The sequence below is a fragment of the Vibrio sp. S/42/10 genome, from assembly GCF_029890535.1.
GTDB lineage: Bacteria > Pseudomonadota > Gammaproteobacteria > Enterobacterales > Vibrionaceae > Vibrio > Vibrio cyclitrophicus.
Genome location: NZ_JAKMZC010000018.1, coordinates 1 through 57,671, shown reverse-complemented (window position 1 = coordinate 57,671; position 57,671 = coordinate 1). Strand labels below are relative to the sequence as shown.

Annotated in this window: 57 protein-coding genes and 1 pseudogene (1 of these 58 running past the window's edge); 34 read left to right on the top strand and 24 right to left on the bottom strand. The window is 42.8% G+C overall.

Going from position 1 to position 57,671, the window contains the following annotated elements:
- The 3 genes from L8S15_RS17885 to L8S15_RS17875 all read left to right on the top strand — a co-directional run.
- Positions 1-391, top strand: partial view of an N-acetyltransferase gene (locus L8S15_RS17885; RefSeq protein WP_010430294.1) — the 3' portion only. It extends 35 nt beyond the left edge of the window; only the last 391 of its 426 coding nucleotides appear in the window; its start codon lies off the left edge, out of view; the stop codon is at positions 389-391.
- 43 nt (positions 392-434) lie between these two features.
- Positions 435-866 (top strand): GNAT family N-acetyltransferase, encoded by a 432-nt coding sequence (locus tag L8S15_RS17880; RefSeq protein WP_010430290.1) that lies wholly within the window; start codon positions 435-437, stop codon positions 864-866.
- 281 nt (positions 867-1,147) lie between these two features.
- The gene (locus L8S15_RS17875; RefSeq protein WP_010430287.1) at positions 1,148-1,699 is read left to right on the top strand and encodes a hypothetical protein; all 552 of its coding nucleotides are present in this window, start codon (positions 1,148-1,150) and stop codon (positions 1,697-1,699) included.
- 80 nt (positions 1,700-1,779) lie between these two features.
- Here L8S15_RS17875 and L8S15_RS17870 read toward each other — a convergent pair whose 3' ends face one another.
- The 6 genes from L8S15_RS17870 to L8S15_RS17845 form a co-directional block, all read right to left on the bottom strand.
- Positions 1,780-2,724, bottom strand: a complete 945-nt coding sequence (locus L8S15_RS17870) for an ADP-ribosylglycohydrolase family protein (protein WP_280574497.1) — start codon at positions 2,722-2,724, stop codon at positions 1,780-1,782.
- A gap of 219 nt (positions 2,725-2,943) precedes the next feature.
- Complete coding sequence (locus tag L8S15_RS17865; protein WP_029189487.1) at positions 2,944-3,867, bottom strand: amino acid ABC transporter permease; 924 nt, start codon at positions 3,865-3,867, stop codon at positions 2,944-2,946.
- A gap of 177 nt (positions 3,868-4,044) precedes the next feature.
- A complete protein-coding gene (locus L8S15_RS17860) occupies positions 4,045-4,854 on the bottom strand; it encodes a transporter substrate-binding domain-containing protein (RefSeq protein ID WP_010430279.1) in 810 nt (269 codons plus the stop codon).
- A 12-nt stretch (positions 4,855-4,866) separates the two neighbouring features.
- Positions 4,867-5,664: an amino acid ABC transporter permease gene (locus L8S15_RS17855; protein WP_010430277.1), complete on the bottom strand. Its 798-nt coding sequence runs from the start codon at positions 5,662-5,664 to the stop codon at positions 4,867-4,869.
- A complete protein-coding gene (locus tag L8S15_RS17850; protein ID WP_016768142.1) occupies positions 5,664-6,410 on the bottom strand; it encodes an amino acid ABC transporter ATP-binding protein in 747 nt (248 codons plus the stop codon). Before L8S15_RS17850 ends, L8S15_RS17855 begins: the two co-directional genes overlap by 1 nt.
- Before the next feature lie 258 nt (positions 6,411-6,668).
- Positions 6,669-7,817, bottom strand: a complete 1,149-nt coding sequence (locus tag L8S15_RS17845) for an iron-containing alcohol dehydrogenase (RefSeq protein ID WP_010430270.1) — start codon at positions 7,815-7,817, stop codon at positions 6,669-6,671.
- 192 nt (positions 7,818-8,009) lie between these two features.
- On the opposite strand from L8S15_RS17845, the gene L8S15_RS17840 reads away from it, so the two are divergent.
- From L8S15_RS17840 to L8S15_RS17815, 6 genes are all read left to right on the top strand, one after another.
- The gene (locus L8S15_RS17840) at positions 8,010-8,894 is read left to right on the top strand and encodes an AraC family transcriptional regulator (RefSeq protein WP_010430267.1); all 885 of its coding nucleotides are present in this window, start codon (positions 8,010-8,012) and stop codon (positions 8,892-8,894) included.
- A gap of 581 nt (positions 8,895-9,475) precedes the next feature.
- Positions 9,476-10,723: a RidA family protein gene (locus L8S15_RS17835; protein WP_016785330.1), complete on the top strand. Its 1,248-nt coding sequence runs from the start codon at positions 9,476-9,478 to the stop codon at positions 10,721-10,723.
- Positions 10,724-10,954: 231 nt separating this feature from the next.
- The gene (locus tag L8S15_RS17830; protein WP_010430262.1) at positions 10,955-11,311 is read left to right on the top strand and encodes a hypothetical protein; all 357 of its coding nucleotides are present in this window, start codon (positions 10,955-10,957) and stop codon (positions 11,309-11,311) included.
- Positions 11,312-11,403: 92 nt separating this feature from the next.
- On the top strand, positions 11,404-11,553 hold the full coding sequence (locus L8S15_RS17825; protein WP_010430259.1) for a hypothetical protein: 150 nt from the start codon (positions 11,404-11,406) through the stop codon (positions 11,551-11,553).
- Positions 11,554-11,700: 147 nt separating this feature from the next.
- Positions 11,701-12,231, top strand: a complete 531-nt coding sequence (locus L8S15_RS17820) for a GNAT family N-acetyltransferase (RefSeq protein WP_016768139.1) — start codon at positions 11,701-11,703, stop codon at positions 12,229-12,231.
- Complete coding sequence (locus L8S15_RS17815; protein WP_010430255.1) at positions 12,224-12,472, top strand: hypothetical protein; 249 nt, start codon at positions 12,224-12,226, stop codon at positions 12,470-12,472. Before L8S15_RS17820 ends, L8S15_RS17815 begins: the two co-directional genes overlap by 8 nt.
- A 94-nt stretch (positions 12,473-12,566) precedes the next feature.
- On the opposite strand, the gene L8S15_RS17810 is transcribed toward L8S15_RS17815, so the two are convergent.
- Positions 12,567-13,013: a DUF417 family protein gene (locus L8S15_RS17810; protein WP_010430252.1), complete on the bottom strand. Its 447-nt coding sequence runs from the start codon at positions 13,011-13,013 to the stop codon at positions 12,567-12,569.
- Between the two features lie 135 nt (positions 13,014-13,148).
- On the opposite strand from L8S15_RS17810, the pseudogene L8S15_RS17805 reads away from it, so the two are divergent.
- Positions 13,149-13,355: pseudogene (locus tag L8S15_RS17805) on the top strand (Rid family hydrolase); the annotation flags it as partial.
- A gap of 110 nt (positions 13,356-13,465) precedes the next feature.
- Here L8S15_RS17805 and L8S15_RS17800 read toward each other — a convergent pair.
- Positions 13,466-15,052, bottom strand: a complete 1,587-nt coding sequence (locus L8S15_RS17800; protein ID WP_016785965.1) for a BCCT family transporter — start codon at positions 15,050-15,052, stop codon at positions 13,466-13,468.
- A 449-nt stretch (positions 15,053-15,501) separates the two neighbouring features.
- Between L8S15_RS17800 and L8S15_RS17795 the strand changes: the two genes are divergently transcribed.
- Complete coding sequence (locus L8S15_RS17795) at positions 15,502-18,669, top strand: glycosyl hydrolase family 18 protein (RefSeq protein WP_010430232.1); 3,168 nt, start codon at positions 15,502-15,504, stop codon at positions 18,667-18,669.
- 261 nt (positions 18,670-18,930) lie between these two features.
- The gene (locus L8S15_RS17790; RefSeq protein WP_010430229.1) at positions 18,931-20,394 is read left to right on the top strand and encodes a sensor domain-containing diguanylate cyclase; all 1,464 of its coding nucleotides are present in this window, start codon (positions 18,931-18,933) and stop codon (positions 20,392-20,394) included.
- Positions 20,395-20,506: 112 nt separating this feature from the next.
- On the opposite strand, the gene L8S15_RS17785 is transcribed toward L8S15_RS17790, so the two are convergent.
- Positions 20,507-20,761 (bottom strand): YgjV family protein, encoded by a 255-nt coding sequence (locus tag L8S15_RS17785; protein WP_010430226.1) that lies wholly within the window; start codon positions 20,759-20,761, stop codon positions 20,507-20,509.
- Positions 20,762-21,029: 268 nt separating this feature from the next.
- Between L8S15_RS17785 and L8S15_RS17780 the strand changes: the two genes are divergently transcribed.
- From L8S15_RS17780 to L8S15_RS17770, 3 genes are all read left to right on the top strand, one after another.
- Entirely contained in the window at positions 21,030-21,626 is a 597-nt protein-coding gene (locus tag L8S15_RS17780) for a DUF4136 domain-containing protein (protein WP_010430224.1), read from the top strand.
- A gap of 172 nt (positions 21,627-21,798) precedes the next feature.
- Entirely contained in the window at positions 21,799-22,983 is a 1,185-nt protein-coding gene (locus L8S15_RS17775) for a D-alanyl-D-alanine carboxypeptidase family protein (RefSeq protein ID WP_010430221.1), read from the top strand.
- Between the two features lie 174 nt (positions 22,984-23,157).
- On the top strand, positions 23,158-23,451 hold the full coding sequence (locus L8S15_RS17770; RefSeq protein ID WP_280574482.1) for a YkgJ family cysteine cluster protein: 294 nt from the start codon (positions 23,158-23,160) through the stop codon (positions 23,449-23,451).
- 151 nt (positions 23,452-23,602) lie between these two features.
- Here L8S15_RS17770 and L8S15_RS17765 read toward each other — a convergent pair whose 3' ends face one another.
- The 6 genes from L8S15_RS17765 to L8S15_RS17740 form a co-directional block, all read right to left on the bottom strand.
- Positions 23,603-25,279 (bottom strand): RluA family pseudouridine synthase, encoded by a 1,677-nt coding sequence (locus L8S15_RS17765; protein ID WP_010430211.1) that lies wholly within the window; start codon positions 25,277-25,279, stop codon positions 23,603-23,605.
- A 148-nt stretch (positions 25,280-25,427) separates the two neighbouring features.
- Positions 25,428-26,048, bottom strand: coding sequence for a glutathione S-transferase (locus L8S15_RS17760; protein ID WP_010430209.1), 621 nt, complete (start codon positions 26,046-26,048; stop codon positions 25,428-25,430).
- A 34-nt stretch (positions 26,049-26,082) separates the two neighbouring features.
- The gene (locus L8S15_RS17755; protein ID WP_010430208.1) at positions 26,083-27,114 is read right to left on the bottom strand and encodes an NADP-dependent oxidoreductase; all 1,032 of its coding nucleotides are present in this window, start codon (positions 27,112-27,114) and stop codon (positions 26,083-26,085) included.
- A 180-nt stretch (positions 27,115-27,294) separates the two neighbouring features.
- Entirely contained in the window at positions 27,295-27,885 is a 591-nt protein-coding gene (locus tag L8S15_RS17750; protein WP_010430206.1) for a TetR/AcrR family transcriptional regulator, read from the bottom strand.
- Positions 27,886-28,101: 216 nt separating this feature from the next.
- On the bottom strand, positions 28,102-28,575 hold the full coding sequence (locus tag L8S15_RS17745; protein WP_016768133.1) for an FKBP-type peptidyl-prolyl cis-trans isomerase: 474 nt from the start codon (positions 28,573-28,575) through the stop codon (positions 28,102-28,104).
- 76 nt (positions 28,576-28,651) lie between these two features.
- Entirely contained in the window at positions 28,652-29,278 is a 627-nt protein-coding gene (locus L8S15_RS17740; RefSeq protein WP_010430200.1) for a thioredoxin domain-containing protein, read from the bottom strand.
- A gap of 269 nt (positions 29,279-29,547) precedes the next feature.
- Here L8S15_RS17740 and L8S15_RS17735 point away from each other — a divergent pair, with 269 nt between their 5' ends.
- The gene (locus L8S15_RS17735; RefSeq protein WP_016768131.1) at positions 29,548-30,183 is read left to right on the top strand and encodes an OmpA family protein; all 636 of its coding nucleotides are present in this window, start codon (positions 29,548-29,550) and stop codon (positions 30,181-30,183) included.
- Between the two features lie 121 nt (positions 30,184-30,304).
- On the opposite strand, the gene L8S15_RS17730 is transcribed toward L8S15_RS17735, so the two are convergent.
- Positions 30,305-30,664 carry a glutaredoxin gene (locus L8S15_RS17730; RefSeq protein ID WP_010430193.1) on the bottom strand — a complete coding sequence of 120 codons (360 nt, stop codon included), beginning with the start codon at positions 30,662-30,664 and terminating at the stop codon, positions 30,305-30,307.
- Between the two features lie 89 nt (positions 30,665-30,753).
- Positions 30,754-32,346: a nitric oxide reductase transcriptional regulator NorR gene (gene norR, locus L8S15_RS17725; RefSeq protein ID WP_065101396.1), complete on the bottom strand. Its 1,593-nt coding sequence runs from the start codon at positions 32,344-32,346 to the stop codon at positions 30,754-30,756.
- Positions 32,347-32,715: 369 nt separating this feature from the next.
- On the opposite strand from norR, the gene hmpA reads away from it, so the two are divergent.
- The 7 genes from hmpA (at position 32,716) to L8S15_RS17690 (ending at position 39,979) form a co-directional block, all read left to right on the top strand.
- Positions 32,716-33,912: an NO-inducible flavohemoprotein gene (gene hmpA, locus L8S15_RS17720; protein WP_065101395.1), complete on the top strand. Its 1,197-nt coding sequence runs from the start codon at positions 32,716-32,718 to the stop codon at positions 33,910-33,912.
- Between the two features lie 424 nt (positions 33,913-34,336).
- Positions 34,337-35,350: a LacI family DNA-binding transcriptional regulator gene (locus tag L8S15_RS17715; protein WP_010430185.1), complete on the top strand. Its 1,014-nt coding sequence runs from the start codon at positions 34,337-34,339 to the stop codon at positions 35,348-35,350.
- A 23-nt stretch (positions 35,351-35,373) separates the two neighbouring features.
- A complete protein-coding gene (locus L8S15_RS17710) occupies positions 35,374-36,411 on the top strand; it encodes an ABC transporter substrate-binding protein (protein WP_280574467.1) in 1,038 nt (345 codons plus the stop codon).
- A 48-nt stretch (positions 36,412-36,459) separates the two neighbouring features.
- Complete coding sequence (locus L8S15_RS17705; RefSeq protein WP_280574520.1) at positions 36,460-37,272, top strand: ABC transporter permease; 813 nt, start codon at positions 36,460-36,462, stop codon at positions 37,270-37,272.
- A gap of 2 nt (positions 37,273-37,274) precedes the next feature.
- Positions 37,275-38,063: an ABC transporter permease subunit gene (locus L8S15_RS17700; protein ID WP_065101394.1), complete on the top strand. Its 789-nt coding sequence runs from the start codon at positions 37,275-37,277 to the stop codon at positions 38,061-38,063.
- Between the two features lie 13 nt (positions 38,064-38,076).
- The gene (locus tag L8S15_RS17695) at positions 38,077-39,159 is read left to right on the top strand and encodes an ABC transporter ATP-binding protein (RefSeq protein WP_102297422.1); all 1,083 of its coding nucleotides are present in this window, start codon (positions 38,077-38,079) and stop codon (positions 39,157-39,159) included.
- 4 nt (positions 39,160-39,163) lie between these two features.
- Entirely contained in the window at positions 39,164-39,979 is an 816-nt protein-coding gene (locus tag L8S15_RS17690) for a phosphodiesterase (RefSeq protein WP_016788604.1), read from the top strand.
- A 142-nt stretch (positions 39,980-40,121) separates the two neighbouring features.
- On the opposite strand, the gene L8S15_RS17685 is transcribed toward L8S15_RS17690, so the two are convergent.
- Positions 40,122-41,069, bottom strand: a complete 948-nt coding sequence (locus tag L8S15_RS17685; protein WP_010430163.1) for a TDT family transporter — start codon at positions 41,067-41,069, stop codon at positions 40,122-40,124.
- A 319-nt stretch (positions 41,070-41,388) separates the two neighbouring features.
- Entirely contained in the window at positions 41,389-42,795 is a 1,407-nt protein-coding gene (gene clcA, locus L8S15_RS17680) for a H(+)/Cl(-) exchange transporter ClcA (RefSeq protein ID WP_280574462.1), read from the bottom strand.
- A 551-nt stretch (positions 42,796-43,346) separates the two neighbouring features.
- Here clcA and L8S15_RS17675 point away from each other — a divergent pair.
- From L8S15_RS17675 to L8S15_RS17665, 3 genes are all read left to right on the top strand, one after another.
- Positions 43,347-44,330, top strand: coding sequence for a GTP-binding protein (locus L8S15_RS17675; protein ID WP_010430159.1), 984 nt, complete (start codon positions 43,347-43,349; stop codon positions 44,328-44,330).
- A 181-nt stretch (positions 44,331-44,511) separates the two neighbouring features.
- Entirely contained in the window at positions 44,512-45,798 is a 1,287-nt protein-coding gene (locus tag L8S15_RS17670) for a DEAD/DEAH box helicase (protein ID WP_010430156.1), read from the top strand.
- Between the two features lie 162 nt (positions 45,799-45,960).
- Positions 45,961-46,581 (top strand): LysE family translocator, encoded by a 621-nt coding sequence (locus L8S15_RS17665; RefSeq protein WP_010430153.1) that lies wholly within the window; start codon positions 45,961-45,963, stop codon positions 46,579-46,581.
- Between the two features lie 155 nt (positions 46,582-46,736).
- Here L8S15_RS17665 and L8S15_RS17660 read toward each other — a convergent pair whose 3' ends face one another.
- Entirely contained in the window at positions 46,737-48,773 is a 2,037-nt protein-coding gene (locus L8S15_RS17660; protein ID WP_010430150.1) for a PhoX family phosphatase, read from the bottom strand.
- A gap of 254 nt (positions 48,774-49,027) precedes the next feature.
- Between L8S15_RS17660 and L8S15_RS17655 the strand changes: the two genes are divergently transcribed.
- The 6 genes from L8S15_RS17655 (at position 49,028) to L8S15_RS17630 (ending at position 53,379) form a co-directional block, all read left to right on the top strand.
- Positions 49,028-49,369 carry a YggL family protein gene (locus L8S15_RS17655; RefSeq protein ID WP_004731398.1) on the top strand — a complete coding sequence of 114 codons (342 nt, stop codon included), beginning with the start codon at positions 49,028-49,030 and terminating at the stop codon, positions 49,367-49,369.
- A gap of 252 nt (positions 49,370-49,621) precedes the next feature.
- On the top strand, positions 49,622-49,762 hold the full coding sequence (locus tag L8S15_RS17650) for a hypothetical protein (protein ID WP_016768121.1): 141 nt from the start codon (positions 49,622-49,624) through the stop codon (positions 49,760-49,762).
- Positions 49,755-50,438: a spondin domain-containing protein gene (locus L8S15_RS17645; RefSeq protein ID WP_010430143.1), complete on the top strand. Its 684-nt coding sequence runs from the start codon at positions 49,755-49,757 to the stop codon at positions 50,436-50,438. The genes L8S15_RS17650 and L8S15_RS17645 overlap by 8 nt, the downstream gene beginning before the upstream one ends.
- 9 nt (positions 50,439-50,447) lie before the next feature.
- Positions 50,448-51,128, top strand: a complete 681-nt coding sequence (locus L8S15_RS17640) for a spondin domain-containing protein (RefSeq protein ID WP_280574454.1) — start codon at positions 50,448-50,450, stop codon at positions 51,126-51,128.
- Positions 51,129-51,209: 81 nt separating this feature from the next.
- The gene (locus L8S15_RS17635; RefSeq protein WP_010430139.1) at positions 51,210-51,941 is read left to right on the top strand and encodes a response regulator transcription factor; all 732 of its coding nucleotides are present in this window, start codon (positions 51,210-51,212) and stop codon (positions 51,939-51,941) included.
- Positions 51,942-52,005: 64 nt separating this feature from the next.
- A complete protein-coding gene (locus L8S15_RS17630; RefSeq protein WP_010430137.1) occupies positions 52,006-53,379 on the top strand; it encodes a HAMP domain-containing sensor histidine kinase in 1,374 nt (457 codons plus the stop codon).
- A gap of 33 nt (positions 53,380-53,412) precedes the next feature.
- On the opposite strand, the gene L8S15_RS17625 is transcribed toward L8S15_RS17630, so the two are convergent.
- The gene (locus L8S15_RS17625) at positions 53,413-53,868 is read right to left on the bottom strand and encodes a hypothetical protein (RefSeq protein ID WP_010430132.1); all 456 of its coding nucleotides are present in this window, start codon (positions 53,866-53,868) and stop codon (positions 53,413-53,415) included.
- Positions 53,869-54,026: 158 nt separating this feature from the next.
- On the bottom strand, positions 54,027-54,956 hold the full coding sequence (locus tag L8S15_RS17620) for a DMT family transporter (RefSeq protein ID WP_016790307.1): 930 nt from the start codon (positions 54,954-54,956) through the stop codon (positions 54,027-54,029).
- Between the two features lie 149 nt (positions 54,957-55,105).
- On the opposite strand from L8S15_RS17620, the gene L8S15_RS17615 reads away from it, so the two are divergent.
- Positions 55,106-55,564: an Lrp/AsnC family transcriptional regulator gene (locus L8S15_RS17615; protein WP_010430125.1), complete on the top strand. Its 459-nt coding sequence runs from the start codon at positions 55,106-55,108 to the stop codon at positions 55,562-55,564.
- 170 nt (positions 55,565-55,734) lie between these two features.
- Here the strand turns inward: L8S15_RS17615 and L8S15_RS17610 are convergent, their stop codons facing one another.
- Both L8S15_RS17610 and L8S15_RS17605 read right to left on the bottom strand, forming a co-directional pair.
- Positions 55,735-55,977 (bottom strand): hypothetical protein, encoded by a 243-nt coding sequence (locus L8S15_RS17610; RefSeq protein ID WP_010430121.1) that lies wholly within the window; start codon positions 55,975-55,977, stop codon positions 55,735-55,737.
- 251 nt (positions 55,978-56,228) lie between these two features.
- A complete protein-coding gene (locus tag L8S15_RS17605) occupies positions 56,229-56,777 on the bottom strand; it encodes a hypothetical protein (RefSeq protein ID WP_016788601.1) in 549 nt (182 codons plus the stop codon).
- 119 nt (positions 56,778-56,896) lie between these two features.
- On the opposite strand from L8S15_RS17605, the gene L8S15_RS17600 reads away from it, so the two are divergent.
- Positions 56,897-57,577 (top strand): SH3 domain-containing protein, encoded by a 681-nt coding sequence (locus tag L8S15_RS17600; protein WP_010430114.1) that lies wholly within the window; start codon positions 56,897-56,899, stop codon positions 57,575-57,577.
- The last annotated feature ends 94 nt before the right edge of the window (positions 57,578-57,671 follow it).

Genomic DNA, 57,671 nt, shown 5'->3' with positions numbered 1-57,671 from the left:
CGTTTTAAATCTTTGGTTAACCGCCTCGATAAAAGCCCATGACTTTGTGACTCCTGAGTTTTGGGAGTCGCAAGTGGCTAATATGCGCGACCTATATATTCCTGCATCACAGAGCTATGTGTATCAAGTCAATGGTCAGGTTCGCGGCTTCTATTCACTTTACGAAGGGATACTAGCGGCGATCTTTGTCCGCCCTGAGCATCAAGGGAGTGGCATCGGGAAACAGCTCATGCAACATGCCAAGCTTGAATGTCCGAACTTGTTATTGAATGTGTACAAAGAGAATCAAGCGACCATTGAGTTCTACCTTTCTCAAGGTTTTAAGATCGTAAGTGAACAAGCCGATGAGCACACAGGGCATCAAGAGTACACCATGTATTGTAGGGCTTAGTCAGACGATTAGTTGGCGGGAATAGGATTTATATGGAGATATTTTGAAGTATTCGATAAGACCCGCTCAGTCATCAGATTATGAATTTCTGTTCGATCTAAAAAAAGCCGCGGAGTTTGAGCCAATCAAGGCTGTATTTGGTTGGGATGAGCAAGTTCAACGAGATATACACGCCGAAGAGTGGGCTGAAGAACGGCCCGAGATCATTGAACATCAAGGCAAAGCGATTGGCAGTGTGTTACTTCAAGACAAAGACGATCACTTCTATTTTTGCCGATTCTTTTTGTTACCTGAGTATCATGGAAAGGGCATTGGTAGCCAAGTTTTAACGGATTGCTTAGCTCAAGCAGCCAAACTCAATAAGCCTGTGGCGTTGTGTTATTTACAAGGTAATCGAGTTGGGGAGTTGTACTTGAGGTTTGGCTTTGAAATCACCTCGCAAAACGACCAGTTTGTCTATATGTGGCGTAAATAGATATTCTTTAAACGGATAACATTTAAACGACTGGCATAAAAATGCATTCATAGACATGGGAGGTGTATCTACAAACGCCTCTTAGTTAACAATGAACAACTTGAAGAGATCTTCCTTGAAAGTGACTCTATTGGATAAATCAAAGTGGAGATTTTTTATGTTAGTTATTGATAAATAAAACAATGTTAACAATATCACTCTTTTATAAATTTGTGGTTGGAGTCTTTGTTTTTAATGATAGTGTCTGCGCATGATTTCATTGATAATAATAAAGGCTTTATATGAAACGTTTTTTAATTGCTGCATTGGCTATCGGGATTACAGGTTGTAAAACACTTCCAAATACAGCTACAGATACATTGTCAGAACCACAGGGAAATGGTGCACTCGCTATTGCAACGATTATCTCTAAGCACGACTCGACATACCCATGTGAAACCTTCGTATTTGATTTAAAAGAAAAAATTGATGGGAACTTGGTTGGTTCTGAACCACAAACCCTACGTATGTTTGTATATGAAGACGCTAAATACGCACTGTTTGATGGTATCAAACCGGGAAATTACATCTTAACGCAGTTCCGATGCAATATGCGTCGTGGCCTTGCTGTCAATGGTGGTAAATCATTTCTTAGCGTTGACTTAGGTATTGAGCATACCATTAAGGAGAACGCTGTAACGGTCTCTCCACTGTTTGTTTATGCGACTCAACAGAAAGACCGTTTTTTCAATGTGCAAGTTGACTTGTGGGAACAGAAAGATGTTGAACCTTTTCAGGAATTGTTGACGAACGAAGTGAGCAATAAATGGGAAGTCAGTGATTTTGAAGGCTAGCTGACTGGATGATTCGTTGATTAGATGACTATGGCACCTTTACGTTATTGCCATAGTCATTGATTCTTGAACGAAAAATGTTATTCAATCGGCAGAGACAATACACCGCCATTAAGGTTTACCTTACTAAGCCACTCAGTTGGAATCGCGCCATCTTCTTCGTAGAAACACGCCGCTAATACCGCGCCAATCACAATTGCACGCCCGCAACTGTCACCGCCACATAAGATGTTGTCGCGAATGCCTTGTTTATAATTCTGAGCACCCGCAATGATGCGAATCAGCAGTGGGAACGCGGCACTCAGTTCACAATGCAGTCCAAACTTCTTCGCGGCATCTGTTATTGAAAGCTCAGGTTCAGCCAGTGCTTCATCGATTTGATCGTGTATAAACTTGCTGCAGGTTTGTCTTACCATTTCTACCGATTGTAGTGGTGAATTACCTTGTATCGCAGCTTGAATCAGTAGTGTGATGGCTTGTGCCCACTCTACCGCTTTATCGTTACTGTTGGTGACTCGCACTGCGCTATCGACCATCGCTGGTAAAGTGTGAGAAGTGTAAGTACACGCCACCAAAGGAATTAGCTTTGAAACAGCAGGTAGCTGGGTGTCATCTGCGCCACAAGCAGTGATTGGGGCATCAGCTAGCTCTAATTGATGTATGTTCAGCAAGCTCATACGAGTGGCTTTATCAATGTAGCCTTGCCAGCTGCCACCAAAATCAAACCAGAAGCGGAAGTGTTTAATGTAACTCGCTTCATTGTACTGTTGATTGTCGACTAGGCTGTCGACCATCGCCAATAACTGAGCACCGTATTGCGATTGATCGCCTGCGGTTTTTCCTTGGTGCGCGAAATATCCTTTGTCTTGATAATCGAACTGGTTTGGCGAACGAAATTCTGGCTCAAAGCCAGCTACCTGTAAGATCCTCTCTTGGTCATACAGCCAATGCAGCCCCATTGAAGCAGCGTCTCCAACCAATGCGCCCACAACGGCGCAAAAAGCTCTTTGTTTATGATTGTCCATGCTGAGTGAAGTCCTTGAGAAGAATCAATGAAATTGGGTACTGAAAGTATAGTGTTTAAATGAGGGGTTTGCTGTGTTTCGATAGATAGTTTTTAGCGAATTAATCCTGATTGGTCAATGAGTTAAACCAATCAGGTTAAGTTGATGAATATTATCAATTAGGTGTTGATGTTGGCCATCGATCTGACGCTCGAATTCACGCGAAAATAAACATTAATTTTAACGGTTAAGGTAAACACTCGAACGTTGTTCGATGACTTTGAAAATACGTGAAAGGGTGAAACATAGTGCGAAGTAAACCGCGCCTACAATCAGCCAGATCTCGAAGATCAAACCGGAAGAGTTCGCCATTTCGGTGCCAACAAACGTCATCTCTTGAATAGAAATCAGTGACACAATTGAGGTGTCTTTCACTAGCGAAATTGCCTGACCTGCCAAAGGTGGCGTAATCGCCGTTAATACCTGAGGGCCAACTACAAATCGATATTTAGAGAATGCCGACAACCCGAGTGAATCAGCCGCTTCCCATTGCCCTTTAGGAATGCTTTCTAAACCAGCTCGAATCACTTCAGCGATATAAGCTGAAGAGAGCAGGCCAATACAGATAACACCAGAGGCTAAGTTTTCCCAAAGGTTTGCGGGCCCAAATAGGAAATCTTGAACAGCGTTAATTTCTCCATTGTGTTCACGTAAAATGCTTTCTAAACCAAGTAGAGGGATCAGCTGGTTAGAGACAAAGAAGTAAAAGATAAACACAAATACCAATGGCGGAATATTTCGAACCAATTGAATGAAAATCAACGCAGGTGTTTTGAAGAAAGCGATCTTAGAGTGTCTTGCTACCCCTAACAGGGTACCGAAAGAGAGCGCTAACACCATGCTCCACAAGCTCAAACGCAATGTTGCGACCAAGCCTTGGAAGAAGTAAGGAATACTGCCTTGAGAAGGTGGAATAAAAATTAATGTGAACGCGTCTTCCCATCGCCACTGATAGTTGATACCGACAGAAGAACGATAATAAAGCCAACCTGCGAACGCACAAATGATGGCAAACAACACTCCATCTAATAGATTGAGGCGTTGATACCTAGGCTTCGTGTGAAGGTTGGGCTTGGGCGTTGATAATGCGCTAGTACTACTCACGTCATTCCTGTTTAAACATTAATTATTATTGGGTTGTTGCTTGGATCTAAAACGAATCAAATAAAGCTACTTAAAAAGGCTACTTAAGTTTTCGATGAGAAGGCAGTGCAAACAGCGCACTGCCTTTATTTAGATTCGACAGATTAGCTCATATTAAAAACTGAGCTCAGTTTCAGATTACTGACCTTGAGCAATCTGATCTTGCCAATCTAGAGTAGAGAACCAGTACTCGTAACGGTCTTTCAACCAACCGTCTTCAGTACGTGCTTTGATCCACGCGTTGAAGAACTCAGTTTTGTCTGTTTCACCTAGGCGCACAGCAAATGCTTCATTACCTTTTGATAGGCGTTCTTCAAATGGGATGAATAGAGTGTCTGCGTTTTTGATTGTTTCGTGCTCAGGTTTCGGGCTAGATGCGATAACCGCGTGTGCATTGCCGTTTAGCACTTCTTGGAACGCTTGAGCATCGTCATCGAACTGAAGTACTTTCGCTTTCGGGAAAGTTTCACGAGCCACTTGAACCGTGAATGCGCCGCGACGTGCTGCAATTTTCACACGACGAGAATCGAAATCAGAGATCTGTGTAAAGCCTTCAGCTAGTTCCTTGTTTGCTGCTAATTGAACACCTGAATGAGAGTAAGGTTCAGTAAACAGCACACTCTTAGAGCGTGCTTCAGTGATCGATAAACCACCGATGATCACGTCAAACTTGTTCGACAGTAGAGAAGGAATAATCCCATCCCACGCCGTCGGTACGAACTCAACTTTCCAGCCTGAATCTTCAGCGAGGCGTTTTGCCACATCGATTTCAAAGCCAACAAGGTCGCCCTGTTTGTTACGCATTGCCCAAGGTACAAAAGTCGACATACCAACACGTAGAGAGCCACGTTCGTTGATTTTATCTAGGTTTGGCGTTTCAGAAGCAAGTGCAGGCAAACTTACGGCAAGCGCAAGTAGAGCTGTAATTGCGGTTTTAAATAGCTTCATGCTGATAAATCCTTATTGTGTTCGCCAGTTAGCTCCGAGCTTATGCTCAAGCCAAGCTGCAACGGCAGAAAGTGAAAGTGTAAGAGCAAGATAGATGATCGCCACAGAGAACCAAATCTCAAATGGCATCGCGGTTTCAGAAACGATGTTTCTGGCTTCGGTTGTTAGGTCGAAAATTGCCATGACACTCACAATCGAAGAATTTTTAATAAGAGATATGACTTCATTTGTCAAAGGTGGCAAGGTGCGTTGAATTACCTGAGGAAGAATCACATCCCAATAAGTATAGGTCTTTGATAAGCCCAAAGATTGAGCGGCTTCAAATTGTCCTTTTGCAATACCGTTCAGACCAGCCCTAAATATCTCAGCGGTATATGCACCTTGGAAAAGTGCTAAGGCTAAAACGGCTGTGCTAAAACGATCCAGCCCTAATACGGGGCCAAACACAAAATAGAGCAAATAAATTTGTACCAATAGTGGGGTATTGCGAATCAACTCGACATAACTGGTGGCTAAAGTGCGTCCAACTACGGAATTTGAATTTCGTAGCAAAGCTGTAGTTAAACCAATAACTAGCGTAGCGACCAAAGAAATCAAAGAGATATTGATGGTAACGAGTAGCCCCTCCATCAATTCTGCAGGCCACCATTCGCCGTCTTCATAAAAGGCAATGTAGTCGGGCACGCGTTCCCACTGCCAGCTGTATCCCATGGCTTGTGCGCCAGAATCGAGGATCCAGATAACAGCTGCCGCGAGTACAACAATTTGTACTAACGCAGATAGGGCAGGCTTCACTATTTTAAGCAGCATCAGTAAGTCAGAATCTGATTTAGGAACGCTTGAGTACGCTCGTGTTGAGGATTCTCGAACAGGCATTGTGGTGTATTGGATTCCACGATTTGTCCTTCATCCATAAATATGACACGGTCGGCAACACGCTTTGCAAAGCCCATTTCATGTGTCACACACACCATGGTAATCCCTTCACTGGCAAGCTCAACCATCACATCAAGCACTTCATTGATCATTTCCGGATCAAGCGCAGATGTTGGTTCATCAAACAATAGAAGTTCAGGCTTCATACAAAGAGAGCGAGCAATCGCAACACGTTGTTGTTGGCCACCAGAAAGCTGAGCTGGGTACTTATTCGCTTGCTCTGCAATGTGTACACATTCGAGATAATGCATCGCCGTTTTCTCTGCCGCTTCTTTGCTTTTCTTGAGCGTACGAATCGGAGACAGAGTCAGGTTTTCAAGCACAGTAAGATGGGGGAATAAATGGAAGTGCTGAAACACCATTCCAACCTGGCCAGGAGTGTTGAACTTACACGGGAGCGCTTGTTCTAGCACGGAAAGCTCGCCACTCTCGAAGGGTTCTAGCTGATTGATACAGCGGATCAAGGTTGATTTACCCGAACCAGACGGTCCGCAAATCACCACTATTTCTCCCTGTTCAATCTTTAAATCGATATCCTTTAGGGCATGAAAACCACCATACCACTTGTTAAGTGACTTAAACTTAACCATTTCCTTGAGATTGTTCAAATCGTTGTTCATACCTAGTAAAGAGACAGGTTTACCTTAACAATATAGAAATGTGATTGCACATAAAATTAAGAGCTTATGAGAATTTAATAACATCATGTAGGGCAAACAAAAAAACAGCGCCCAAATTGAGCACTGTTTTTTGATGTACGAGATAATAAAGAAATTAGTTCAGTGTGACGGCATAAATCATGTTTTGTGATTTATCACACTGACCGCATCAGCTTTGATTTATCGTTTACCCTATCTTTCTTATAGTTTTAGCAATTCTTATTGAATTGCAGACTCTAAGATTTCACGTGTTTTTGCTGGCGTGATCGCTTTGTTCTCGCCCAGCTCTAGGTAACCGTGAGATTCAAGTTGAGCGACAACTTTATCGACTGCTGCTGTTTTATTTGTTTCATAGCCATCGAACTGAGTTGGTACATCTAGGCTGTGGTAGAACGCTTCGATTGCATCGATAGTGCGTTCTGCTAGATCAGCTCCTGCTTCTAGGCCAAATACGTTACGACCCATTTGCTCTAGCTTGCCGCGCTTCGCTTCGATTTGGTTGCGAAGTAATGAAGGTTGAACGATCGCAAGAGAGCGAGCGTGGTCGACGTGCCATAGTGCTGTGAACTCATGACCAATCATGTGCGTTGCCCAATCTTGAGGAACACCTGTACCAATTAAGCCATTGAGCGCTTGGTTTGCTGTCCACATTAGGTTTGCACGCCATGCGTCGTTGTCACGCTCGTCATATTGCTTGCCAAGCACAAGTAGGTTTTTCAGCAGTGTTTCTGCGTAACCATCTTGAACCATCGCGTTTGTTGGCATTGTGATGTACTGCTCACATACGTGTACCCAAGCATCAACCAAACCGTTAATCAGTTGGCGTTCTGGAAGAGACTTCATTACATCTGGGTCCATAACCGCAAACTTAGGTTGAACAGCAGGGTTCATGAAGGCCAGTTTTTCTTGTGTCTCTTTACGAGTGATTACCGCACCCATGTTAGATTCAGAACCTGTCGCAGGAAGTGTAAGTACTGCGCCAATTGGTGTCGCTTCTGTTACCTGGTGTTTACCCGCTAAGATGTCCCAACCGTCGCCGTCGTATTTAGCCGCTGCAGCAACGTATTTAGAACCGTCGATTACTGAACCACCACCAACAGCGATAATGAACTCTACGTTTTCTTCTTTAGCAAGATTGACTGCTTTGTCTAATGTTTCTTTTGTTGGGTTCGCTTCAACGCCAGAGAACTCAATCCAAGCGTGATCTTTAAGTGAAGCGACTACTTGATCGTAAACGCCGTTGCTTTTGATTGAACCGCCACCGTAGATGACAAGTACTTTCTTTGATGTATCAACTGCTTGGCTGATAGCGTTGATTTGGCCTTGACCGAAGTGGATAACAGTAGGATTAACATAAGTGAATTGCATTCTAAGTTCCTTGTGTAAAGCTGAATTTATTATTTTGGTTCATTGCTCAATTTCTATATTTGCATATTAGTACAGTAAATCAGGGTAATGAAGAGCTGATTCTCCAAATAAATTGCCTATTTCTACAAAATTGATATTCTAATCTACTCTAGTTTACATATTCTTAGCACTTGGAATGGAAAGTCGCCACTTATGAAAACACTCGCGCATTTATTACAGTCTTATGTAGAACACAAAGGTTGGGATGATCTTGAAGGAATCAGAGAAACTGAAATTGGCGGTGTATGGCTGTACAGGAGCAGTGTCGGGAATCTGCGTCAACCCTTCACTTACCAATCAGGTATTATCATGCTCGGACAAGGTAAAAAGAACATCTATATTGGTGACAGGCCTGTCACATATGCTGCGGGCGACTATCTAGTTGTCGGTGTGCCAATGCCATTGGAGTGCGAAGCCTTGCCTGTTAATGGTGAGCCATTGCTTGGTTTGTCGATCAGTATCGACTCTCAGCGCTTGCATAGCTTAGTCAAAAAGCTCGAAGACCAAGGCTTCCTAGAGAGCTACTGCAACAAGCACAAACAGAATTCGAGTGGCTTAGAATCGACGCCAATGGAAGAGCAGATGCTAGAGAGCTTTACTCGGTTGGTCAAAATGCTGCATTGCGACATCGAAGCCAACATATTGGGTGATGCCATGGTGACGGAAATTGTCTACCGCGCATTAACCGGTACAGAAGGGCGTGTGCTGTTTGACTTAGCTCATCATGACGGCCATTACGCACGTGTCGCTAAAGCGCTGTCTAAAGTGCATGAAGAGTATGACCAAACCATCACTGTTCAATCGCTTGCCGACGAAGCCAACATGAGTGTGTCTGCCTTCCATAATGCTTTTCGTAATGTCACCTTTGAGTCACCACTTCAATATTTGAAAAAGGTAAGACTCAACAAAGCCAAAGAACTGATTCAGCTAGAAGGCCTTCGTATCAGCGATGCTGCACGTCGAGTCGGTTATTCGAGCCCATCCCAATTCAGCCGTGAATTTAAGCGTCACTTCAATACCACGCCAAGAGCGGTGTAGTTTTTCTTTCTAGAAAGCGTTACTACTTGGTTCACAACCACTTTTCTCATGTATTTCCCCTGAGTCTCACATTTGTTTAATTATATGAGTAAATGTATCTAATTATGGATATTGTCATCTTGTTGGTATTGGATTATCGAATATATTATTAATGTATTTACATAACAGTAGCCCTGTAAATAATTAGTTAACTAGCCTAAGAGTTTATGCACGTATATAAGATAGTTAGCGCGATAATTAATCTGGTAAGAGCATTTTAGGACTATTAGTGTGAACAACTTATCAAATATAATCTAAATTGCGAAAAATATCCCTCGTTCTTTCTGAGATTGTATTCATGATTATTGAATGATTAGAAAATAAAGATAATCTAGCACTCGATAAAGCCCCTTATCATGGATAATTAGTCGTTTGATGACTAATTATTCTGTAACTTGCTGATTTATAGTCAACTGAGAGTCTGATGGATATCACGTTTACCCTCTAATAATTCACTTAACATGGCGCTACTTTAATCATTCTTTCTAATACGATTGTTCACTATAAATACGTATTCCTATATTATTTAAAGGATAATTCCTATGAGTAGCGATATCATTAAAATTTCAAGAAATACTGAAAACGCACCAACAAATTCTGTATCTACACAAACGGTCGCTTTTTCTCATTATAATAACTTTTCAGCTCAATTACCTGTTGACCCTAAAACAGGTGAAGTTGTGATTGGTGATATTAAAGACCAAGCAGCACAATGCTTAAATAATATTAAAGCCATTGTTGAAAGCATCGACCATGTTATGGATGATGTAGTGAAGGTTAATGTTTTCGTTAAGAATATTTCTGATATCGATGCTATCGATGAAGTTTACAAAAGCTTCTTTAACAACAGCATGCCTACACGTACCGTTGTCGGTGTAACTGCACTGCAAAACAGCGATGCACTAGTTCAAATGGATGCTTTGATTTCAAACGGTGAAGGCACTAAACCACAAGCACCTTGCGCACTAGTTAAGGTATCAAGAAATACAGATAATGCACCTCAGAGTGCTGTATCGACGCAGACAGCGGCTTTTTCTCACTACAACAACCTTTCGGCTCAATTGCCTATCGATGTAAATACAGGTGAGTTGGTTGATGGTGGTATCGAAGCGCAAACGTCACAATGTCTATCAAACATTAAAGCGATTCTAGAAAGCATCGGTCATGTCATGAGTGATGTGGTTAAAACGACTATATACGTAAAAAATATCGCAGATACGGAAGTGGTAAATGAAGTTTGTGCTAAATTCTTCCCAAGCTATGTTCCTGCTCGTACCGTTGTTAATGCAGCAGAATTACCAATGGGCGCTTTAATTCAAATTGATACATCCGTTTCACATGGTGATGGCACACCGCCACAACTGCCAGAAGACACTTGCTTACTGGTTATTGAAGCTAATAATACAGTTGATGCGCCATTCATGCCTTATTCTCACACCGTTGCTTTCTCTCACTACAATCATATTTCTGGTCAACTACCACTAGATCCGAAAACCAATGAAATAGTTTCAGGTGGCATAAAAGAGCAAGTTGAACAATGCCTTAAGAATATTAAGGCGATCATTGAAAGTGTTGACCATAGGATGGACGATACGGTGAAAATTAATATTCAGCTTAAAGATGTTTCAGATATTGATGTGGTAGACGAGATCTACACTACGTTCTTTAATGCTGACTTACCGGCAAGAACAGTGGTAGGGGTTTCAAAGATTCCTATGAATGCTTTAGTGCAAATAGATGCAGTCGTTTCTAACTGTGAAGGTACACCTCCACAAGACGTCCTCGCTTAGATCAATTGAACCCCTTCGATAAAAGCATTTAAATTCAGGCTCTAGTTCCTAACAAGGAACCAGAGCCGATTCTCTGATTAGTGGCCCCATTCCAAGAAATATCCCCTTCATTAAGCCTCTAACACAAGTTACTCGAAGTAATACAACTAAGCTTATCCCAGAGATATGGTGTTTATAGAGTTGAAGTGTTTTAATATGAAAAACAGATGCTTAACGTAAGAAATTCAGTTTATGCAATTTAGAGTTATTTTAATGTTGTGCCTAGCTATTATGGGGTGTTCATCCAAGCAAGAGTTGGCACCTGACCCAACAACCATCACACTTTTTTATGGCGATAAATCGATCTCCGCGGGTGTGTTAGAAGACAAAACATTTAATTCTATACTTGCAGATAGAGTTGAAAGCGTGACTTTTTCAGGCTCAATATCAAAGCAAGACTCTGAGTTCTTGATTAATATGTTAGTGATTAGAGAAACGAAAGAGCCACGTTCAACACGGCAATTGAATACCACGCTTCTTATGAAACCGGGAGGGTTAGTGGATGTTGGCGGTGTAAATAACGATGTGTTCAAGGTAATCCTCGAGTAACAAAAAAAGTGTTCAATTAATCTGATTTTTTGCTTTACCTCAACCTAACTTCAAGTCTTAAGCTTCTCTTAACCATTTAAAAGGAGCTTATTATGCAAAATAATTACGTAAAAGAACTTGCCGTTAAGACTTACCAAGAAGAAATAGCTAGAGAGAGTATGAAAGCTAAAGTCCAGTCATTTCACGCACCGAGTTTTTTCGGTGGTGTGTTGTTTTCGGTTATTTTAGTTGGACTGTTTTGATAAGTTAATCCTTATAATCTTTGATTCAGTATTAACTCTCATCATTCCAACTCACCTGAACTCTCACGGTATAATCTCTTAGGTTCGATTGTGATTTTAGTATCAGTGTTTAAAATGGCTTGTTAGATAAGCGATAGAGTATTGATTATGGATGTATTTTTACACTTACTTCACCCAAGCGATGTCAGTGCTTTATTGGAGTTTGAAGTCGAAAATAGAGAGTGGTTTGAGCAATTTGTTCCAGCACGGGAAGACCGTTTCTATTCCAATGCGGGTGCTGCCGAGCAAGTCATGAGCTTTCTAACTGAATACGATAATGGCGAGATGATTCCTATGTTGGTCAAAGACGCTAATGGCACTATATGTGGGCGAATCAACGTTCGTGATATCGACCAGAACGCTGAAAGTGGAGAACTAGGTTATCGAGTGGGGCACGCATTTGGTTCTAAAGGTATTGCGTCTAACGCGGTGAGGAAGTTACTTATCTACTTGGCCGAGCAATCCTCCCTTAAATATGTTGATGCCTATGCGCTAGTAGGTAATGTCGGTTCGAATAAAATTTTATCCAAGGCCGGTTTTGACTTAGTTGCACATGTAGAGAATTACGTTGTATTTAAAGGGCAAAACCAAGACGCCAATCATTATCGTAAGGCTATATCTTCTTCAGTGAATGTTTGATATTTATTATTTGTTCTATCATCAAAGAGATAATAAATTTAGACAAGATGCGCTCACATCAATTGTTGTGCGAATCAATACAAAGATCATCGGAGATAAACCAGACGAGCATGCTGTTAAGTTTTGGAAAGGGGTTATTAGTGACTACACCTCAGGTAACTACGTAGAAGATCAATATCAGGGCGAAAAATGGGGCTTGGTGACAAGACAGGGCTTTAGTCACGATGCTAGTACAGAGTAAAACTTTATACATTAGAAGCTGGCAGTGTCCTTCTAGCCAGCTTCGAGCCTTTTTATTTCAAGGTTTAATGTTACGGCCACTTATAGATTTACGGTTACTTCTGAGATTTGTTACGTTCGATTACGCTAATAGCGATCGCTAAAAACAGGATGTCTTTCACTAGGAAGAAATTAGTAACTAAGATGCCATCCGATACTTTCCAAGTATTTGGCGTTGTAATTAGGAAGCTCAGTGTTACGGCAAAGATAGCCGCTGCTGCGATGCCAGAATAAAAGGCCACTCTAGAGTTAATGAATCCTACGATTAACCCAACAGCCACGATAATTTCTGCACCACCAACCATATTTGAAACCGCTTGTACTGAGAATAGGCTGTAGAGCCAGTTTAGCGCAGGGTGATTAGCGATAAGGGGTTCAATGAGCATAGCTTCGGTTGGGGTAAATTTGTAGATACCAATCCAAGTTAACACCAATGCGACACCAATCACGCCAAGGTTATATCCCCAATTACTCTGTTTTAAATCATAGGTTTGAACATGCATAAAAATACTCCATTTAATAAAATCCTTGAATATGACCGTACAAGTAAAAATTTAATTTCGCTGTGATGATGATAATTAGTGAATTTATCTAGGTAGCTTATACATGTCCCTTTATCGTCTCGATTATTATGGAAAGAAAGTGATGTTGTGCGTAACGTAATTCAGTCAGTGATTGTTTATCTGACTGATTTCACTAACTTTTATGTATTTAATGAAGTATGGAATTCATGGTTCCCTGAAGGTTGTGCACCAAGCCGTGCATGTGCAAAAGCAGAACTCGCAAATCCTGAGCTATTGGTTGAAAAGTCGTTCATGGCTGCTGCGGGTGAAAAGTTTCAATAAGCGGAATTCGTTAATACAAGTAACAAACCGATAAAACAAAGCCACTCAGGTGAATCACTTGAGTGACTTTTTCGTTTTAAACGCTACCCGAAACTAAATCGGATTAGGCATTAAGCGAGACCTTGATCTCTGGCCATCTGTTTCGCGATCTTCGGTGCGTGCCATAAGCATGGCAGTAAGATAAACGATACCGGAACGGCTGTGATCACAATGAACGACTGTAGAGCGGAGATACCGCCAGAACCCATTGAGATAAGCGCAATTGCTACTGCACCCATGATGATACCCCAGAAGGTACGTACGGCTGCATTTGGTTCTGTAGTGCCTGTCATTACCACACTGATGGTGTAAGTCATCGAGTCACCTGTTGTCACGATGAACGTGGTCGTCAGGATAAGGAACAGAATCGCAATCAAAGTAGGGAACGGCAGTTGAGCGGTAATTGCCAGTAGCACAGCAGGAAGGTTGAAGCCTTCGAACGCGCTAGAAATTACGCCTGGGTTCTCTAATTCAAACGCTAGACCACTACCACCAACGATACTGAACCAAAAACACGTTACTAGCGGTGCAACGATGCTGATAGAAACGATCATTTGGCGAATCGTACGGCCACGTGAGATACGAGCAATGAAAATTGCCATCATCGGACCATAGCCTAAGAACCAACCCCAGAAGAATACCGTCCAGCCACCTAGCCACGCTGTATCTTGGCGGTACAGTGCCATTGGGATGAAGTTATCCACCATTTCGCCCATACCTTGTAGATAGCCATCAATGATAAAGCTCGTTGGGCCTACTAGCAGAATGTAGCCGATTAGGCACACTGATAAGATGATGTTGTAACGGCTAACCAGTTGGATGCCTTTGTTCACGCCGCTCAAAGCAGAAAGCGTGTACATTGCGATAGCAAAGATAATAACGATACTTTGAGTTGCAAAGCTGTCGGAAATGCCAAACAGTTCGCTCAGGGCGTAACTGATTTGTAGGCCAAGGAAACCAATAGGGCCGATAGTACCTGCGGCTACAGCCACAATGCTGCATGCGTCGACTACGTTACCAACCCAGCTGTTAATCGCTTTGTCGCCAAGGACAGGGTAAAGAAGAGTACGGGGCTTAAGAGGGAGGCCTTTATCGTAATGCAGATGCATTAGTACGATAGAAGATAAGCCACCTAAGATGGCCCATGCAAGGAAACCCCAGTGCATGAAAGATTGTGATAGAGCGTTGAACGCCATCGCTTGAGGATCAGCATTGCCATAAAGTGGCGGTGCTGAAACAAAGTGAGCAATTGGCTCTGCGGCTGCCCAGAACACACCACCGCCGGCTAGCAGCGTACATAAGACGATAGACATCCATTTAAAAGTGGTCATTTCAGGCAAGGCAAGCGTTCCTAAACGAACGTGGCCTGTACGTCCTAGTGCTAGCACTAAGCCGATAATGAAATTGAGAAGTAGAAGGACTTGCCAGAAAGCACCGAACCACTTGGTAGAGTAGTTGAAGCCGATGTTAACAAGTTCGGACAACACGGAGGTGTTGGTGAAGGCGAGTACGACAAAGAGGGTTAAAAAACTGCCACTAAGCCAGAAGACTGGGTTTCCGAGTTCCAGTTTTTCACCCAAAGATTGAGCTTTATTGAAATCGATAGAAGTAGATTCTGCGTTGATGTTTTCGTTGGCGACTTGCGTCAAGTTGGACATTATTTCTCCGCTAAATTTGGCTCTTTTAAGCCTATGTATTTCTCTCACACTTGCATAGTAATGTGAGGTTCGTCAAAAAAGCCGCAGATACTAACACATTTGTTACCAAAAAGTGGGCGAATTCATAAAAGAAGCTTGAATCGACTGTAAATCTCTACTTTTTGGCTAGTTTTAACGCGAGTTTTGTCTTGAATCCAGATCACATTCCCGATTTTAGATACGTTATTTTTAGCTTTCCGAAATAAATTAATATTAGTTGTTGGTGCAAAATAAGTGTCGAGTCATTGCATGCATACAGCAAATTAATGCGAGTCATTTTATAAATAAAGAATATTTTAGGTGTTTAATTTACGTTGTTACCTACAGTTGTTTTGCGAAGAGATTTAAGTGGTAAGTAAAGCCCCATTTAAATTAAACATCTTGAAACAACAACTTAAGGGATAGCTAACATGCACCTAAACCAAGGAAGAGTGGCCAAGACGGTTTTTACACTCAGTACTCTCACCGCGTCATGCTTGATGGCGTTCAACAGTTATGCGGCTGTTGATTGTTCAACGTTAGAAACGTGGGACTCTGCCACGGTATACACCGGTGGTGATCAGGTTTCACATGACGGCAGCGCGTACTCAGCAAATTACTGGAATCAAAACAACAACCCAAGCCAATTTGAAGGTGACTATGCACAGTGGAAAAAGCTAGATGTGTGTAGCGGGGATGGAGGCGGTGGTACACCAAATGAAGCACCAACGGCTTCGTTAACAGCACCAACGGCATCAGATGTAATTGTTGAAGGCGACAATGTCGTATTAAGCGCAACAGCACTCGATGCTGATGGCACTGTTGCTTCCGTGGAATTCTTTGTCGATGGTGCTTCGGTCGCGGTTGTGACATCGGCACCATTCGAAGCAGCTTGGTCTGCAACGTCTGGCAACCATCAAGTTTCAGTTGTTGCAACGGACAATGAAGGCGCAGCGAGTGTTGCAAGCGCGGTTTCTGTATCTGTTGATTCAGCACAGCCAGGGAATGAAGCGCCGACAGTTTCGGTTGCGCTTTCAGCAGCTTCGGTCGATGTTGGTGGTGTAGTAACGCTTACCGCAACAGCAGCAGACAGCGATGGCACGGTTGACAAAGTAGATTTCTATGTGGCAGGCGCTCTTATTGGCACAGCTGCAACTAACCCTTACACGCTTGATTACACAACCACTCAAGCGGGTTCTTTAGCGGTTTACGTAAAAGCGACTGACAATCAAGGCGCAACGACAGATTCAGCGCTGGCTTCTTTGACGGTGAATGGCACACCAACGGTGAGCACTTGTCGACCTGATGGCTTATATCAAACCCAAGGTGTCGATGTTCCTTACTGTACTATTTACGATGATGAAGGCCGTGAGAAAATGGGCGCGGATCACCCACGTCGTGTCATTGGTTACTTCACCAGCTGGCGTGCAGGGGATGACCCACAAGCTGCTTACCTAGTAAATGACATCCCTTGGGAACAACTCACACACATTAACTACGCTTTCGTGAGCATTGGCTCAGATGGCAAAGTAAACGTGGGTGATGTGAACGATCCGAACAACGCAGCGGTTGGTAAAGAGTGGCCGGGCGTTGAAGTTGATCCTAACTTAGGCTTCAAAGGCCACTTCGGTGCATTAGCGACCGCTAAGAAAAAACACGATGTTAAGACTTTAATCTCAATCGGTGGCTGGGCGGAAACGGGTGGTCACTTCGCCACTGACGGTAGCCGAGTGGCTGATGGTGGTTTCTACACAATGACGACCAACGCCGACGGTTCTATTAACCATCAAGGTATCGAAACATTCGCCACTTCAGCGGTTGAAATGCTGCGTAAGTACCAGTTCGATGGTCTGGATATCGATTACGAATACCCAACTTCTATGGCGGGTGCCGGTAATCCGTACGACAAAGACTTCATGGAGCCGCGTCGTCAATACCTGTGGGCTTCGTACCAAGTGTTGATGAAAGTGTTGCGTGAGAAGCTTGATGTGGCGTCTGCTGAAGATGGCAATCACTACATGTTAACGATCGCGGCTCCTTCTTCTGGTTACCTACTGCGCGGTATGGAAACATTCGATGTAACCAAATACCTCGATTACGTAAACATCATGTCTTATGACCTTCACGGTGCGTGGAACGATCACGTAGGTCATAACGCTGCGTTGTTTGATACAGGTAAAGACTCAGAGTTAGCACAGTGGAACGTTTACGGTACTGCGGCTTACGGTGGTATCGGTTACCTGAACACCGATTGGGCTTACCATTACTTCCGTGGCTCTATGCCAGCAGGTCGTATTAACATCGGTGTGCCTTATTACACTCGTGGCTGGCAAGGTGTGACAGGTGGCGAAAATGGTCTTTGGGGTCGAGCTGCCCTACCAAACCAAGCTGAATGTTCAGCAGGCACCGGTGAAGGTGAGAAGAACAACTGTGGTCATGGCGCTATTGGTATCGATAACATGTGGCACGATACCGATCCGAAAGGCAACGAAATGGGCGCGGGCTCTAACCCAATGTGGCACGCTAAGAACCTAGAGAAAGGTATTTGGGGTTCTTACGCTGAGGCTTACAAGCTTGATCCTGTAAATGATCCGTCGGATGTTTTAGCAGGTACTTACACGCGTAACTATGACAGCGTGGCGGTTGCTCCTTGGTTGTGGAATGCAGAGAAGGGCGTATTCCTTTCAACGGAAGATAAACAGTCTATTGATGTGAAAGCAGACTACGTTATCGACAAAGAGATCGGCGGTATCATGTTCTGGGAACTAGCAGGTGATTATAACTGTTATGTACTCGATGCGAGTGGCAACCGAACTTCAATCGATACGACAGAACAAGCGTGTAACAGCGGTAACGGTGAGTTCCACATGGGTAATACAATGACGAAAGCTATCTACGATAAGTTTAAGTCTGCGACTCCATACGGAAACAAAGTGGCGACTGGTGCTATCCCGACAGAAGCGTTAGATATTACGGTTTCAGTTGGTGGCTTCAAAGTCGGTGACCAAAACTACCCAATCAATCCTAAGATCACGTTTACAAACAACACAGGGCAAGCACTTCCTGGCGGTACCGAGTTTCAATTCGATATTCCAGTATCGGCGCCTGACAATGCAAAAGATCAATCTGGTGGTGGTTTAACTGTGATTGCTTCGGGTCATACTCGTGCGGATAACATTGGTGGATTAGATGGAACCATGCATCGAGTAGCGTTTACTTTGCCGACTTGGGAAGAACTTCCTGCAGGTGGTGTGTATGAGCTAGATATGGTGTATTACCTGCCAATCTCGGGCCCTGCTAACTATGCTGTGAGTGTGAACGGAGTCGATTATGCCTTTAGCTTTGAGCAACCAGACTTACCACTCGGTGATATTAGTTCTGGTGGAGGCAACCCTGGTGATGGCGGCACTAGTCCTGGTACTTGTGATACGGCAGGTATAGTCGTTTATCCTGATTTACCTCAGAACGATTGGGCGGGTAACTCAAGCCATGCAAATACAGGTGACCAAGTGGTGTACAACGGTAGTATTTACCAAGCAAATTGGTGGACAAGTTCTGAACCGGGTAGCGATGGCAGTTGGACTAAAGTTTGTTCGTAAGACAATGGTAAGAACGCAATAATTGATAATAGATATGAATGTATTATCCCAAATTATCAATGTATTAGCTTATTCTAAAAGTAAAATTAAAACGCCGCACTGAATCCAGTTCGGCGTTTTTGCTATAAGTCACAGATTGCGTATAGAAAGCCTTAAAAATAGCGACGTTCGTTCAGTAAAACTGACAAATATGATATAAAACAGTCTGCTTATATGGAAATTAGTAACGTTACCTAAAATTAGAAAATTATGGGGTAATCTTTGACAGTCAGACGTAAATACATTCTTAGTTTTTCAATTGTTCTGGCTGTTGTTTCTTTGATTCTTTCAGCTCTGCAATTTAACCGAACTAACGAATCACTATCAGAATCCAACCAATTTTTCTTTCGTACAATTGTGAACGCGAGTTACGATATTGTAGACACCACAGTTAACGAAGCAATAAAGACCTATCTAACGGGTGTGACCGACACGGTGACATCTCACATGCTGCTTGTCAGCCCTGAGCAACAAGTCCAAGAAGTAAAAAAAATTGCTAATGAATTGACCATCGGAGAGTCGGGTTACATTTATTTGATGTCACCACAAGGTATCCACCTATACCATCCATTCCTTGAAGGTAAAAGTCGTGCACATTTAACGCATATTCGACAGCAACTGAGCGTAGAGTCAGGAATGTCACAGTATTACCACGCCAATCCACACGAGGTAAACCCACGCGCGAAAGTGGCATACTCCGTTAGGCTACCTGGAGGTAATGTCTTAGTTGCAACGACTTATAAAGATGAGTTGATGTATTTGGTTGATCTTGAAGCGCTAAAAGACAAGCTAAGAAAATACTCTTACGGTGATAGTGGTTACGTTTATATTGTTGATTTAGAGGGTGAATTAGTTCTCCAACCTAGCTTTGAGCATGAGCAGTTAAAGGCGTTAATCAATTACTCTTCAGAGTTGCTTATTGATAAAGTAATGATTAATCCAGAGGGGCATTTCAGTTACTCAATATCTAGAGACAACGGTACAACCAGTAAGAATATTTTCTATAAGTTTTACCCGTATTTGAATTGGGTTATTTCAGCTGGTGTCCTGGAGCAAGAGCTAAACAAAAATCATAGGTTACTGCTTGTCAGCTTAATGGCACTTGTGGTCAGTTTGCTCAGTATTATCGCGGTTTTAGTGCTTTATTTACGCCATCGCCATTTACAGATCTTAAATGTCGCGAGCCTTGACTACCTGACAGGAATTCACAGCCGGGGCAGCTTTATTGAACAGGTAAAGCTAAAAATAACAGATTGTTCGCCTTACCCTTTGCAAGGTGTCGGGGTTATCCTGTTGGATATTGACTATTTTAAGTTGGTTAATGACCAATATGGGCATGCAGAAGGCGATAAAGTGATCTGCGCAGTTGCCCAAACCTTAAAGTATTTTGTAAATAATGAACGCCTGATTGCTCGATATGGCGGCGAAGAGTTTATTTTGGTGACCTTTGACTGCGATGAGCGTCAGTTATATGAACTGTCTGAAGCAATTAGACATAGCGTAGAGCAAACCCAAGGCTTGGTGTCGCCAGTGACGATCAGTGCCGGGTGTTGTTATGCTCAAGTGCTATTTCATATCGAAGGTACGATAGATAAAGCCGACCAAGCACTTTATCAAGCGAAGGAGAGCGGTCGTAATAATTGTCAGGTATATCGAGAAAACGAATACCGCATCGCTTATTCATGAAGCTTTAGAGAACGAAAGACATAAAAAAGCCCAAACTGTGCTTCTGCCTTTTTTAGTACGAGAAGAACGGTTTGGGCTTTTTCAGAATTACTTGAAAGTGTTAGTCGCTAATCTAAGCTTTCGCTGCTTTCATCGCTTCCGTTTTTTTTTCCTTTTGCATTTTTGCAAGGAAGTAGATGTTTACACAAGCGATGAAGCCATTGGTTGCAACAACCGGCCATGCATCAATCATAACGCCGTATGCTGTAAAGAGAGTACAGCCAATAAAGTTAAGGACACGCAGACGAACGATGTCTTTCATTGTTAATGAAATTGCGACCATAATAGACGCAGCGTAACCTAAAATTTCAACCATATTGAATTCCATTGTTTGACCCTCTTAAATTTGCCGATACTTTGTCGGTACCAATTCTTCTCTTCATGAGATGATTGAGGAAGCTCCGTGCCTCGAATGGTCTGGTTATGTTTAACGGGGTAGACTATACCAAGTCCTTTTTTGTGATTAAACCCCCAAAACTGGCAGAAGTGAAGGTTAGCGATTACGCAAACGTTTAATGCACTATCTCTTAATATAATTACTGTTTATGTTGGAGCTTGAATTGATATTTACTCTTATATAGGTAAGGAAGCCACGAATGATAAAACGATCTATTTGTGCAATAAAGGGCATAAAGAAAGCAGCATTGTTGGCTTTGATTACAATTGGGCTTGTAGCTTGTACAACGCAAGAAATACCACCCACTCATAGCTATGGTGTGGTCACGAGTGGAGACTTCGATTTCATGAAACATGGTGTCGTAACGTACTCATGGCATCCTGAATCAGAGAAAGTCTACCTGTCTAAGAAATACGACAAGACGATGGTTACCGACCTAGTACGTGATGTAATTCGAGATCAATTAGCAGCGAAAGGCTATCAGTTGAGGCAAGATGGCGGTGTTGGCGACGTTGTTGTCGGTTTTGGTTTAGCTGAGGAGTCAGTACTTAATGACGACTCTATTTTCAATGCTATTAAGCTCTCAACGGGGGTACCATTTTATGACGGCGATGGAAAACTAGCAGAGAAAGGATCTCTCTATGTTGTCTTTTTCGTCCCTAACTCTGAAGTTGTACAATGGCAGGCGTTGGCTCAATCTGGAATTCAATCTGACTTAGAGCTAAATGAAAGTAAACAGCGTATAACAGGCTTTATTGAGATGCTATTTAGACACATGCCACAACGTTCAAACTAAACATTAAATACATTCACTGAGTCAATATTACTTGTTTAAAAAATGGACAGATCGCAGATTATACTTTTTTATTTGTAACTAAAGGTACATTTGCGTAAAGCAACGTAAAGTTCGCGCTTCTTTTGCTAGCATTTGTCTATACTGGTCAAAACGTTAACTTAGGTTTGATTCAATGAAACTGTTTTCCAAATACTCTCTTCCTCTATTAAGTATATTCATTGTAAGTAACGCAGCGATGGTTAGTAATGCAGCTGTGGCAGCACCTTCTATAGTACCAAGCCCACCTAGTTTAGGTGCAAAAGGGTATGTGTTAATTGATTTTAATTCTGGTGATGTGCTGGTAGAAAAAAATGCGCACACTAAGTTAAATCCAGCGAGCTTGACCAAACTGATGACCAGTTATGTGGCTGGACAAGAGATGAAACGAGGTAACATCTCTGCTGACGATCAAGTACGAATCAGCGAAAACGCGTGGGCGAAGAACTTCCCGGACTCTTCAAAAATGTTCATTGAAGTGAACACCGATGTCGCAATGATGGACTTATACCGTGGTTTGATTATTCAATCGGGCAACGATGCTAGTGTTGCAATCGCAGAACATGTAGCAGGTTCACAAGACGCTTTTGTTGATCTAATGAACTCTTGGGCTACGTCTTTAAAGCTAGAAAATACCCACTTTGCTAATGCACATGGTTTAGACGCAGACGATCTTTACTCAACGCCTTACGATATCGCGCTTTTAGGCCGCGCTATTATACGGGATCTGCCAGATGTGTATGGCTTATATAGCGAGCGCTCGTTCAGTTATAACGGCATTACACAGCATAACCGGAATGGTTTGCTTCGTGATAGAAGCTTAACTGTTGATGGCATGAAAACGGGCTATACGTCTGGTGCTGGCTATAGTTTAGCAAGTTCTGCTACGCAAGGTGAGATGAGACTGATCGCTGTCGTGATGGGCGCATCAAGTGTTAAGAGTCGTGAGTCAGACAGCAAACAGTTATTGAGCTATGGCTTTCGTTTCTTCGACACGCTAAATCCGCATAAAGGTGGCGATCAAGTTGCTGAAGAGAAAGTGTGGTTTGGTGAGCAAGACACATTGAAGCTAGGTGTTGCAGAAGATACATTTATTACTTTGCCTAAGTCAGACAGTAAAAAACTGACTGCATCTATCGAGCTCAACTCTGAACTGAAAGCTCCAATTACAGAAGGCCAAACCTTGGGTGTAGTTCATTACACCGTTGATGGTGAAGATGTGCAAACTCAACCGTTGATCGCACTTGAAGCGGTTGAACAAGGCGGTATCTTCAAGCGAATTATGGATTACATTAAGCTGTTTTTTGCGGGTTTGTTCTAGGTAGAACAAATGGCAATCCGTTCGTGATGAAAGCTGAAATGTTTTGGGCGTTGTGAGTGAATCACAGGGCCCATTGTTGTTTATACACCGATGAAAGCACCGTCTTCGCTATCTTTATTAGCCGTGGCGGTCGGTTTCGATTACTATACGCAAAATTTAGCAATGTAGTCACTTATGACCATAGAGATAAAGAACGTAACTGAACCCGAAGTCACATGTGCCAATTGTCAGGCATGCTGTTGTCGCTTAGAGGTTATGATTATCACAGATACGGGCGTTCCTGAAGAGCATATTGCTTATGACGAATGGGGCGGTGAAACCATGCTGAGATTAGACGATGGCTGGTGTTCTGCAGTAGATAGAGAAACTCTGATGTGCACTATTTACGAAAATAGGCCTTGGATCTGTCGCGAATTCGAAATGGGCTCATACGAATGTTTGGAGCAACGCACAGATGTGATGGGCTAGACGCCTACAGTGTTAAAGTTAGCCGTGCAAGTACGTTACTAAGCTGCGATAAGCACATTAAAAAATCAAATTTCAGGGTTTTATATCTTAAGCAGATGTAGAACCCTGAATTGTTTTAACGGCACAAAGGGTAAGAGTAACAATTGGTCATCTAGAATTCTGACGGTACTTCAAACTCCATCCATTCTCCGGTTGTTGGGTGAATCAACTTTAGGTAGCCAGCGTGTAAGTGTAAGCGCTCGCGTTTGTATCCGTATAAGTCATCACCGCGAATCGGTAAACCAAGGCCTAATGGATGAGCACAATGCACCCTAAGCTGATGGGTACGCCCTGTCTTGGGGTATAGGTGAACCTTAGTTTTACCATTGTTGCTACTGACCGCTTCCCAATAGGTTTCTGCATTTCGGCCATGCTTATGGCAAACCAGCTGTCTTGGTCTGTCTGTAATGTCACCACGCAACGGCAGGCTGATATCGCCAGATTTACCGTCTATTTCACCCTCTAAAAGAGCTGTGTATCGTTTCACTACGGTTCTATCGATAAATTGCTTCTGGATGTGTTTATTGGATTCGGCTGTAAGCGCCAAAATTAATAAGCCAGAGGTCGACATGTCCAGTCTATGGATGATCAAAGGGCCTGTCGCATTTGGGTAACGCGCCTTGATGCGTGTATAAATTGAGTCTTCGATAAACTTTCCAGGAACCGAGAGAAATTCGTCAGGTTTATTTACCACCACGATCTCTTTGTCTTCATAAACAATATCGAAAGATTTGCCGATTGCAGGGTTAACGATCAAAGGGTTATCTTCCAATTCAATACCGATAAGTTGATGGTCTAGAATCTCGAAGCTTTTGCTTTGGCAAACAGGGTATAGATTACCGTGTTGGCGAATTTGAGATTTTGGTGGTTGCCCCCACCAAAACTCAGACAACGCCAAAGGTTTTAGACCGCATTCAAACGCAAAGTTGAGCAACTTAGGTAGACAACAATCTCCCGAGCCCTCAAGAGCATCTTTACCGTCTAATAATTCTAGCAAGCTCTTGGATTGCTTGGCTTGATTGATAAAGTGATAGTGCGATAAACGTTGAGTTTCCAATTGTGCCGAGATGACTTGGTAACCTTGCTTACGATTTTTCAGTTCACTTTCTATCGCATCAACTTGCGATTGTCGTTCTGCAATCTTCTGTTTCCATTCTATACGAAGTCCTTTTAAGTCTCGCTTTTCTTGGCTACTTTGGTTACCTAATTGCTTGAGTAGGTTCGATGCTAACTCTTGATTCCCTAATGCCTTTTCGTGATTGGCTTGCTCTCTGAGTTCGTTGCGCTGAGCTTTATTTGCGGCCATGGCTAACTGAAAGGACTCGATAGCTTGTGCTGATTCGACTTTTAACTCTTCAAGCTCTACCAATAATGTGTCCAGGTTGTGCGACTGTTGTAGCTTCTTAATGTCATTCTCTAGTTGCAACTGCAGAGCGAGGTTTGCACTATTTTGAGATTGAAACTTTTCTGAATCGAAGGCTGGTGGAACAAAGTTAATGTTGTTTAACTGATAGATCAAAGCCGGATCTAACTGCAAGCCTGAAAACGCAGAAAGGTAGCCCAACTCTTGCGTGGTTGGATTCTGAACAAGCAGCACTGCGTAGAGATTACCTTGCGAGGTTTCATTGACACCACAGTCCGTAAGCGACTGTTGAAGCTGCAGCATAGCTAATTCACACGTAGGGTGCGGGGTATAGTAATACGGAAACGTAAAGCGAGTCGGTAGCGCTAAATCTACATTCGAATTTACTAGGTGCAGAGGTGTGTATTGAGTGAGGTTTGCTGACATTAAGATCAAACTCTATGGCTGTTCAGTTAGAGTTCGATATTGTGGTCGAAATGAAGACAAATGAGAAGCCAAAGCCGAAGATAAATCGGCTTTGGCTTCATTAGTTTTTGTGTTTACCCTAAGGAGGCATACAATGAGTTAAACTCGATCAGTTCGAGTGTTCTAACTCCACTTGTTCTGCTTTTTGGTAAGCTGGGTGGCTAGTTAAAAGCTCACCGTATTTAGCGATATTCGGGTAGAGCGCCGTTGCTCCAAAGTTCCCTACGATTTCAACGATGAACGACATCATGAAATCAGCACCAGTGAGTGTTTCTGCAACTAGGTAGGTTTTACCTTCCAGTGCATTATTCACATAGGTTAGGATTTTTTGGCTTTCAGCATCTGCGTAACCGCTTAGGAAGTTGGTCTCGGCGCCGTCTTTCATCACAAAGATCTTAAGTAACATTGGTAAAATGCCTGAGCTTTCAGCGAAGTGAAGCCACTGCGAGTATTCTACGTATTCTGCTGTACCGCGTATTGGTGCGAACTTACCCTGGCCGTATTTGTCGATTAGGTATTCGGTGATAGCGCCAGATTCAGTGATCACGACGCCATCGTCTTCAATGACTGGAGATTTACCCAACGGATGAACTGACTTCAATTCTGGTGGTGCTAGAAACGTGACACTGTCTCGTTGGTATGGTTTGATTTGGTAATCAACACCAAGCTCTTCCAATAACCAGATGATACGCTTCGAACGTGATTTGTTTAGGTGATGTAAAGTAATCATTATTCTGCCTATTTTGCTGCTTCAGCTGATTGAGTTATTTAGGTTCGTTCGTTTTGATAACAAGCTTGCCGAAGTTCTGACCTTCTAATAAGCCCATGAAAGCTTGTGGTGCTTCGTCTAAGCCTTCAATTAGGTGTTCACGGTACTGCATTTTTCCTTGTGACAACCATTCTGTCATTTGTACGGCGAACTCGTTGTAACGATGCGCGTAGTCATCAAAGATAATGAAGCCTTGCATCTTAATACGCTTAACCAGTAGGGTACCAACAAGACTAGACATGCGATCTGGGCCTTCAGGAAGCGAAGTCGCGTTGTATTGAGAAATAAGACCACAAACAGGAATACGAGCACCGGTGTTAAGTAATGGCATTACTGCATCGAAAACTTTGCCGCCTACGTTTTCAAAATATACATCGATCCCGTTGTCACACGCTTTAGCCAACTGATCAGCGAAGTCGTCGGCTTTGTGGTCGATACATTCATCAAAGCCAAGAACCTCTTTAGCGTACTGACACTTCTCTTGACCACCAGCAACACCGACAACACGACAGCCTTTTAGCTTACCGATTTGTCCAACGGTTGCGCCTACTGGACCCGTTGCTGCAGCTACAACCAGCGTATCGCCTTTCTTCGGTTGGCCAATATCTAATAAACCCATGTAAGCCGTAAAACCAGGCATGCCCATGATGCCAAGCGCGTAAGAAGGGTGCGTTGGCTCTTTACCTAGTTTGATTAGGCCTTCACCGTTAGAAACCCCGAGATCTTGCCAACCGGTATAAGCCAATACCCATTCGCCGATTTCAAAATCGCTGTTATTCGACTCTTCAACCTGACACACGGTTGCACCGACCATCACGTCGTCAATTGCAACTGGATCAGCGTAAGATTTAGCGTCGCTCATTCGGCCACGCATGTATGGGTCTAGAGAAAGGTACACTGAGCGAAGTAACATTTCGCCATCTTTAATTGCTGGTGCGGCTACTGTCTCTAAACGAAAGTTTTCTTGAGTAGGTGCGCCAACTGGGCGAGAAGCCAATACGATGCGGCGATTGTCTTGTTGAGTCATTGGATGTCCTTAATTTTGATTATGTTCATTTAGAATTAGACCAGTCGTCTAGTCTTGTCGTCTAAAAATCCCGCCATCACCAAATTGATAAGAGGGCGGGTAATTTTTTATCAATAGCGATTAATACTGTGTATTTTTGTGTGATAACACACCTAGTGACCTGCATTTAGGTCTCAGTATTTAGTCGTTACCTTGTAAAACTTGCTTGGTCAGTCTCAGTGCCGATTCTAAGCTATGTGAGCTTTGACTTAACTTGCTTAGCAAACTTGCACCCAACCACATCGAGTAAAGGTTTTGAGCGGCATCTTGGCTGTTATTAACTTTAATAGAGCCGTCTTCAACACCACCAACAACGCAATTCTCAATCGTATGGGTGACTTTTCCAGCTCCTTTATGTAGAGCTTGGCGCATAGGATCAGAAAGATCAGACACTTCTGCACTGAGTTTAACCACTAAGCACTTATGAGCGTTGCAGGTACCATTTTCAATTTTTGTCCACAGCGAAAAGTAACTGATGATTCGTTGAAAATGATTACCTTCGCCATGCACTAAGATCGATTCAATTTTAGTTATGTAATTTTCAAAATAGTGTTGAATCAATGCTTCGCCAAACTGCTCTTTCGATTTAAAGTAGTGGTAAAACGAACCTTTCGGAACATCCGCTTCTTTGAGCAATTGCGATAAACCAACGCCATTAAAGCCGTTGTTCACTATTAATTGATATCCCACATTCAAAATATGCAGGCGAGTATCGTTCGTTTTTTCGTTCATGGACGTTACTATAATTTAAATTAGACCAGTCGTCTAGTGGTTGGTTTTTTCTGCATTGTGAAATCTTCATAACGTCTAAGGTAGCGTGCTCTTGAAGATTTTAACTTGTCGATTCAAGCGTGCACTAAACGGTAAGCGGATAAATACAAAAAAGCCCCGACATATCTAGCATGTTGGGGCTTAAATCAATGAGATTGTTGCTTGATTACTTTTCGGTTATTTAATGGCAATTAGCTCAACATCAAAAATTAAAGTCGATGAAGGTGGGATAGGACCTGAGCCGCCTTTCCCGTAAGCTAATTTACTCGGGATAAATAGACGAACTTTTTGACCTTCAACCATGTAAGTCAAACCTTCTTGCCAACCTTTGATTACTTGCTTAAGAGCAAATGAAATAGGCTCGCCACGCTCAACAGAACTGTCGAAGACAGTGCCATCTATAAGTGTTCCGTGGTAATGAACCGTTACTTTACTGTTCTTAGTTGGATGCTCAGTACCAGTGCCTTCTTCAAGTACAAGATATTGAAGACCGCTTTCAGTTGTAACCACACCGTCTTTGGCGCCGTTTTCGATGAGGAACTGTTGACCTTGCTTGATATTTTCTTCGCCAGATTTATGGTTCATCCAAGTGCGGTAGATCATGAAGCCAGCCAAAATAAAGACAATGACCGGGATGATAAATTTAGACATAGTAAAACCTATTTATAGTTAATGCTGAGTTTCGTAGTTAATGCAGAGGGTGTTAATTAATTGACTACCGCTGTGACTATGGTTGAGTCAAAAGGAAGTTAATCGTTTTTGCGATCCCAGTAACATCTTGGTGACCGGCAGTCAGTACTTGATATTTGCCGTTGATGATAAACGTTGGTACTGAGTTGATTTGACCTTTTACTGAGACTTCTTCTGCTTTCTTAACGTATTCAAAAAGCGCAACCTGTTGCTCTTTATTCAGCTGGTATGGACTAACCAAACCACGAGAAGTAAATGCTGTTTCTAAAGCTTGTTGGCGTTGTTCAGGAGTCGCATCTGCACCCATTTGAACCGCACCGAATAGCTCATCCATGAAAGCGTGGTCAGGCGTTGCGTCAAGCTGCATTACCGCTGTGTAGTAGATCATCGCGCTGATTTGAGCACTTTCGTTGAAAGTCACATGAACTTTGCCAATCTTTTGGTCTGTCAGTGATTCAATCTCTGGAATTGCACTTTCCATTTGACGGCAATGACCACAATTAAGAGAGAAGATTTCAGTGATCGGAGATAAGTTAAATTCAGTCAGAGCCGCTGGAAGTGCTTCGTATTGAACACCTTGTTGTGGCTCATCTGTTTCACTACAGCCCGCGATAACAAGCACGGCAGCGAGTGCTGTAATGAATTTAGTAAGTGGTTTAAACATAATGTTTGCTCTAGCGTTGAGAAGTCGTGAGATTCTAACTATTTAGTAAGAATTGGAAAACAATTATAAGGTAAATAAATGCAAACAGTTCGAACTAGCGGGTGATGACAGGCTAGTTGACGGTTAACTGTGATCAAAAGCACTTTTTTTGGATGTGTTTTTTTCGTCTAAAGTTTTTGTCTAAAGTTTTTTTCTTGGTGCCGATATAGACATTAGTGAATGGTTTATCTGCATGAATGGTTGGTGAAGTAATGAGATATTTAGCGATAATGTTAAGCATAGCTTTGGCAGGGTGTGAAACGACGTTACCAACGGGTATGTTAGGTGGCGATCTGCTAGAAACCGCGCCACAAACTGATTACGACTTGATGCATCCTGAATGGGGTGTGGTTCAAACGACATCTTTAGCGAGTAATCGTGGTTATGCGATCCAAAACAACGCTCGTCAACAAACCACTATCACAACCAACTATGGTCGCGGCGTATCAACCAATGATCCGCTAGAAGTTTTCCTTAGACAAAACCGTATCGATTTTGAAGTTCTGCCGGGTAACCATGTGATGGTAAAGCTTGAACAGCATGTGAACTTTAAAACAGGCTCAGCATTTCCTGAACCTGCTTACAACCAATGGTTAGACACATTAGGTAGCTACCTTTCTCAACGCCAAGATATCGATGTTGTGATTGAAGGGCACACCGATAACACGGGCACAGATCGAATCAATGATCCTCTGTCAGAGCAGCGCGCAAAAGAAGTGAAAGCTCGATTGGAAAGTCACTACGTTTCAAGCCGCTCAATCTATACCCGTGGTTTTGGCGAGTATGTACCAGCATGTACTAATGCTTCAGCACAAGGCAAAGCGTGTAACCGCCGTGTCGAGTTAATGCTGATTGTGGCAAAGTAACCTTTTGAGCTGCCGCTACTCAATTGGTTTGATTTGTCTCGACTAGGCTTAAATAACAGAAATAAAAAATCCTTCACATTCGAGGGATTTTTTGTATCTGACTTTCGCTATGCTTGTGAGCTTATGCGAATTGTTTTTCTAAGTAAGAGACGATGTCTGAAGACTCGTACATCCACTCAGTTTTGCCGTCTTTCTCAATACGTAGGCAAGGCACTTTCACTCGACCGCCGCCAGCTTCTAGCTCTGCACGGTGTTGTTCATTGTTTTTTGCATCGCGAAGTTCAAACTGAACCGATTGACGTTTCATCGCGCGGCGCACTTTTACGCAAAATGGGCACGCTTCGAACTGGTATAACGTGTGCGTTTTTGCTTGCTCATTCACTTTGCTTTGCTCTTCTTGAGAACGTTTCACACCACGAGGGCTGAAAACAAAATTCAATAGCAAGATGACACGACCTAAAAACCAACGGATAAACTTCATAACTCTCTCTACATATTTAAAATTAGCGTTACAATTTGCAGCATTATATACACAAGTTTTGTCAGATGCTCGCAACAAACCGCTAATATCTATTTTGTCCGTTCGATCGTGTGAGACTTAGCCACATTTAGTCCTAAACGCTTAGAAAGCCGAGTTAGGTTTGCACGGTCTGTTTTTAGAACTCGTCCCGCTTGTGCCCAGTTAAAATTGGCATCTTCTAACACTTCAGTAATGATGCTGCGTTGGAAATCGTCTGTTGCACCACGTAAACCGGCTGAAAGATCGATGGTTGGTGTTGATAAAGGCGTATTCTTTACTTGTGTTGTCGCAATAGGTTGATCTTGGTCGAGAGGACCACAATCCTCTTTGGTGATTGTCACCAAGTTTTTATTGGTACTACGTGCTAACGCTTTCAATGCTGAACGACTGATCACGTGCTCAAGTTCACGCACGTTACCCGGCCAACCATAACGGTTTAGGAATACCAGAACATCAGAACGGAACTTAACTTGGTTGATACCAAGCTTACGACGCGCTTGTTCTAGGAAAAAACCAGCTAATAGGCTGATGTCGTCACCACGCTCTTTCAGTGCAGGCACCGCGATAGGGTACACACTCAGGCGGTGGTACAAATCAGCTCTGAATCGACCGTCTTCAACTTCTTGCTTTAGATCTCGGTTAGTTGCTGCCAATACTCGTACATCAATGGTCTGAATGTTGTCTTGGCCAACCGGTTGGATTTCGTTGTTTTGTAGAGCACGCAGTAGTTTACTTTGCGCGGCTAAAGGCAATTCGCCAATCTCATCAAGGAACAGCGTGCCACCATCGGCTAAAGCAAATTTACCTAAGCGGTTTTTGTCTGCACCAGTGAACGCACCACGAACGTGACCAAACAATTCACTCTCAACCAAATTTTCAGGAATAGCAGCACAGTTTACGTAGACCAGCGGGTTGCGTTTACGCTGTGATTGGTGGTGTAGCGTACGAGCTACTAGTTCTTTACCAACCCCCGTGTCACCGTGAATCAAGATATTAAACTCAGACGGTGCAACAACTGCGATGTCGTTCTTAAGCGCGACCATGGTGTCACTGTTACCAATTAACTCGCCGCCATCACGTTCCCATGACTCGACATTCAACTCTTCCAGTAACTGTTTTGACTGTTTCGCTTGATGTTCAAGTTGCGAGAAGGTTAGTGCCATTTGCATGGATGACGCCGCAATAGCAGCCAGTACTTCGAGGTTGCGAGCAGGGATGTTAGCGAAGACATCAGGTTTTAGGCTGTCTAGAGTTAGAACCCCTAATAACTTGTCGCCAAATAGCAAAGGTAGGCCCATGCAAGCGTGCATTGGCAGATCGCCATCATGGTCTATCAGCAGACCATCGAAAGGATCGGGTAGGGAACTGTCGGCATCGAAACGAACAGGAGAGCGAGACGCGCAGATTTCTTCAAAACGCGGGTGTTCTGAAATGATAAAGCGACGACCGAATGTATCTCGACTAAGCCCTTGCATTGCAATAGGGACTAAAGTGTCGCCTTGAAGGCTTAAAAGCGCGACACAATCACACGTTATGGTTTTACGAATGGCATCGATAAGGCGATTAAAACGATCTTGATCGTTCACACCACTCGCGAGGCCAATGGTCATTTCCATGAGGGTAGATGCGGAGATATCTTGCATAAAAAACTCTAACTGTGTGTGTTTATCTACATAATAGAGTCTTATAGACTTAAAAAAAAGGTCTTTTTGACATTTTTATAAGATGAATTTTGAGAATGAAACCAGTAATGACGGGGATTGATAAACTTGGCACTGATTGTGCAAAAGAGTCATCGAGGCCCGATTATAACGCTGATTAAAAAGAGTATTCTTGATCTCAATCAATCAGGTGGTATTAATCAGGTTTACGATTTTTTGAAACGAAAACGAGTCAAAATCACTCAGTTTCTAAAAATAACTAAGGTTTCAGAAAATCGAAAAGTCATTCTTAATTTTTCAAGTAGTCAAAATGACATATAGGTCATAAGACTCAGTGTTCGGAGTAAATTCATGCTTAACAACGCACATATCGAAATCATCAAATCTACTATCCCGCTACTTGAGAGCGCAGGCCCGGCTTTAACTCAGCACTTTTATCAACGTATGTTTACGCATAACCCTGAGTTGAAAGATATCTTCAATATGACTCACCAAAGAACAGGTCGCCAAGGCGTAGCACTGTTTGAAGCTATCGCGGCTTATGCAAAGAACATTGAAAACCTAGCAGCGTTAACAACAGCCGTTGAACGTATTGCTCAGAAACACACAAGCTTTAACATTCAACCAGAGCACTACCAAATTGTTGGTTTACACCTGATTGAAACACTACGTGAATTAGCTACTGATGCGTTTACTCCAGAAGTGGAAGAAGCATGGACAGCAGCTTACCTATTCTTAGCGCAAGTATTCATCGATCGTGAAGCTGAACTTTACCTACAACGTAAGCAAGCTGTTGGTGGCTGGGAAGCTGCACGTACGTTTGTGATCGCAGACAAGATCGAAGAATCAGCACTTGTAACAAGCTTCATCTTACAGCCAAAAGATGGCGGTGAAGTTTTAGACTACACACCAGGTCAATACATCGGTATCGAAGTGAAACCTGAAGGTTCTCAATACAGCGAGATTCGTCAATACTCACTGTCTGATAAGCCAAACGGAAAATACTACCGTATCTCTGTGAAGCGTGAAGGCCAAGGTCAAGAAACGCAAGGTGTGGTGTCCAACCACCTACACGACACGGTTGCTGTTGGTGATGAAGTTAGCCTTTACGCGCCAGCTGGTGACTTCATTTATCAAGAACGCAGCAAACCGGTAACGCTTATCTCTGCAGGTGTTGGTGTTACGCCAATGCAGTCCATGCTTGAGTTCCTAAACACTAAAGAGAAAAACGAGCCAGTACTCTACCTTCACGCTTGTGAGAATGTAGATCAGCACTCGTTCACTACTCGCGTAAAAGACATTGTTGCCGACAAAGGTTGGGAAGCGAAAACGTGGTACATGAACAAAGACGAGTCTGCATGTGAAAACACACATCAAGGTCAAATGGATCTAGCATCTATCTCTGACACTAAAGGCTTTGAAGAGAGCGATTTCTACATCTGTGGCCCTGTTGGCTTCATGAAGAATATCGTAGAACAGTTAGATGCACTTAAAGTAGACCGCTCTCGCGTCCACTACGAAGTTTTTGGCCCTCACGCTAACTTCTAATCGTTCTCGCCTGATCTACTAACACTCGCCTGAACTATTAACACCTTGCCTATTCAAAGGCCTCACATTGTGAGGCCTTTTTTACATGTATGTACTTTTCTTATTTTACATTTTCTGTATCGCTAAATTACGCCGTCCACTTAGCTTAAATCCCCCCGTTAAAAAAGCGGTCGTTAATCGAACGCCTATTTCCGCCCCTGTTATAACCTCTCACATAAATATTTTTCTCTCTCAGGGATAACTAGAAAACTTGCATTATCGTATGAAACGAATTTATTTCATTTGATAACGTGGTTCTATATGTTCTGAACGTGTAATTAACGTTTGCTAAAAGTGTTAATTTTGCTGATTTCATTAATAAAACTGTCATACCATTCATCTAGTCTTTCGTTCATCAACTTACGGCACAGGTTAAGGAAAGAGATTGAACATCAAGGATGTGGCAGATCTTGCGGGAGTTTCTCCAGCAACGGTATCTCGATTTGTTAATCGACCACAATCAGTGGCTTTGACGACAGCTAACAAGATTAAGCGAGTGATTGAGACGACAGGATATCGAATTGAGAGAAAGTCACAGGCGCTTGAGCTCAACAAAAATCCGACGATTGGTGTACTGATTCCGAGTCTCCTTAACCCTGTCTTTTCAGAAGTTGTTGCGGGTATTCAGGAACGGGCGAGACATTTTGGTTACTCAACTTTAGTTTTAGACACCCAGTATGACAATGAACAAGAGCAACAAGCTGCGGTTGATTTTATTCGTCAAAGGGTTGAAGGAGTGATCTTGACGATAGCTAACGCTTCGGATAATGCGGCTCTCGAATTACTGCGGAGCTTTAAGTTTCCTTACTGTTTGTTGCACAACCAATCTACTGAAAATGAGCCTTGCGTTTACGTTGATAACTATCAAGCAGGTAAGGACGTCGCAAAGAAAGTTTTTGAATATGGGCATACAGAGATAGGGATGATTACTGGTCACTTTGCTTCATCCGACCGTGCGAAAAAACGGTATGAGGGGTTTAAGCAAGGCCTACGTGAGAGCGGTGTCGAATTGAGCCAGCTTCTTGAAGTAGACCAAAACAAGCTTATCCCATTCACTGATTCTGAGATGACGCTATTCAATGGGGATTTTGCCCCTACAGCGTGGTTCTGCAGCAATGATTTACTGGCGCTTAAAACAATGAACGCACTTAGGAGTATAGGTAGACGAATCCCGCAAGATGTTTCGGTCGTGGGCTTCGATGGTATGGGGCTTGGGCAGTTGGTTTGTCCTAGCTTGGCGACGGTTGCTATCCCACATTTCGATATGGGGAAAATGGCTGTCGATATTTTGTTTAATGCGAAAGTAGGCTCAATCGCCCAGCGTGAATTTTCGCTGAAATATGAACTACAAATGAAGGGATCGCTTGGTGCGGTTCCGGTAACCACCCAATTTAGTTAACGGACGATTTGTTGGAGAACGCAATGGCACAACATCATTTACTACAAGCTGGAAAGTCATCAAAAATGAGAAAACTAACTAGCTTACTCATTGGCTTTGCTGGCGTCGCTTTTCAGGCTCAGGCATCCAATGCTATTTGTTACAACTGTCCACCAGAATGGGCGAACTGGGGTGGGCAACTTCAGTTGATCAATAAAGAGCTAGGAATACGAATTCCTATGGACAACAAGAACTCAGGTCAGTCCTTATCCCAACTGGTTGCAGAAAAGAATAGCCCAGTTGCTGACGTGGTTTATTACGGTGTTTCTTTCGGTATTAATGCGACAGAGCAAGGTGTTGTAAGCGCTTATAAACCAAAGAATTGGGACCAGATACCCGAAGGCATGAAAGACCCACAAGGACATTGGTTTGCCATTCATTCCGGTACTATTGGATTTTTTGTAAACGTAGACGCACTTGATGGTGCTGACGTACCGACAAGTTGGGAAGACCTTTTAAAACCTGAATATCGTCGGATGGTGGGATACTTAGACCCAACGAGTGCCTTTGTTGGCTACGCGAGTGCGGTCGCAGTGAATGAAGCCATGGGAGGGAGTATTGATAATTTTGCCCCTGCAATCGAGTATTTCAAGAAGTTGGCGAATAACCGCCCAATAGTTCCTAGACAAACCTCTTACGCTCGTGTGATTTCTGGAGAGATTCCAATCTTAATCGATTATGACTTCAATGCGTATCGTGCCAAATACAATGACTTTACTAATGCTGCCTTTGTTATTCCTAAGGAAGGCTCAATTGCTGTCCCCTATGTAATGAGTAAAGTGAAGAACTCTCCAAACTCAGAAAATGCCCAGAAAATTTTAGACTTTGTATTGTCAGATAAAGGCCAACAACTGTGGGCTGAAGCATATTTACGCCCGGTTATTGATGGTGTTATGAGTGAAGAAGCACAGAGTAAATTTCTTCCAGCAACAGAGTACGAACGAGTTGGTTCTGTCGACTTTGCAAAAATGTCTGAAAACCAGCCTACGTTTGCGGATATGTATATCCGAGAAGTGAATTAATAGCTTATCAAAATGTTGGATGGCGGGGTTAAGCCCGCCAATATCTCTATGAAAAATAATCGTATTTCCTTATTTCTGATTTTGCCAGCAATCATCGTTAGCGGTACATTTTTTTTATTGCCTGTCGTGCAGTTAATCAAGGTGTCGTTAGTGGATGGTGGCGCTGTAAGTTATTGGCATATTTTAACCAGACCTATTTATTTCAAGAGTCTGGTATCGACGATTGGACTCTCTGTTCTTGTGACTTTAGTTAGTTTAGCGATAGCGACCATCACAGGACTATTTTTAACTCGCTATGAATTTAAAGGTAAACAGCTCTTGGTTGCGATGTTGAGTTTTCCACTGGCTTTCCCGGGGGTTGTTATTGGATTCTTTGTCATCATGCTTGCGGGAAGGCAAGGGCTCTTTGCCCAACTAGGGCTGATGTTAACGGGTGAACGTTGGATGTTCGCATACACAATGGCAGGGTTATTCTTGGGCTATTTATATTTTTCTATTCCACGGGTTGTTTTGACGGTCATGGGAACGGCTGAAAAGCTTGATCATAACCTACTTGAAGCCGGTCGTTCATTAGGGGCAAATCGTTGGCAGATCTTTAAGGATGTGACACTTCCAGCTCTAACCCCTGGGTTAATTTCTTCGGGTTCGATCTGTTTTGCTACATCAATGGGCGCATTTGGTACCGCGTTTACCTTGGCAACGAATATCAATGTTCTTCCTATGACGATATATACAGAATTTACGCTCAATGCCAATTTTGCCATGGCAGCGTCGCTGAGCTTGATCCTTGGTTTAGTTACTTGGTTTTGTTTAGCGCTGGCGAAGCGTCATGGTAACGGATCAATGGCTATGGGGGGCTAATCATGAAGAAAGACAAATATTTCTACATGCAACTTCTATTCACATTGACCGTCTGTGCATTCTTGATTGTGCCCGTATTTATGTCGGTAGTCGCTGGCCTGACAAATAACTATTTTGTCGGTATTAAAAGCGGATTTACGTTTAGGTGGGTTGAACAGGTATGGGCATTGTACTCAGATACTATTTGGCTAACTTTGCAAATCTCTATCGCAACCACGTTAGTTAATGTTGTGGTAGGTGTGCCTTGTGCTTACGTATTGGCTAAAAGTAAAAGCCGTTGGGCATCTATCTTCGATGAAATACTCACATTACCCATTGCGATTCCAGGGATGGCGATTTCACTCGGTTTGATTTTGGCATATGGAGGTTTCACTGACTTCAGATCAAGCTGGATGTTTATTCTCGTTGGACATGTAATTTTTACACTGCCGTTTATGGTTAAGTCGGTTTTATCAATTTTGCAGAGTATTAATTTCCGTGTTCTCGAGGAAGGAGCAGCAAGTCTTGGCGCGACTTTTTGGCAGCGATTTTTTGATGTAATTGTTCCCAACTGCAAGGCAGGTATTGTCGCAGGTATGTTGATGACTCTCACTTTGTCTATTGGTGAATTTAACCTGACATGGATGCTGCACACGCCATTAACGAAGACATTACCAGTGGGGTTAGCTGATTCATACGCTTCAATGAGGCTCGAAATTAGCTCGGCTTACACACTAATTTTCCTTTGTTTAATCCTCCCTCTATTGGTCTTGGCTCAAGCATTGAACAAGAAACCAGTGACAAATAATTAAGATCAAAATCAATATGTTAGAACAACAAAATGGCGTGGAAATTTCGCTAAATAATATTACGAAGACATTCCCAGATGGAACCTTGGCGTTAAAGCCGACAAATCTCAAAATTAAGGCGGGCGAAATCTTAGTTTTGCTTGGCCCATCAGGATGCGGAAAGACAACTACATTGCGTATGATTGCAGGCCTAGAGTTTGCGGATGAAAATGGCGGCACGATTGTGTTTGGTGATCATGATGTTACGTGTTTGCCAATCGAACAACGTAAAGTTGGGATGGTGTTTCAGTCTTATGCTCTATTCCCGAATATGAATGTTAGCGAAAACATTGCTTATGGACTTAAGGTTCGTGGAGTCGCTCCGTCTGAGATAACCAGAAAGCTAAAAGAAATGCTTAGCATGTTCGACTTAGAAAAGTATGTGAGTCGAAATGTCCATCAGCTTTCAGGAGGCCAGCGTCAGCGCGTAGCTTTAGCAAGAGCAATTATCACTGAACCAGATGTTCTTTTACTTGATGAACCGTTATCTGCATTAGATGCTCTGCTGAAACAAAGGTTACGTGGTGATATCCGAAATCTCTTAAAAAAACTCGGTATTACAGCGGTATATGTCACTCATGATCAAGAAGAGGCAATGGCTATGGGGGATCGCATTGCGGTTTTAGACCATGGAGAAATTGCGCAAATTGGTTCAGCAAAAGATATTTATTTGAAGCCAGTTAACAACTTTGTTGCCGATTTTATTGGTCAAATGAACCGACTCGAAGGGAGTGTGCGTGATGGACAACTGATGTTGGATACAGGCAAACAGATTACTTTGTCTGATCAAGTGCTCTCACAGGTCTCTACTAATAAAGAAATCAGTGTAATGTTAAGGCCTGAAGATATTTTACTGACGCAAGTAACTGATGAAAACAGCGCACTAACTGCAACGGTTATTGGTACTGTATTTCTTGGCGACCGCACGCGTGTCACTCTCTCTGGCGTACAGAAAAGAAGCACTTTGATGGTGGATTGTTTTGCGCGCGTTGATTACCAAATTGGTCAAGTCGTCGCGGTCTCTTTTGCCCCTGAACGGCTCATCCCTTTGAAGAAGTAATACCATGTTAATAGCACAACTGACGGACCTGCATATCAAGCAGGGTGGCAAGAGCGCCTATAAGAAAGTCGATACGTTGAAATGTTTGTATGATGCCGTCAATCATATCAATGCTTTACATCCAAAACCTGATTGTGTCGTGGTGACGGGAGACTTGGGTGATTTCGGAGTGCTTGAAGAGTATCAATTGATCAATAAGGCTCTCGCAGAGTTTGAAATGCCATTGCATGTTATTCCTGGAAATCATGATGATAGGCATAATTTACGTGATGGGTTATCGAATCTTGTATCCTTTGATCATCCGCAATATTGCAATTTTGTGGCCGAGAAAGATGAATTGATATTAGTAGGACTGGACTCATCTGTAATTGGCAAGCCATATGGTTATTTAACAACAGAAACACTGGAGTGGCTTGATTCTGTTTTGACTAAAAATTCAACTAAGCCAGCGATGTTATTTATCCATCATCCCCCTATGGAAGTTGGCCTTAATCACATGGATGTCCAGAATTTGCAAAACAGTGATGAATTATATGATGTCCTTAAAAGATATGGCAATGTGACTGGTATCTGCGCAGGTCATCTACATCGACCTATTACTGCCGTTTGGAATTCAATTCCAGTTTGGGTTGGGCCATCTCACAGTCATTCAGTGACACTCGATTTAGATCCGAACGCATGTTCGTCATTTTCGCTGGAACCAAAAGCGATTCAATTGCTAACGGTAAAAGGTCGGACAGTCGTTTCTCATATCAGTTACATTGATGATAGCGATGGACCTTACCCATTCTTTGACGAAGAGGGTGCATTGATCGATTAATAAGGTAAACAGGTTATTGACGTTATTGGTTGGAGCATAACATCTAACACCAACTAGCCAATAGCCAGCATATAAGTTTCTCATGTGCTTACGGTGCGAGTATCCGTGGTGATACGCGCTCCGTATTTTACTTGGTTTAGCTTTAAAGGCGCTTGATCTTCTTAGACATATATTCAGCATCAAAAAACTCTGGCCAGTACATTTTCACGTAACCGCCTGCAACCCAAATCACTAAGATGGTTGCGATGGTCAGTTCAAAGAAACCGAATTTATGCAGCCAATACCATTGTGGATATTCAGCGCCGAAAAACGTAGTTAGGCGGTGCATAGCTATCGCGCTGATAACGGAAGGGAAGGTGACGGCAGCAATCGAAGGCTGGAACTTTAGGCGCATTAATCGGATGTAGCATAAGTAAATGAGTAAAGTCATCGTGATAGCAATGCCTGCCAACGCGCCAGTAAGAATCGGGTCTGGATTGTCGAAATTTACCAAGTAAGCGGCTAAAGACAGGTTCACCGGAGCCGCCATAATGGCCAGTGTTGGCCTTGCTCGCCGGGGTAGATTTCCTTCGAATACTAAGCGGTACAATACCACTGGCAGCATAAGAAAATAGATGCCAATACAAGTGGCTGCAAGTGTTTCTGAAAAGACGGTGTGTCCAAATTGTGTGCCCGCTAACGAACTGCTTATCAAGCCCACCGGATACAGAAACCAACTTGGTACAATGTTCGACATTTTGAAATTGATGATCTGGAAACTAAAGAACAATACCATCATTGTAAAGTGCAACAACAACGCGCAGAACCAGACGGGGTAAGCAATGACTGCAGAGATCTCGGCTAAATAATCACACAGGATAAGAAGCGCCATGCTCATTGGTGCCATCAAACTACCACTTAAGGGATGGCGTATATCATTTAAGAAAGTGTTTAAACTCGTTAGGTAACGAAATAAAACGGGCAGCAATAATAGTGCGCCAAATGAAGCTAGGTAAGGGCGAATGATTTCACCAATGCCTGGGACATATAAAGCCCATGCTTGTCCTAGTCCAATTACTCCAAGTGCTAAAGACGCCTGAGATGGCGGCACATTTTTTACCTGGGTTAATCTTCTCCAGTTCAACGACTTGCTCCAACTTAATAATTTATAGAATGTGAGGTATTTATAGTATTTGAGTGAATTATCGAATGTCTGTTCTAGCTAGAACGTTCAGTTATGCCATCAATAGATGTTAAGAGCACTCAAATAATTTTGAGTGGATGATAGCAAGTTTAACGTTTGCTTTTTTGATTTTGATGCGGAATCGGGACATTAAGCACGGGGAAAGTGTGCTTTATTTCTTGAGTTATTTGTAATTAGCTAACTTTTTGTACTGACCTATCACAGAGATGTAATGCATACAATGTCGCTAACGTGCTTCATCTTGCTGTGGGAGATCTTGCTGTCTGAGCTTCTCGTTTTTCAGCGTACGGTTAAGTAATTGACTGTAAATTGGCTGCCCACCTAGCATTTGAGCAATGATAACTGCCCCTAAGCAAGTGATGATCAACGGTAGAATAAGATAGTAGTTATTGGTCATTTCAATAACCAATAGTATACCTGTAATGGGTGCTCGTACCGTAGCAGCAAACAAAGCTCCCATACCTGCAATCGCAAACATACCCGGTTCAATATTCAGTTCTGGGAAGAATGCTGCTGTAGTAAGCCCAAAGGCGTAACCAAAGAGTGTACCTAGTGCGAGCATCGGTGCAAAGATGCCGCCCGGAGCACCTGAACCGAAGCAAAGTAGGGTGGTGATAACACGTCCTAAAAAGATCAGCAGCAGTACGTTTGCACTGTAACCACCATTAGTGATATTCGGGATGATACCAATACCACCGCCTGTTAATTCAGGTATGTAAAGCAGTAACAAGCCAAAGCAGCCACCAAGCAGGGTGCCGGTGATTAAATAGCGTTTGCGGTCATTTTTGTGTATCGCAACAAATAAGTCTTGCGACAGCGTGATCAGTTTATTGAAAATTACGCCAAACAAACCGAACAATACGCCTAATAACAAGAACAACCAAAGCGCATTTAATTCCGGTGGTTGATATTGAGGCATCGTGATAACGGCCGATTGTCCATTGATGGAACGAAAAACAATATTGGCTGAAATAGCAGAGATGATCACTGCTTTGATCGAAATGAGCGAGTAGCGGAATTGGGGTCTCATCTCTTCGACGACGAACATGATTCCCGCTAGTGGCGCATTGAATGCTGCAGCTAAACCACCAGCCGCTCCTGAAGCAAGCAGCGAGTGTTGAGTATCATCATCTTTGACGCGAAAAATATCAGTTACCATACGACCAATACTGCCGCCCATTTGAACAGTCGGCCCTTCACGGCCTAAAACCATACCTGAACCTAGTGCTCCCATACCTCCAAAGAATTTGACTGGCAATACTCGCCACCATCGAACAGGACGCATTCCGTCCATAGCACCTTCAATTTCAGGTATACCTGAACCTGCGGCTTCTGGAGCAAAGCGATGTACAAGGAAATATCCAATAAAAGCGAATGCTGCACTGATAATAAAAGCGGCTAACCAAAGAGGAACAAAATTGGTAATTTCATCTTTTAGCCAATCGGTACGAGTTTCTGAAATGAAATGAACAGCTACTTCGAAATAGGTGCCAACAACCCCAGCAAGCACGCCAACGATACAAGAAAGAAAGAGGACAGAAGCGGGTGTTTTGTCTCTAGAGAGAAATTGGTTGATAGCATCCCTTGGCATTTTTGCGAGTAAGGACTGCTTAATTTTCTCTCTTCTGGTCATTGAGGTTAGGTTCCTGTGTCGATAAGGCGGGGCTGTTATGAATTATACGCTTCCTATTCATATCCTATAGTAATAAAGATGAAAAGTTGAATTTCATTTATGGAGTGCGTTCATTCCATTTATGGAATCTATGGGTAATAGTGGTATCACCGTCACAATTTTGATCGATTATCTGGCGGTGGCTTGAATATCCCCAAAAATGAACCATAGTTAAATCGTAAAGCAACATAACAAACCGCAAGGAGAAGTGAGGTTTTACACACAATTTGGATGGATTCAGAAATAAAGTTTTAGTTCCTCGTTAATTGTTCAGGTCGATATTTAAGGCTTCCTGATTCGCGAACTCACGATTGAGTAACGAGGGTGAGGCGTACTGATGAAGTACGCCTTTAGTTCGTCTGGATCATCCATTCCCGCTTTTAATCTCTCCTGCTTATCCCTTGCCATTCTATTAATTATCATTCCTCTATAAATCATTCTCAGTATAAACAAGCGATTGGGGTCAACTTTTCGTTAATTGAGTATATACTCCCTAAAAAAGGAGGACTGATATGACCAAAAAAGTTCCTACAAACATAATCACGGGTTTTCTGGGTGTTGGTAAGACAACCGCTATTTTGAACCTGCTAAAAAATAAACCTGAAAATGAAAGCTGGGCTGTTCTGGTTAATGAGTTCGGGGAAATCGGTATTGATGGGGCATTGATGACAGATCAAGGGGCTTTAATTAAAGAAGTGCCAGGTGGTTGTATGTGTTGTACGGCTGGCGTTCCAATGTCGGTGGGTATCAACGCTTTGCTTCGTCAGAAACCTGATCGCTTGTTGATTGAGCCAACAGGACTTGGCCACCCTAAGCAGGTTATTGCTACGCTGACTTCAGAACAATACACACCGTATGTTGATTTAAAAGCGACGCTTGGTTTGGTTGACCCACGAAATCTATCTAATGAAAAGTACACCTTGAATCAGAACTTTAACGATCAGCTAGGCAGTGCTGATGTGATTTTAGGCACTAAGGTTGACTTAGTGCATTCTGAAGATATCGATGTATTTAATGACTGGGTCACTAACCAATCGCCATCAAAAGTGTTCCACAAGTTAATCCATGATGGTGAAGTGCCTTTGGAAGTGTTAGATATCGAAAGAGTACACGGCAGTGCTTCATCTCATATTGAATCGCACCATCATGATCACGCCGAACAAGAACCTCAATTCCTACTTCCTCCCGGTGAAGCGTTCATTCGAAAAGAGAACAAAGGGCAGGGTTACTTTAGTTGTGGCTGGCTGTTTGGTGCAGAGCATAAATTTGATTTCGATGCGCTGTTCTCAATGCTGTCGGATCTGACGGCTGAGCGTGTAAAAGCTGTCGTGAATACTAATCAAGGCTGCTATGCGTTTAACGTCGCGAATCAAGTAGTATCAGTGAATGAAATTTCCCTTGATGGCTTTGAATCCCGACTGGAAGTGATCGATTCGCAGTTAATGCCTTGGGGTGATCTCGAGCAGATTCTACTCAAGTTGTGTGGTATCAAATAGCCCAATTATCCTGTTTGGAATGATGATTCTGGTGTTTGCTTCGCGGATGGTGAGGTAAACACCCGATTAAATGAGAAAGTTTGCGTTATATCACGATAAATGTGAGATAAATCACTCTAATTACTTTATAGTGCTCGGCTGAAATAAGAATGTAGGCTGTCTGCTTAAGGAACCCGTAACAATGTCATTTTCTTCTCAAGGTTTTGCTCCTGAATTAGTCAAAGCGTTGACTGAGTGTGGTTATGAAAAACTCACTCCAATTCAACAAAAAGCGATTCCAATGGCTCGTAAAGGCCATGATATTTTTGCTACTGCTCAAACCGGTACGGGTAAAACAGCGGCATTCTCATTGCCTGTTATTCAGCATCTATTGAACAGTGATAAAAAAGCCTCTCGTGGCACGGCTCGTGGACTTATTCTAGCGCCAACTCGTGAGCTTGCTGCACAGATCGCTCAAAACATTAAAGACTACGTGAAATACACTGAACTAAGCGTTGCTGCGGTTTATGGTGGTAACAAAATGTCTTCACAGGTTCGTCAATTAGAACTGGGTGTTGATATTCTGGTTGCAACACCAGGCCGTTTAGAAGAGCACTTAGAAGCGGGTAACGTGTCGATTGCTAATCTAGAGTTCCTAGTGTTTGATGAAGCTGACCGAATCCTCGATATGGGCTTCATCAATGCCGTTCGTAAGATCATGTTGGATGTAGAAACGTCTCCACAAATCATGATGTTCTCGGCAACAACATCAACTCAGTTAAACCAACTTTCAGTTGATATTCTACGTAAACCAAAGCGCATCAGTGTTGAACGTGAAAACTCAACGGCCGCCACGGTGGGCCACGTGGTTTATCCAGTGGATCAAGAACGTAAAACAGAACTGCTTTCTGAACTGATTGGTCGTAAAAACTGGCGCCAAGTACTTGTGTTTGTGAACTACAAAGAAACAGCGAATGACGTAGTTAAAGAACTTAAGTTAGATGGTATCAAAGCGGTTCTTTGCCACGGTGATAAAGCGCAAAGTGCTCGTCGTCGTGCATTAGATGACTTTAAAGAAGGCAGAGCTCGTGTAATGGTAGCAACCGATGTTGCAGCCCGCGGCCTTGATATTGAAGACTTGCCACACGTAATTAATTACGACATGCCTTTCCTAGCGGAAGATTACGTTCACCGTATTGGTCGTACAGGCCGCGCTGGTAAACAAGGTCATGCAATCTCTTTCGTTAACCGCGAAGAAGAGTTGACTGTTGTTCAAGTTGAAACACTTATTCAACAACGTATTCGCCGTGTCGAACAACCAGGTTATGAACCGAAGAAACGTGATGCTTACATTGAGAAGTTGAACACAAAATCGGCTTACAAAAACCGTCAGGGTCGCAAGAACAACGCGAGCGAAGAGCCTCAAGATCAAGCAAGTGCTGAGCGTCGTTTGACTATGATGAAGCGAATTAAAAACCGTCGTAAGTAATTACGGTTGGTGTTGAATAGAGCCACTGTTATGTGGCTCTTTTCGTTTGTATTTTTAGTAAGATTGTTTATTGTCATTACTACTTCGTTTCAACCTCGCTTCATTTCAAGCCCGATCAAGAAACAAGAACCATTAAATAAAAATAAGTCGATAGGTAATAATATGGATAGCGCACTACTTTGGGCTTTTATTCCCACGTTTTTCTTCGTATCAATTACGCCTGGGATGTGTATGACCTTAGCTTTGACATTGGGTATGAGCATTGGTTACAAACGTACATTATGGATGATGATCGGTGAACTGGCCGGTGTCGCTGTGGTTTCTGTCGCAGCGGTGCTGGGTATTGCTTCTATTATGCTTAATTATCCATGGTTATTTACGGCCTTCAAATTTGTGGGTGCAAGCTACTTGTTCTATTTGGGTGTTCAGATGTGGCGTTCAAGAGGCAAGTTGGCGATCAGTACTGATAATCAAACAACTGAAGTGAACAATGATTGGGACCTTGTGGTACAAGGTTTCGTGACAGCAATTGCCAACCCGAAAGGTTGGGCGTTCATGATTTCATTACTGCCTCCTTTCATTAATAGTAATGTCGATTTGGCGCCTCAGTTGTTTATTCTTGTTTCTATTATTCTCGTTTCTGAATTTGTCTGCATGACCTTGTATGCGACAGGTGGTAAGAGCCTAAAACATATGCTGGGTAAAGCCGATAACGTTAAGTTGATGAACCGTATTGCTGGTACGTTAATGATGGGCGTTGGCGTGTGGTTGTTTGTGAGCTAATTCTGGTTAGCTAACGATGCTCAACGGGTTAGCTAGTTCATAGAATATAAAAAGAGCGATAGGGTATTTAGCCTTATCGCTCTTTTTGATTTGATTTAGCTAGCGAACAGAAGCTAGATAACAGTAAGGTTACTGATCTTAGCTAGATTTGCTTATTAAACCGCGATTTCACCGCCGTCTTCACGACGAATCACAACTGTAGATGCTCTTGGGCGAACTGAAACTCCTGATGGAGTTTCTTCTGCTGCATCGGTGCTGTATGGCCAGTTGCCAGGGTGCTGAATGTTTACAAATAATGACTTATAATCTGGGCTGATGGTAAAGCCTGTTACTTCACAACCGTTAGGGCCAACAAAGAAGCGCTTGAGCTCTGCTTGATTATCGGCACCAACCACTTCTTGAGTGCCATTTTCATCTGTCAGCTTTGATGGTACGACTGCGAGCATTTGATCATTAGTATAAGACGTAACTTCGTCTGCACCGTTATCGGTTTGAATCCACAAAATACCGCGGGGATCAAACGCTAAGCCGTCCGGACTTGCAAATTGGTTCATGTCAGTCAAACTTGAACGGTTAGTGTCTGCATCACCATTGGCTGGTGAACCGAACACAAAAATATCCCATGTAAAGTCTGATGCAGCTTCACTCTCATCCCAACGAATCACATGACCAAATTTGTTGTTCAAACGTGGGTTTGCTGCGTTTGTTTCATCGGTACGAGAAGTGTTGTTGGTTAACGTTAGATATACAGAACCAGTGTATGGGTCTACTGTACACCACTCCGGACGATCCATTGGAGTGGCTCCAACAAGGTCGGCGGCACCTGCCGTGTTTAGGATTATTTCTGCTAACGAGTTAAAGTTGTCCGCCAGTGTACCTCCAGAAACAGTGGTACTTTCTAGTGTTAGCGGCAGCCAAGTACCGGTGCTGTCTTCGTTGAAGCGCGCCACGTACAACGTACCTTCATCCATGTATTTATCACCAGCTGTCAAGCGATTTGAAGGGTTTGCATCTGCTGGGTCCCAGTTGGCTGTTGATTCAAACTTATATAGGTACTCAAAGCGAGAGTCGTGACCAGAGTAGAACACCACTGGTTGACCTTCTTCAAGCTTACCAAAAGTACAACCTTCATGACGGAAACGACCTAGGGCAGTACGCTTTTTGGCACGAGAGTTTTGCGTATATGGGTCAATTTCAACAATATAACCGTGACCATTTGCTTCATTACGGTAATCGTCAATTGAACTTGTGCCGGTCGGTTCTACGTCAAATCGAGTAAATTCATCCAAACGTTCTTCTGCATTACCTGCCAAAGTTTCCCATAAGTAACGTGTGTTTTGATCATCGATACCAATACGGTTTTGTTCTTCAGTTCGAATGCCAGTATTCACAAAGTACCCTGGCCAGTTTTCTTCACACGTTAGATAAGTGCCCCAAGGAGTAAAACCATTTCCACAGTTGTTTAGTGTACCGCGAGCTTGGCTGCCATCTTGTGAGAAGCGGGTTACGGTCAACTCTGTGTTCGCAACAGGTCCCGATAGGTCCATGACCGTTGCACCAGTATAACGACGGTTGAGTGGATCATTATCGACCAGTGTCCACATATTGTCTTCAAGTTGAATTCGTACGACAGATACACCATGAGCGTTAATTTCTTTACGAACTTCATCGACGATAGTGCGAACACCACCCACAATCGTCGGGCCGCTGGGGTGCAGTGCGGAAGTATCTATGTACTCGTGGTTAATACATAGCAAGCCATCAGTATCACTGTCGTCTAGCGGGAAAAAGTGCATACCATCGTGATGCATGCCTAGCGCATTGAGCTGATCGGTGCTCGTATTACTGCCGTCATCTTTCCATGAGCTGCCCTGTGCGTTTAGAGGTGTTCCCCATGGAACTAAAACTTGTGCAACATACCCTTGTGGAACGGAAACCGCATCGGTAAGTGAACCCGGAATCGAATCAAAGTTCAGTACAGCACTTGAGGCGCCTGAACCATTACCGACAGAAGCATTTGGACTAGAAGAGTTACACCCGGAAAGTCCAAATGCACCAAAGGCTGTCATTGCGCTGATACCCAAACCGCCTTTCAATACGTTTCTTCTTGATAGGTTGGCGTCTAATACTTCTTCGAAAGGTTTGTTTTTGCTCTTGTTGAAACGAGTGCTATTAAATGTTTCCTTGCTCATCGCTACTGCTTCCTGTTGGCTGACTTTATTGTTTGTTATTCATGAGTAACCCAGCTATCAACGAATGAGTTAATAACTTGGGTCAATGTGTGACCAATCGTGAAGCAGTTAAGTGACAAGTTTTTATAGTTTTGATTAAGGTTTTGTTTCTGTAGCACGATTTTTGCCGTTAAGGCTATTGTGTAATACAAAACTCTTGGGGATTAGCTAGGAACTGTGTATAAATGCTCTATTAAACGAAAAGAGAGACAGTTATGAAATTAGATAAAATCGAAAACAAAAATCGTCGCCTACGCAAGAAGTTATACCTAGGTGAGTTCGCTATTTTAGGTTTTGAAGTAAGCTGCACGACTTCGATTGCTGATTTTGACCAATACGATGTGTTCATCGATGAATTTATCGATTTCATTGATAGCATTGGCCTTTGCTTTGGTGGCGGTGGTTTAGAGCTGTTCGAAGGTTTCTTATGTTCTATTGAGCGCTACCGTTCAGTGACAGAAGCAGAGCAACTGCAAGTAGCGCAGTGGCTTGAAGCTCGCGCAGAAGTAAGCAAAGTTGAAGTAAGCGAACTTGTTGACGCAAACTACGCATTCTAAAGTGGTGTTGTTCGGCGAGCTCAGTTGGAAGCGAATAGAGCTTTCCTGAGAGAAGCTTTGTACATCACAGAAAGGCCCAGTCGGTATATCGACTGGGCCTTTTTGCGTTTGGTCTGCGCTATTCTTGAAGCATGACTCCTTGTGTAATTCTCATTTTTATAACGAGAGTTTCTATATATATCAGTCTCTTATGCCTGTCTTTCTGCATAGTAAGAAGTTTGAAGAAACTTGTGATAGTTTTATGAGAATTCAATGAAGTTGCTGATAGATTTGAACGTCATTCTTAGAGTTAACAACACCACAGTTCGTTCTGGCAAAGGTAACGGTATCTGGCTGTTATTCGTTTTGTTGGCAACGATAGGACTCGATAAAGGATGGAATCAAAATGAATAAACGCACTCAAATCAGCTTAGTGATCAGCTCAGCTATGTTGGCGCTTGGAACAAGTCAAGTTCAGGCGGCACAGCTTGAGGTGACCGTTACCAATGCCACGAAAGGGATCTACTTTACGCCTATCTTGGCAGCAGCTCATGACTCTAGCTTGTTCATGTTTAGAACGGGTGAAACGGCTTCTTCGGAATTAGAAGCTATGGCAGAAGGCGGCGCTATTTCAGGCCTATCTAGCTTAATTGCTAATGCGGGTGGTGTAGTGGTTGAGGACCCTGCAACAGGTATTCTTGATCCAGGTGTTGCAACGACATTTGATATTGATACTGGCAACTTAGCTTACCTGTCGCTAGGCGCAATGCTATTACCGACTAATGATGGTTTTGTGGGTTTAGATAGCTGGAAGATCCCAACTCAAGCTGGCACTTACAAAGCAACGCTCAACGGTTATGATGCGGGTACTGAAGCGAACGATGAATTGGCAGGCAGTATGCCAAACCCTCCATTTATTACCTTTGGTGCTGGTGGTACTGGTGTAGAAACTGCGGTGTCAAACGCTAAGGTTCATATTCATCCGGGTAACATTGGTGATAGTGATGCGGCGGGTGGTATCAGTGACCTCGATAGCAGTAGTCATCGTTGGTTAAACCCTGTCGCAACCATCACTATTGTTGTGAAGTAAGGGGGATCTATGAAAGCTAGAATTTTGTTTATCGCTGCATCTGTCGCCGTCTTAGCTGGCTGTCCGGACGATGGCGACGATTACTACCGATATGATGTAAGTGTCACTAACCTCACGCCAAATCAACCTATGTCTCCACTTGCGGTGCTGACTCACAATAATAGTTTCGAGTTATTTGAAGTAGGGCAAAGTACCTCGGTCGAACTTGAATACTTAGCCGAAGGGGGTAGCAATGCACAGTTGATTGCGCTCAGTGACAGTGACGCCAACGTTTATCAAGGCATCTCTGGTAATGGTTTGATTCTTTCTGGTGAAAGCGACACTGTTTCAATCCGTGTTGAACCTAACCAAGAAGACTACCTCTCTGTGGCTTCAATGTTGGTTAACACCAATGATGCGTTTGTTGGTGAATCCGGTTTGTCGCTTAAGTCATTAGCCGTGGGTGACACCTTCGTTATGAACATGAATGTTTGGGATTCGGGGACTGAATTGAACGACGAGCTTGCTGCAACCATTCCGGGACCTGCCGGCGGTGGTGAAGGCTTTAACACCACAAGAAATGACACGGATGTAGTGAGCTTCCACGCAGGCATTATAAGCCAAGATGATGGCCTGACGACGTCGGCACTAAGTGGCAACCATCGTTTCCTTAACCCAGGCGCAAGAATCACAATTACTCGAACTGAGTAATTGACTTGAAGGTGCAATGAAAGAATTCCTGCTCTGTTCCGGTCAGTTTTATGTGGGCAAAATCCAAATAGAGCAGGGATCATGAATAGTGCTGCGGTAAATTTGATGGCAAACATATTGTTGGTTGAAGACGATGATGACTTGGCAGAACTGGTGCAGATGCATCTTAAATTTCAAGGTCATGATGTGGTCAGAGCTAATTTGATCGCAAAGGCTCAAGCGTTGTATAAAGGAGGTCAGTTTGATTTGATTGTGCTTGACCGAGGCTTACCTGACGGTGATGGCCTCGATTTTTGTCGCCTGCTGCGCCAACAAGAGGACTGGACACCTGTATTGATGCTAACGGCAAGAGACTCGGAACTAGACAAGGTGTCGGGTTTAGAAGCTGGTGTTGATGATTACATCACTAAACCATTTAGTGTGCTGGAGTTTCAAGCTCGAGTTAGGAATGTACTGCGTCGCTTAAGCCATGCTGAATCAACGGTTCAAGATACTTCAACCATAGAATTGGTTATGAGCTTTGGTGGCCTCACTATTCAACCAGAGCGCCATCAGGTTTCACTTAATAATCAAGATGTCCCATTGACTGCAACAGAATTTACCTTACTTCATTTTTTAGCCACACGACCGGGACGCGTATACAGTAAAGATGAGCTACTTGACTATGTTTGGAATACTCATCATTCCGGTTATCACCACACAGTGTGTAGTACGGTTAATCGCCTAAGAACCAAACTTGCCACGCCTAATAGCGATGATGATTTTATCAAAACCGTTTGGGGCGTTGGGTATAAGTTTGAGTCAAAATCATAGCATTCAATAAGCTTGTTTAGGTTAACGAACAAGAAAGAATATCCAGAGTTTACAAGGAGGAATCATGAGTTTTAAATCGCGCTTAGTACTGTTTACAAGTCTATGGTTTCTTCTGGTGAGTGTGGTCATTGCGTACACTTATCATTGGCAAAAAGAGACTATTGAACAAAGAACCAAGCAGAGCCTACATAAAGATCTGGCGGTGCATATGCGTGACGATAATCCACTGATGATTGGCACTGATTATAATCCTCAAGCGCTCAAATCAATCTTTCACACCTTAATGTTGATAGGTCCGGATTTCGACATCTATTTTCTTGATAGTCAGGGCAATATCACCACACATGCTGCGCCTGAAGGTACCCAATTATCGAGCCAAATCGATTTAGCGCCTATCCAACAGTTTTTAAATGAAGGGGCTTATCCTATCTTGGGAGAGGACCCGATTAACCCCGAGTCACCTAAAGTCTTTTCTGTTGCGGCGATTGAAGAGCTTGGTTCTACTGTCGGCTATTTGTATGTGGTTATTGGAAGTAATCGCCATACTGTAATTACTAATTCCCAGGTTGATACGCCATATATCGCGCTAGCAGGGCTTGTGCTGGTTTCTATCTTGGGCTTTGCAATTGGTGCGTATCTGTTAGTGAAACGCAGCTTGTTGAACCCAATAGAGGTGGTAACCAATAAATTGCAGCAACAAGCTGAACAAGACTTTAGGTTAGAACCTAATTTCACACACCAAGTACCAGAATTAGTGCCCATAGCACGCTCTTATCAATTGATGGCGAAACACATTCAACAACAATTCTTGCAGCTTGAATACCAATCCTCGCATCGTAGACAAAGCTTATTACAGCTCAGTCACGATTTGAAAACACCACTTTCGAGTGTGCTTGGTTATTTAGAGACGTGGAAGATTCAAAATCCGCAATCGGACCGACTGATCGATGTTGCTTACCGTAACGGCAACAAGTTATCGCAACAGCTGCATTCTCTGTTAGATAGTGCCAAGCTTGATAATCCCGTGCCTACTTATCATTATGCTTCAATTGACATCAATGAGTTGGTGGGAGAGTGCTTAGAGACAATACAAAGCCAATACTTGCAGAAAAATGTGCAGCTCAATATTGAGATACCAGATGGGACTAAGGCTGTAGGTGACAGTGAACTACTTGAGAGGTTGATCTTGAATTTGTTAGATAATGCATTAAGGCATAGCCCAAGTGGGACGCCGGTATCGATGAATGTTGGTCTCGAAGCTGATTCAAAACGGGTGAAAGTGGTTATACACAATGAGATTGAGTTGGAAGCACCTAATGGATCGTTGGGTATTGGGACTAAAATCGCTCAGTCGATATTGATGCTACACCACAGTGTGTTAGAAACAACAAAGGCAGAGAACTCATTTCAGCAAAGTTTTTACTTGCCTTCGGTATAGTTCTGTCTGCCTTCGGTTGAGATATATTCGAGTCTATGCGTTTTCTTTGTCGTCATTAACTTTAGCGTAGAAGTGAAGTAGCTCTGTTAGTTCTTTTACCCAACCAAACGCTTCTGTCGGTGCTTTCAATAAAATCTTCTCGACTTTTTCACAGTGAGTTTCAAGGCTGATGGCTTGCTCAAGATTAAACGACATCGCATAAAAGTGCCAAAGTAGTAGACGGGTCATTCGCTCGATGTTCTGTTGTGAGTTATCTGACTCGCTAAATGCAAGGTTGACCTCACTCAGCGCGATTGCGGTCATTCGAAGCATCGCATCAAATTTTGCTGATTGCATACGCTCTTCACTGGTCACTTCTTCCTGCTCAAACGTAAATAATTCCGTCATTGCATCTTCAGGGACAAGGCGATGAATCATTCTTAAACTAAATTCTTCTAGTTCTTCACGAGGCATGTTGTTTAAGCAAGTTAAAGTGTAATCGCGTTGCATGGTGTTCTCTTGGATCAGCAAAAAGGTCGGACAGTTTAATGGAGAAGCGAGCTCAGAAAAAGGAGATTTTAGATAAGCCTACGTTTGTAGGCTTATCTGTGTACTACAAGCCCTAAAATTGATGTTTAGGGTAACTGTATTTAGGTTGGAACGCAGCATCAGGCTTTGCTATGGCTTGGCGGTTGATACTGCATAGACTGGTCGTTTCTCATGAAAATGTTGCTCGCGACCAAGCTACCGATACAAATTGAACCAAGTGCTAACCAAGTCATGATATCCGGAATCTCGTTGAACAGTGGGATCGCCAACAAAGTTGCTATGGCCGGAGTTGCACTGCCAAATGCTGCTGAACGTTCTGCCCCTAACGTGTTTACAGCATACAAATAAGTGAAAGCCGCGATTAAACCTGCACCAACGCCTTGTACCGCTGAATGCACGGCAAGCTCTGTGACTGGCCATTGAGCAATTGGTGTACTCATTAAATGGCTAGGGAGGGTTCCTGTAAGGATAAGGACCAGCAACAGCAAGATGGAACAGAATGAAATGAAACCCGCACTCACAAGCGCATTAAGATTGGCAACACGTGCTGAGATGGTAAAAGTCGCCCACATTAAGCTGCCACACAAAAACAACAAGTGACCTTTGGTGTATTCAAAGTTGAAGCTGCTTAAGCTATTTCCTAGAAACAACAATATCCCGAGTAAAACAAGACCCAAACCAACGACACGGTGTCGGCTAAGCGGTTGCTTAAAAAAGAGCACCGCAATCCCTGTTACGAACAAAGGGAGCGTACCTGGAACCAAAGCACTACCATGTGAGACAGGTACAAATTGCATGGCTGTGCCCGCAACGAGTAAGTAGGGCAAACCACTACCCACAAACATGCCTACTAAATAATGATTGGGCACCGCTGCCACTGCATAACGCGCTTTCCACACTAAGGGTAATAATACCAATGCCGGAATGAGGAATCGGGTCAGTGCAATATCTGCTGGTGTTAGCTCTGAATTTGCGCCGCCTTTAAGTGAAAGGAAAAAGCTCGCCCAGATGAGCAAAGTGACAGTAATAGATAGATAACCAAGCTTCATAGTAAACACAGAAAGTGGATGATGGTTCATTATGGAGGAGAGTTCGTGCCTCTAGTTGGCAAATTACGTTCGAATTTAAGTTGGGTTTGATGATTTCTGCTAAGATGTAGGTAAATATTGATGAATTTGGCTAATTATCGGCATTTACAATGGATAGAATTGATAGACACCTTCTTGAGTTGCTGCAAAAAGATGGCAGGTTAACGACGGCTGAACTGGCGGATGAGGTTGGTTTATCGGCTTCGCCGTGCGCGAGGCGTATCAAAAGACTAGAAGAAAAAGGAATAATCGATGGTTATCGTGTGAGCTTGTCGCGAGAGCACGTTGGTATTGCAATGAGTGTGTTCGTTGAAGTAAGTTTAAACAACCATCAAGAAGTCTCGATTGATAAATTTGAGGGTGCAATTGTAGACATGGAAGAAGTGATAAGTTGTCACGTAGTGTCTGGTGCTTATGACTATCTATTAGAAGTTGTCAGTCCAAACCTCATGGCTTACGAGGCATTTACCAGAAAACTTCAACGACTCTCCAACGTAAAAGACATACATACCCATCTTGCAATAAGGCAAGTGAAGGGCAACGCGCCGCTTCCCATTTACGCCGATTAAGCTTGCATAGACCTGAGAGGTTAGATTTACATAGCGGTGGAAGTGAGCTGAAAACGAAATGGCTTGTTATTGAAACTTTAACGTTGCTGACCATTTACGAACTGAAATCACGTGGGCAATAAAAAACGGAGCACCTCGTTAAAGGTACTCCGTATATAATAGGTGCAAAACTAGTGATATTTAAAGTTAGAGATTGAACAATCCCCAGTTTGTATATTTATTCTGAATGAAAAAGCATGTGAATGATAATCTACACCATCATTCCAAATTGTCTCTCCAAATATCTTACATAGCTCTAGCTCACTTACTGAACCGAACTCTTCCATGTGTTTAGCGACAGATAAAAGTTTACCTCTTATCTCTGCAGTTCCTTCCGTGTTACTCAAGCAGTTGAAAGCCATAGTTTTTTGCATATTACCTAGCCAAAATGTTTCTTGTTATTAAGTTATATGAAGTTTCATGATAACAATTTTCTGGCGTTTGTAAATGTATTTTGTGATGAATATCTCACATAAGCGCTTGTATTGGTCGTAAATTGAACTTTATTGTTGATAGTTAAAACAATATGTTTACAACTTATTGATAAGGCGTTGATTTACTATTTATCTGAATGCTTAAAGCGCTAACTTAGAACTGCAGACGTTGATATATAAACAGTGTTTCACTACAACCCATCTCCACTTGAAACTTTGTCATGGCGTGCGGCATCGATCATAGTCGCTTCGTTATGGTATCGGGAAGATAGCTGACGAAACTTACCACTTAGCGTGTTTATATCTCTTGCAAGGGATTGTGAACCTACCACATGTAACGATGCACTCTCAGTTTGTCGGGGTAACTTTGAGCGTTCGCAATGCTTGGCCATAGACTGCCACGAACTTACCAAAGATTGAGTTTCATCCAATTCAGTAGAGACGACGTATGCCTGTTTTAGTAATGCTTCAGATACTTGATAAGCGGTATTCATATGATTTTTGAGCTGCACATTAAATCTATCTTCGTACTTTACCCAAAGCTCAATGACCTGCTTTTCCGTGAAATGTTTTGAGAGTAAGGTTTGTGATTCATAACTAGAGAGGGCTTGATTAAATTCTTTAGTGTATTGATTGTAACGACCTTCAGTTGAGATTTGACGATTCAAAAGGGTTCGCCAAGTTTCTTGGTCACAATGGTGTGCTGAAACTACATTTGTGCTTAAAGATATACTGACCATTAGAAGCTTAATCCGAAAACTCATGACTTTCCTCTACTTACTATGTTCACTATAGAGAGTATAGATGAGTGGTGACTGGAGTTGATGTACACTGAGGTATACCTAAAACGGAAGAGCTGGTGGATTTGATGAAAAAAGCGCTGATCGCTTCACTTATATTACTAATGTTGGGCGGAGGAGGTGCAGCTTACTATTTCCTCGTTATGAAAAAAGACTCAACACCACCAGAAAAAACCGAAGAGCCAATTGAAGATGTGGCTCAACAATCTGAATCTGATCTAGTACCTATAGTGGACCTTAAACCTGAGCCAGATCAGACAGAGTTTTACGTTCTAGACAGAAAACTTGAAGTACTAGAACAACCGGAAATTGATGGTTTGATAACGGATTACCTCTATAAAGGTGAAAAAGTTGAGGTACTTGAGAAACAAGGTGAATGGGCCAGAATTTCAGATTACATTGTTCTAAAAGAGGGCGGGCCTCAGATTGCAGAATGGATTTTAATGTCTGGGCTGTCTAATGACGAAGTGATTATTTCTGATCAAGAAAGGAAAGAGATTTTGGATTCTTACTTGATTAAATCTGATGATCTGAAGCTACATCGCGAGAAATTTCGAAGCACGGTAGCTAAGTTGATCTTTGAAGGAGAATGCGATCCAAGTGACTTTGAAGAGCTAGGTGGTTGGGTTAAGTCTGTAAGGTACATTGACCGAGACGTCTATTTTATTTATTGCGGTGGTCTCTCTCTTGAAAATAAAATTTATCTTGATGTAAATACAGATGAAATATTTACCAAGTAAAACCCGATTTGTCATTATTGTTTGATGTATTAATAATTCATATATTTTTATTTTATAATCTTTGGTTATGAAAATATAAACTACAAGCCCACTC

What these genes read in the sequence shown, in the direction of transcription:
- L8S15_RS17700 (WP_065101394.1), top strand. Translation starts at nt 37,275, where the DNA reads ATGAAGAAAGACAAATATTTCTACATGCAACTTCTATTCACATTGACC.
- L8S15_RS17850 (WP_016768142.1), bottom strand. Translation starts at nt 6,410, where the DNA reads ATGAACAACGATTTGAACAATCTCAAGGAAATGGTTAAGTTTAAGTCA.
- L8S15_RS17660 (WP_010430150.1), bottom strand. Translation starts at nt 48,773, where the DNA reads ATGAGCAAGGAAACATTTAATAGCACTCGTTTCAACAAGAGCAAAAAC.
- L8S15_RS17695 (WP_102297422.1), top strand. Translation starts at nt 38,077, where the DNA reads ATGTTAGAACAACAAAATGGCGTGGAAATTTCGCTAAATAATATTACG.
- L8S15_RS17745 (WP_016768133.1), bottom strand. Translation starts at nt 28,575, where the DNA reads ATGTCTAAATTTATCATCCCGGTCATTGTCTTTATTTTGGCTGGCTTC.
- clcA (WP_280574462.1), bottom strand. Translation starts at nt 42,795, where the DNA reads ATGACCAGAAGAGAGAAAATTAAGCAGTCCTTACTCGCAAAAATGCCA.
- L8S15_RS17855 (WP_010430277.1), bottom strand. Translation starts at nt 5,664, where the DNA reads ATGCTGCTTAAAATAGTGAAGCCTGCCCTATCTGCGTTAGTACAAATT.
- L8S15_RS17840 (WP_010430267.1), top strand. Translation starts at nt 8,010, where the DNA reads ATGAAAACACTCGCGCATTTATTACAGTCTTATGTAGAACACAAAGGT.
- L8S15_RS17875 (WP_010430287.1), top strand. Translation starts at nt 1,148, where the DNA reads ATGAAACGTTTTTTAATTGCTGCATTGGCTATCGGGATTACAGGTTGT.
- L8S15_RS17860 (WP_010430279.1), bottom strand. Translation starts at nt 4,854, where the DNA reads ATGAAGCTATTTAAAACCGCAATTACAGCTCTACTTGCGCTTGCCGTA.
- L8S15_RS17610 (WP_010430121.1), bottom strand. Translation starts at nt 55,977, where the DNA reads ATGCAAAAAACTATGGCTTTCAACTGCTTGAGTAACACGGAAGGAACT.
- L8S15_RS17740 (WP_010430200.1), bottom strand. Translation starts at nt 29,278, where the DNA reads ATGTTTAAACCACTTACTAAATTCATTACAGCACTCGCTGCCGTGCTT.
- L8S15_RS17820 (WP_016768139.1), top strand. Translation starts at nt 11,701, where the DNA reads ATGGATGTATTTTTACACTTACTTCACCCAAGCGATGTCAGTGCTTTA.
- L8S15_RS17785 (WP_010430226.1), bottom strand. Translation starts at nt 20,761, where the DNA reads ATGGAATTCAATATGGTTGAAATTTTAGGTTACGCTGCGTCTATTATG.
- L8S15_RS17765 (WP_010430211.1), bottom strand. Translation starts at nt 25,279, where the DNA reads ATGTCAGCAAACCTCACTCAATACACACCTCTGCACCTAGTAAATTCG.
- L8S15_RS17705 (WP_280574520.1), top strand. Translation starts at nt 36,460, where the DNA reads ATGAAAAATAATCGTATTTCCTTATTTCTGATTTTGCCAGCAATCATC.
- L8S15_RS17625 (WP_010430132.1), bottom strand. Translation starts at nt 53,868, where the DNA reads ATGCAACGCGATTACACTTTAACTTGCTTAAACAACATGCCTCGTGAA.
- L8S15_RS17630 (WP_010430137.1), top strand. Translation starts at nt 52,006, where the DNA reads ATGAGTTTTAAATCGCGCTTAGTACTGTTTACAAGTCTATGGTTTCTT.
- L8S15_RS17795 (WP_010430232.1), top strand. Translation starts at nt 15,502, where the DNA reads ATGCACCTAAACCAAGGAAGAGTGGCCAAGACGGTTTTTACACTCAGT.
- L8S15_RS17780 (WP_010430224.1), top strand. Translation starts at nt 21,030, where the DNA reads ATGATAAAACGATCTATTTGTGCAATAAAGGGCATAAAGAAAGCAGCA.
- norR (WP_065101396.1), bottom strand. Translation starts at nt 32,346, where the DNA reads ATGCAAGATATCTCCGCATCTACCCTCATGGAAATGACCATTGGCCTC.
- L8S15_RS17690 (WP_016788604.1), top strand. Translation starts at nt 39,164, where the DNA reads ATGTTAATAGCACAACTGACGGACCTGCATATCAAGCAGGGTGGCAAG.
- L8S15_RS17825 (WP_010430259.1), top strand. Translation starts at nt 11,404, where the DNA reads ATGCAAAATAATTACGTAAAAGAACTTGCCGTTAAGACTTACCAAGAA.
- L8S15_RS17770 (WP_280574482.1), top strand. Translation starts at nt 23,158, where the DNA reads ATGACCATAGAGATAAAGAACGTAACTGAACCCGAAGTCACATGTGCC.
- L8S15_RS17650 (WP_016768121.1), top strand. Translation starts at nt 49,622, where the DNA reads ATGAAGTTGCTGATAGATTTGAACGTCATTCTTAGAGTTAACAACACC.
- L8S15_RS17615 (WP_010430125.1), top strand. Translation starts at nt 55,106, where the DNA reads ATGGATAGAATTGATAGACACCTTCTTGAGTTGCTGCAAAAAGATGGC.
- L8S15_RS17760 (WP_010430209.1), bottom strand. Translation starts at nt 26,048, where the DNA reads ATGATTACTTTACATCACCTAAACAAATCACGTTCGAAGCGTATCATC.
- L8S15_RS17750 (WP_010430206.1), bottom strand. Translation starts at nt 27,885, where the DNA reads ATGAACGAAAAAACGAACGATACTCGCCTGCATATTTTGAATGTGGGA.
- L8S15_RS17815 (WP_010430255.1), top strand. Translation starts at nt 12,224, where the DNA reads ATGTTTGATATTTATTATTTGTTCTATCATCAAAGAGATAATAAATTT.
- L8S15_RS17845 (WP_010430270.1), bottom strand. Translation starts at nt 7,817, where the DNA reads ATGCAATTCACTTATGTTAATCCTACTGTTATCCACTTCGGTCAAGGC.
- L8S15_RS17605 (WP_016788601.1), bottom strand. Translation starts at nt 56,777, where the DNA reads ATGGTCAGTATATCTTTAAGCACAAATGTAGTTTCAGCACACCATTGT.
- L8S15_RS17670 (WP_010430156.1), top strand. Translation starts at nt 44,512, where the DNA reads ATGTCATTTTCTTCTCAAGGTTTTGCTCCTGAATTAGTCAAAGCGTTG.
- L8S15_RS17810 (WP_010430252.1), bottom strand. Translation starts at nt 13,013, where the DNA reads ATGCATGTTCAAACCTATGATTTAAAACAGAGTAATTGGGGATATAAC.
- L8S15_RS17755 (WP_010430208.1), bottom strand. Translation starts at nt 27,114, where the DNA reads ATGACTCAACAAGACAATCGCCGCATCGTATTGGCTTCTCGCCCAGTT.
- L8S15_RS17645 (WP_010430143.1), top strand. Translation starts at nt 49,755, where the DNA reads ATGAATAAACGCACTCAAATCAGCTTAGTGATCAGCTCAGCTATGTTG.
- L8S15_RS17710 (WP_280574467.1), top strand. Translation starts at nt 35,374, where the DNA reads ATGGCACAACATCATTTACTACAAGCTGGAAAGTCATCAAAAATGAGA.
- L8S15_RS17675 (WP_010430159.1), top strand. Translation starts at nt 43,347, where the DNA reads ATGACCAAAAAAGTTCCTACAAACATAATCACGGGTTTTCTGGGTGTT.
- L8S15_RS17835 (WP_016785330.1), top strand. Translation starts at nt 9,476, where the DNA reads ATGAGTAGCGATATCATTAAAATTTCAAGAAATACTGAAAACGCACCA.
- L8S15_RS17735 (WP_016768131.1), top strand. Translation starts at nt 29,548, where the DNA reads ATGTTAAGCATAGCTTTGGCAGGGTGTGAAACGACGTTACCAACGGGT.
- L8S15_RS17730 (WP_010430193.1), bottom strand. Translation starts at nt 30,664, where the DNA reads ATGAAGTTTATCCGTTGGTTTTTAGGTCGTGTCATCTTGCTATTGAAT.
- L8S15_RS17665 (WP_010430153.1), top strand. Translation starts at nt 45,961, where the DNA reads ATGGATAGCGCACTACTTTGGGCTTTTATTCCCACGTTTTTCTTCGTA.
- L8S15_RS17655 (WP_004731398.1), top strand. Translation starts at nt 49,028, where the DNA reads ATGAAATTAGATAAAATCGAAAACAAAAATCGTCGCCTACGCAAGAAG.
- L8S15_RS17775 (WP_010430221.1), top strand. Translation starts at nt 21,799, where the DNA reads ATGAAACTGTTTTCCAAATACTCTCTTCCTCTATTAAGTATATTCATT.
- hmpA (WP_065101395.1), top strand. Translation starts at nt 32,716, where the DNA reads ATGCTTAACAACGCACATATCGAAATCATCAAATCTACTATCCCGCTA.
- L8S15_RS17870 (WP_280574497.1), bottom strand. Translation starts at nt 2,724, where the DNA reads ATGGACAATCATAAACAAAGAGCTTTTTGCGCCGTTGTGGGCGCATTG.
- L8S15_RS17640 (WP_280574454.1), top strand. Translation starts at nt 50,448, where the DNA reads ATGAAAGCTAGAATTTTGTTTATCGCTGCATCTGTCGCCGTCTTAGCT.
- L8S15_RS17635 (WP_010430139.1), top strand. Translation starts at nt 51,210, where the DNA reads ATGAATAGTGCTGCGGTAAATTTGATGGCAAACATATTGTTGGTTGAA.
- L8S15_RS17830 (WP_010430262.1), top strand. Translation starts at nt 10,955, where the DNA reads ATGCAATTTAGAGTTATTTTAATGTTGTGCCTAGCTATTATGGGGTGT.
- L8S15_RS17620 (WP_016790307.1), bottom strand. Translation starts at nt 54,956, where the DNA reads ATGAAGCTTGGTTATCTATCTATTACTGTCACTTTGCTCATCTGGGCG.
- L8S15_RS17800 (WP_016785965.1), bottom strand. Translation starts at nt 15,052, where the DNA reads ATGTCCAACTTGACGCAAGTCGCCAACGAAAACATCAACGCAGAATCT.